The sequence below is a fragment of the Albidovulum marisflavi genome (genome assembly GCF_025751435.1).
Taxonomy (GTDB): Bacteria; Pseudomonadota; Alphaproteobacteria; order Rhodobacterales; family Rhodobacteraceae; genus Albidovulum; species Albidovulum marisflavi.
The window spans coordinates 790,001-843,002 of record NZ_JAOWKY010000001.1 but is presented as its reverse complement, the minus strand read 5'-3'; the positions used below and the strand labels follow the sequence as shown (position 1 = coordinate 843,002).

The window sequence follows — 53,002 nt, the reverse complement described above, 5'->3', positions numbered from 1 at the left end:
GTTCGTTCAGGATCAGACTGCGAACATCAGCAGAAGCGCGACGAGGAACGAGAAGATCCCGAGCGCTTCGGCGAACGCGATGCCGATGAAGAGGGTCGCGGTCTGGCCGGCAGCGGCCGACGGGTTGCGCAGAGCGCCAGCGAGGAAGTTGCCGGCAACGTTGCCCACCCCCATCGCGGAGCCGCCCATGCCGATGCAGGCAAGGCCAGCGCCGATGAATTTGCCGAGAGCGGCTGCAGCTGCGAGTTCCATGTGTATCTCCTTACGGTTGGATTGGTGCAGTTGGAGTGAAGACCGGGCGTCAGTGTGCCGGATGCAGCGCATCCCGGAGGTAGACGCAGGTCAGGATCGTGAAGACGTAGGCCTGGATGAAGGCCACGAGGATTTCGAGACCGTAGATCGCCGTGATCGCGAGGATCGAAAGCGGCGTCACCGCGATGCCCACGCCCGAGATCAGGATGAGGGGCGCGAAGGCGGCGAAAACTTTGATAACGGCGTGACCGGCCATCATGTTGCCCGCAAGACGAATGGAGTGGCTGACGGGACGGACGAAGTAGGAAATCACCTCAATCAGCGCCAGGACCGGGCGCAGCGGCAGCGGCGCCGAGGACACCCAGAAGAGCCCAAGGAAATGCACGCCGTGCTTGACGAAACCGACGATCGTCACCGTCAGAAATACCGCCACCGCAAGGAAGGCCGTCACGGCGATGTGCGAGGTCGGCGTGAACGCCTTGGGCAGAAGGCCCAGGAAGTTCGAGAAGACGATGAAGATGAACAGTGTGAAGACGTAGGGGAAGAACTTCACCGCGTCGTGCCCGGCGACATCCTCTACCATCTTGTGGACGAAACCGTAGGCCAGTTCCGCGACCGATTGGGTCCGGTTCGGGACGACGGCGCGCCCGCGCGTGCCAAGCACGAACAGCGCGATCACGCACAGCACGGCGATCGCCATCCACAGGGTGACGTTGGTCACCGTGAGGACGCCAACGTGTTCGCCGCCGAACAGCGGTTTCACGATGAACTGGTCCATCGGGTGGAATGCAAGGCCTTCGCTGTGCTCTTCCGTCGCCACGTCTATTCCCCTTCGTCCCTGGCGGAGTCTTCCGCCTGTCTTTTCTCCTGGAACTCCTGCGCCGTGCGAAGCATCGTCTTCACCCCGGCCGCGAAGCCCAGCAATGTGAACAGCACCAGAAGGATGGGAAGTGTCCCGAAAAGGACATCCAGCCCGTATCCGATGCCGAAGCCGATCCCGAGTCCCGAAACCAGCTCGATTACCATCCGCCAGCCTTGGCTCGCGGCCGAATAGTGTTCGTCGATCCGGGGCTTCGGCTTCTGCGCCTTTCGCATCCCCGCGATCCTGTCTTCAAGCGCCTTCATGCGCTCGGGATCGGGCTCGTCGGACATGGGAAGGCCCCCTTTGACGGTCGCGGGATAGCTAGAATGCTATTGACCGCGAGTCAATGCCGTGGTTGCGCTGCAAATTTTTACGCATGTCATTGAAAAAGCGCGATTTATCAAGTTTCAGGGATTTAACGGCAAGCGGACCGGGCGCTGCTCGGGCGACTTTGGGGCCGGATGGGCTTATTCAACTTTTCGGTTGATTATCTCCCCGGCGCCCCTGGGAAAGACACGGCGCCACAGCCGGCCGTCGATCAGAAGCAACCCCAGGAAGATCGCGGCCATCCCCGCGAGATGTTCAGCCTGGATCACCTCGTCCAGAACCAGGGCACCCAAGATCACCGCCGAAACCGGCGCGACAAAGGTGACCGTCGAACTGGCGGTGGGGCCGACCTGCCGCAATAGCCAGTAGAGCGCGATGAAGGCCGCCGAGGTCAGGACCAAACCGATGAAAAGCAGCGCGGCCCAAGATTCCACGCGCGTGATCCTGGGCGAACCCTCGGCCGCAAGCGCGACCGGCGCGATGATCAGCGCGGCTCCCGTCAGGGACCAGGCAGCCACGACCGTCGAGTCGATCCCGCGGTAGCTGCGCGCCATGTTCGTCGCGATGCCGTAGCAGAACGGGGCGCAGAGGGCGACGAAGATCGCCCAGACCTCGGAAGACGATCCTTGGCGCAGGTAGGGCAGCGACAGGACGGCGATCCCGCAGAACCCCACCAGCACGCCCAGCGATTTGGCCGTCGTCGCCCTTTCGCCCCCCGGCCAGACCTGCGACACGATCACCACCATGATCGGTGTCATCGCGTTGGTGATGCCGGCGACGCCGCTGGCCAGGTATTGCTGGCTGATCGGGTATAGCGCGAAGGGAATCGCGAAGAAGACCGTGCCCAGTGCGAACAGCCCGCCGATCGTGGCAAGGGGCAGGCGGACCTGCCTGCCCGTGGCGAGCGCCCATATCCAGCAGCCAAGCGCCCCAAGGGCCACGCGGCCGAGCGACACACTCATCGGACCGATTTCCCTCAGCAGGATCGCGTTCAGGATGAATGAACAGCCCCAGCCCATTCCGAGAATGACGATAAGAGCCCAATATCGGAGCGGCATGGGTGTCCTCCGATCAGAGAGCGGAAAAGCGCGCCTGTGCGGAGTATCGCGGCAAACGCCGAAAAATGCCACACGGAATGCGATGCGACCTGCTTTCGCACGCTCGGCGGTGGCGATATGGTCGTGCCATGAACCTGGATGCGATCTTCGCGGCTCTTGCCGATCCCACGCGCCGAGCGATCCTTACGATGCTGCTTGAGGATGATATGGCGGTGACGGATGTCGCGGCGCCGTTCGAGATGTCGCTGGCCGCGATCTCCAAGCATCTCAAGGTGCTGGCAGAGGCGCGGCTGATCAGCCAGGAACGCCGCGGTCGCGTGATCTGGTGCAAGCTCGAGCCCGACGCGATGCGCGCGGCGACGGTCTGGATCGCTGGTTTCGGGCTGTTCGAAGCGGTCGACCTTGATGCCTTCGAGCGGTTCCTGGAAGGCGAACTGTCCGAACAGCAGGATCAGCCTAGCGCGTAGCGCGGCCGGGGCGGCGCGGGGCCATACCCTCTTCGTTCTTCACAAGCAGCCACAGCGCCCCGAATGTTGCGGCCACCCCCAGCAGCGTGAGCACGCCCGGCACGTCGTGGCCTAGCGCAATCTCCCACAGGATGACCCAGCTTGGCACCAGGTAGGTGTAGGCCATGACCTTGGCCGAGGGCAGACGCAGCGTCGCGTATTGCACCAGCCAGAACGAAGCTGCCGTAGCAAAGACGGTCAGATAGCCGATTGTCAGCCAGACAATGCCCGGAAGGTTGATCCAATCGGCCCCCAGGATCGCCCGCCAGTCATACAGGCACAGAAGCCCCGCCCCGGCGACGAGGGTGCCGAAGGTGAACAGGACCGGCGGCTCGCCCCGGTTCAGGCGCCGGATCATCGGCGTGTAGATCGCGTGCGCGATGCAGCCGAAGAAATAGGTGACCTCGCCCGCCCCGACCTCGAACGACACCAACGCACCGATGTCGGCGCGAAAGATCACCCAGGTCGCCCCCACCGCCCCGATCGCCAGCGCCGCCGCCATGCGCCGGGTCATCACCTGCCTCAGCAGCAGATAGGCGAAGCCCGCGGTGATTGCCGGGGTCAGGGTAAAGACCGCGGCGGCCTGGACGGGCCTTGCGGTCTTCAGCCCCTCGAACATCAGGACGAAATAGACCGAAAAGAGTCCGCCCAGCACCAGATAGCGCCAGGGCGCGGAAAGGGCGCGCCGGCTAAAGCCCACGGTCAACGCGGCGGCCAGTCCCATGACGCCAGCGGCAAGGACGAACCGCGCGGCCGTCAGAACGACGGGGTCGATCCTGTTTGCGACGATCGAGCCCAACGAAAACGACCCCGCGATGCACAATGAGAAGACGAGCATCGCAAGGTGGCCGCGCAGATGATCCTGCATCGCTCAGCCGCCGACGCAGCCCCGCGCGTGTTCCTTCAGCGCGGACAGAAAGGCCTGGATCTTGGCGCTGCGGTGCAGGTCCACATGCGTGACCAGCCATAGCGCCACGTCCCAGTCATCCCGAGGCGGCAGAACCTGCAGCAAATCACCCTGCCCCTCGGCTTCCTGCATCGTCAGAAAGCCAAGCGCGTTGCCGCCGCGGATCGCATCGAGCCGCGCGGCAACTTCGTTGGTCCGGAACACGATCGCCTCGGCACCGGCCTTGGACAGAAGCCAGCGGTTGAAGGGCGCGCGGTTGTCATCGTCCACCGCGCCAACGTAGCGGTGGCCCGCGATGTCGTCGTCCGACGATGGAAAGCCGAAGCGATCGCGGTAGCTTTGGGTGCCGTAAAGCGCGATCTTCTGCGTGAACAGAGGCTGGACGACGTTGTCGGGCTCTTGCGGGCGCGCGCCCGCCCGGATCGCCACATGCGCTTCTCCGTATTCCAGCCGGAACACGCGCAGGTCGGTGACATACCGCACCTTCAGGCCCAGGTGTTCCCGCTGCAGGGCGATCAGCACCGGCGTGACCAGCGGTGCCAGCCCAGGAAGCGAGGTCACGACAAGCTCTCCGGAGAATTCGGACCCGGCCCCGGCGATCCGCGCTGCCAGTTGGGCGAACTGGTCGTCGGTGACGCGTGCGACCTTGAGCAGTTCCTGCCCGGCCTCGGTGGGCGTGTAGCCCCTTGGATGGCGCTGGAAGAGCCGTGCACCCAGACGCGCCTCAAGCGCGTCGATGTGCCGGATCACGGTCGCATGGTGAACACCCAGCACCTCGGCCGCCCCGGACACCGTTCCCAAGCGCGCAACCTGAAAGGCGGTGCGGATCTCATCCCAGTTCTCGAAGCTCATATTGTGCACCCATTAACAGAATATGCGTATTTATCGCCATTCTGTTCACCTGGGCAATATCTATTTCTGGTCCACACCAAATCTGGAAGGACCTTAGAATGACCCACATCCTCCGCATAGACAGCTCTCTCAAGGGCGAAGATTCGATTTCTCGTCGCCTGACTGGACGCATCGTCGCAAGGCTTGCCGGCGCCCATCCAGATGCCCGCGTGACCGAGCGCGACCTGTCTCGCGGCGTGCCGCAGATCGACGCCGGCTGGATCGGCGCGGTCTATACGGCTCCAGAGGCCCGCAGCGCCGATCAGGCCAGCATCGCCGACTACTCCGACCGCCTCCTGGCCGAGGTCAAGGCAGCCGACGTTCTGGTCATCGGGCTGCCCGTCTACAACTTCGGCGTGCCCGCGACGCTGAAAAGCTGGATCGACCACCTTGCCCGCAAAGGCGAGACCTTCCGCTACACGCAAGCCGGCCCCGAAGGGCTTCTGAAGGGCAAACGCGCGATCATCGCCCTGTCTTCCGACGGCACGAAGCTGGGCTCGGGCGTCGACTTCGCGTCGGGCTATGTCAAGCACATGCTTGGCTTCTTCGGCATCACGGAAGTCGAGTTCGTGGCGGCCGACCAGATGATCTTCGACGCCGAGGGCACGATCCGCGCCGCCGAGGACCGGATCGAGAGCCTGGCCGCCTGAGACGCTGGCTCCCTGACACGCCGGACCAGACCCAAGGGCCCCGCACAGTTCGGGGCCCTTTCCTTGCTGGTGCGCCGCGCCTTCGCCCCGCGACGCTTGACTCCCACGCTCCTCGCGCGTAAAGCCCGGCCGATACCCGGAAGTCTTGAAGCTTCCGGTCCCCGGTCATGACCGGGGATCGCCACCAGTCAGCGCGTTGCGCCCACTGGTGCGTTTTGCGTTTTGGCGCTCCGGACCCCATCTGGAACGCGAAGGAAGTAAAGGGCCAAGGAGGGCCGCGGATGTTCGAGAACCTGTCAGAACGCCTTGGCAGCGTCTTCGACCGGCTGACGAAGCAGGGTGCGCTGACGCCCGAGGACGTCAAGGCGGCGCTGCGCGAGGTGCGCGTGGCTCTTCTTGAGGCCGACGTATCGCTTCCTGTCGCGCGCGACTTCATCAAGGCTGTCGAGGAAAAGGCCACCGGCCAGGCGGTGACCAAGTCCGTCACCCCCGGCCAGCAGGTCGTCAAGATCGTCCACGACGCGCTGATCGACGTGCTGAAGGGCGATGGCGAGCCCGAGGCGCTGAAGATCGACAACCCGCCCGCGCCGGTCCTCATGGTCGGCCTCCAGGGGTCGGGCAAGACGACGACGACCGCGAAACTCGCCAAGCGGCTCAAGGAAAAGAACGGCAAGCGGGTGCTGATGGCCTCGCTCGACACGAACCGCCCCGCGGCGATGGAACAGCTCCAGATCCTCGGCCAGCAGATCGGCGTCGACACGCTGCCGATCGTGAAGGGCGAAAGCGCGGTCCAGATCGCGAAGCGCGCCAAGCAACAGGCAACGCTTGGCGGCTACGACGTCTACATGCTCGACACCGCCGGGCGTCTGCACATCGACGAAGTCCTGATGGACGAAGTGCAGGCGGTCCGCGACGCGGTGTCCCCGCGCGAAACGCTGCTTGTCGTCGACGGCCTGACCGGCCAGGACGCCGTCAACGTCGCGACCGAGTTCGACGGCAAGGTGGGCATCACCGGCGTGGTTCTGACCCGGATGGACGGCGACGGGCGGGGCGGGGCCGCGCTTTCGATGCGCGCCGTTACCGGCAAGCCGATCCGCTTCGTCGGCCTTGGCGAAAAGATGGAGGCGATCGAGACCTTCGAGGCCGAGCGCGTCGCGGGCCGCATCCTCGGCATGGGCGACATCGTGGCCCTGGTCGAGAAAGCCCAGGAAACGCTGGAGATGGAACAGGCCGAGCGCATGGCCAAGCGCTTCGCCAAGGGTCTGTTCAACATGAACGACCTCAAGAACCAGCTTGACCAGATGCTCAAGATGGGCGGCATGCAGGGCCTGATGGGGATGCTGCCCGGCATGGGCAAGATGCAGAAGGCTGCCGAGGCCGCGGGCTTCGACGACCGGATGCTGCGCCGCCAGATCGCGCTGATCAACTCGATGACCAAGAAGGAACGCGCCAACCCCGATCTGATGCAGGCCAGCCGCAAGCGGCGTGTGGCCGCGGGCGCAGGGCTTGATGTGGCCGAACTGAACAAGCTTCTGAAGATGCACCGGCAGATGGCCGACATGATGAAGAAGATGGGCAAGGGCGGCGCCATGAAGCAGGCCATCAAGCAGATGATGGGCGGCAAGGGTCTTGGCGGCGGCATGCCCGACCCGTCGAAGATGAGCCCGGCCGAGATGGAAGCCATGGCCAAGGGCATGCGCGAAGGCATGGGCGGCATGCCCGGGGCCATGCCCGGAATGGGCGGTCTTGGCGGGCTGAAACTTCCTGGCGGCCTTTCCGGCCTTGGGTTCGGGAAGAAGAAGTGACCCGTCAGACGCGCATCCAGCGTCTTTCCCTGAAGGGAAGGCGCAAGGCACCGGCCCCGCTCAACGCGGGGCGGCCGGATTGCGCGTCGCAGTCGACAGGCGGGGCGCACGCATGACCTGCCCGATCCTTCACACCGAACGCCTGACGTTGCGCGCGCCCAAGCTTGCGGACTTCGAACACTGGGCCGCCTTTTTCGGCTCGCCCCGCGCCGATCACGAACGCGGCCAGAAGGACCGGGCCGAGGCTTACCGGTACTGGGCCGCCGATGTGGCGCTTTGGCAGCTCAGGGGCTACGGCCCCTTCAGTCTCGACGACCGCGCCACCGGCGCCTATGTCGGCGAGGTCGGGATCTATCAGCCCGAGGGCTACCCGGAGCGGGAAATCGGCTGGTTCACCATCCCGGACGCCGAAGGCAAGGGCTACGCATTCGAAGCCGCGAGCGCGGTGATCGGATGGGCACGTGAAAGCTTTGGCTGGGATCGGCTTGTCAGCTACATCGATCCGCGCAATACCCGCTCGGTCGCGCTGGCCAAGCGTCTTGGCGCCGTGATCGACCCGTCGCTTGACGGCACCGAGCCCGGCGACATCGTCCTGCGCCACGATCTGCGCCAAGATTGCGGGGCGCGCGCATGACACCGATGCTTGCCAACACCCCCGTGCTTGAAACCGAACGGCTGACGCTTCGCGCTCCGGCCCCGGGCGACTGGGCGGCGTTCGACGCGTTCCTGTCGTCGCCCCGCGCCGGTTTCGTTCGGTCGGGCGACTACGCGCTTGGCCAGACGTGGCGCGCCTTCGGCCATCTCATCGGCCACTGGGTGCTGCGCGGCTTCGGCATGTTCGTCTTCACGCCGAAGGGCGAGAACCGGGCGCTTGGCATGGCCGGCCCGTGGTTTCCGGCCGACTGGCCCGAGCGGGAAATCGGCTGGAGCGTCTGGACCGCAGAGGCGGAAGGCAAGGGCTACGCGCATGAGGCCGCCGCCGCCGCGCGGACGCATGCGTTCGACACGCTGGGATGGGATACGGCGGTCAGCTATGTCGCCCCCGCGAACGCCCGGTCGATCGCGCTGGCCGAACGGCTTGGCGCGCTGCGCGACGACGCGGCCCGGCACCCGGCGGGCGATAAGCCCTGCCTTGTCTATCGTCATCCCAAGGGGGTACGCGCATGACCTGCCCGATCCGCACCGGAGGCTCGCATGAGTGATCCGACGACCCGCGCCGCACAGTTGCTGAAAGGGCACCGCGAAAGCATCGACAGGCTTGACGCGATCCTCGTCTTCACGCTGGCCGAGCGCTTCAAGCACACGCAGGCGGTGGGTCTTCTCAAGGCCGAGAACGACCTGCCTCCGTCCGACCCCGCGCGCGAAGCGGCGCAGATCGCGCGTCTTGAAAGGCTGGCCGCCGAGGCTGACCTTGATCCCGAGTTCGCCAAGAAGTTCCTGAACTTCATCATCTCAGAAGTCATCAGGCATCACGAGAAGTTGCAGAAATAACGGGGAGTTCCCCGTCAACAGCCATCAAAAGGAGTAACTCACATGGCTATGAAAATCCGTCTCGCCCGCGGCGGTTCCAACAAGCGCCCCTTCTACTCGATCGTTGCATCCGACTCGCGCATGCCGCGCGACGGCCGCTTCATCGAGAAGCTGGGCACCTACAACCCGCTTCTTGCCAAGGACAGCGAAGACCGCGTCAAGATGAACATGGAGCGTGTACAGTACTGGCTCTCGCAGGGCGCCCAGCCGACCGACCGCGTCGCCCGCTTCCTGGAAGCCGCCGGCGTCCGCGCCAAGGCGACCCGCGCCAACATGAAAAAGGCCGAGCCGGGCGACAAGGCGAAGAAGCGCGCCGAGGAAAAGGCTGCCAAGGCCGCTTCGGCCGAATAAGCCGCTGACGGATCATGCTGATCGGCTTCTTCCTGCGCCGGATCGTCACCTTCACGCTTTGCGCGGGGGCGTTCTGGCTTGGGGTGAAGACCGATCAGCTGATCCAACCCGCGCCCGCCGCGGCCGCTTGTGAAGAGGCATCGAATGGCCACTGACCGTATCTGCGTCGGCGCCATCGCCGGGGCCTTCGGGGTCCGAGGCGAGGTGCGGCTCAAAAGTTTCTGCGCCCAGCCCGAAGCGATAGCGGCCTACGCGCCGCTGTGGACCGAGGACGGCGGCCGCAGCTTCACCGTCAAGCTCACGCGCGGCACGGGTGGCGGGCTGACCGCGCGCCTGTCGGGCGTGAACACGCGCGAAGAGGCGGAAGCGCTGAGGGGGATCGAGCTTTTTGCCGATCGCCACAAGCTTCCCAACCTGCCCGACGACGAATTCTATCACGCGGACCTGATCGGGCTTGAGGTGCTGGACACCTCCGGCGCACCTCTTGGCAGGGTCAAGGCCGTCCACAACCACGGCGCGGGCGATTTCCTTGAAATCATCGGCGGCGCGGCCACCCTGCTGCTTCCGTTCACCAAGGCGGCCGTTCCAACCGTCGACCTGACTGTCGGCCGCATCGTCGCAGACCCGCCGGGGGATCTGGGGGATGAGTGACGACAAGCCGCGGTCACACGGAAGGTTGGCGATTTCGGCCAGCGTGAAACCGCGGGAACTGATGACCGACACGCCGCGCCTGAAGGGCGCGTGGCGGTCGCGGGTCATCACGCTTTTCCCCGAGGCGTTTCCCGGCACTCTTGGCCTTTCGCTGACAGGCAAAGCCCTGCAGGAAGGCCGCTGGGCCCTTGAAACCATCGACTTGCGTCCCTTCGGCATCGGCAAGCACCGGAACGTCGACGACACGCCCGCGGGCGGCGGCGCCGGGATGGTGCTGCGTGCGGACGTGCTGTCGCGTGCCTTTGACGAGGCCGCCGTCGGCACGCCCATCGACCGCGCCCGCTGGCCGGTTGTCTACCTATCCCCACGCGGGCGAAGGTTCGACCAGGCGACCGCGCGCGCCTGGGCAGCGGCGGACGGCATCACCCTGCTTTGTGGGCGGTTCGAGGGAGTGGACCAGCGCGTGCTGGACCACTACGCGGTCGAGGAAATCTCGCTTGGCGATTTCGTCCTGACCGGGGGGGAGATCGCGGCTCAGGCGATGATCGACGCGACCGTCAGACTGCTGCCAGGCGTGCTTGGCAACGCCGCCTCGACCGAGGAGGAAAGCCACTCGAACGGCCTTCTGGAGCATCCGCAGTACACCAGGCCGCAGGTCTGGGAAGGGCGTGAGATCCCGCCAGTACTCATGTCCGGCCACCACGGCGAGATCGAGAAGTGGCGCAGGGCCGAGGCCGAGCGGATCACCCGTGAACGCCGTCCGGACCTTTGGGCCGCCCGCAAGGGTTGAAGGTTCGCTCGGGCTGTGTCGCACGCATGGATTTGCAGGCCCGCCCGCGCCCCATCGCTTGACCAATCGCATGCTTGCGCCTATACCGCGCCCGTCCGGGGCTTTTGCGAGTCGTCCGGGCCTTTTTTCTATGGCCGATGCGCCCGTCTTCTTCGGCGGGTTCCGGGCCGGCGAAACGGCAAGTAAACGGTGACCTGACCTCCGGCGGGCGCGATGCGCGGACCCGATGAAGACACGGAGCTCTGAGGCGCGCGAAACCATCGCGGGGCTACCGCGAGCATGGAAAGGAATTGCGATGAACCTGATCGCGCAGCTCGAGGCGGAACAGATCGCCGCCCTCGGCAAGACCATCCCGGATTTCAAGGCCGGCGACACCGTTCGCGTCGGCTACAAGGTGACCGAAGGCACTCGTTCGCGCGTGCAGAACTACGAAGGCGTGTGCATCTCGCGCCGCGGCGGCAACACGCTGGCCGCGTCGTTCACCGTGCGCAAGATCTCCTTCGGCGAAGGCGTCGAACGCGTGTTCCCGCTGTACTCGACCAACATCGACTCGATCGAGGTTGTGCGGCGCGGCAAGGTCCGCCGTGCGAAGCTCTATTACCTGCGTTCGCGTCGCGGTAAGTCGGCCCGTATCGCCGAAGTCACCAACTACAAAGAAAAAGCCGTGTGAGGATTGGACCGATGAAACAAGGTATCCACCCCGACTACCACTTCATCACCGTCAAGATGACCGACGGCTCGACCTACCAGACCCGTTCGACCTGGGGCAAGGAAGGCGACACCATCGCGCTCGACATCGATCCGCTGGCGCACCCCGCCTGGACCGGTGGCTCGGCCAAGCTGATGGACACCGGCGGCCGTGTGTCGAAGTTCAAGAACAAGTACGCCGGTCTGGGCTTCTGATCCCGATCGCAGACGTTCGGAAAGCGCCGCCCTTCGGGGCGGCGTTTTTCCTTTCGCTGTTGCGCCGCCACAAGCGCCGAAAAGCAATGTCCCTTCGCGCGCCGAAGCTTCCCCCCATCGCGGGTCGCGTCTATACCTTCGCACCAAAACGCCCCTGCGGGTTTTGTGAGGGACAAGACACTTGGCGCATATCATCGTCACCGGCAACGAGAAGGGCGGGTCGGGAAAATCCACGACGTCGATGCATGTCGCCACCGCGCTCGCGCGCATGGGGCACCGCGTCGGCGCGCTGGATCTTGATTTGCGGCAGCGCAGTTTCGGGCGCTACATCGAAAACCGCATGGCCTTTGCCCGCCGCGAAGGGCTGGAACTGCCCATGCCCGATTATCGCGAGCTGCCCGAGATCGCGCCCTCCGAGCTTTCACCGAACGAAAACGCCTATGATCACCGCCTGTCGGCAGCCGTGGCCGCGCTGGATCCCGTGTCGGATTTCCTCGTCATCGACTGCCCGGGATCCCACACCCGTCTGAGCCAGGTGGCGCATTCGCTTGCCGACACGCTGATCACGCCGCTCAACGACAGCTTCATCGACTTCGACCTGCTTGCGCGGATCAATCCGGACACAGGACGTGTCACCGGCCCTTCGATCTATGCCGAAATGGTCTGGAACGCGCGTCAGCTGCGCGCACGGGCGGGGCTGAAGCCGATTGACTGGATCGTGCTGAGGAACCGTTTGGGCGCACAGCAGATGCACAACAAGAAAAAAGTCGGCGCGGCCCTTGATCAGCTGTCCAGGCGCATCGGCTTTCGCGTTGCACCCGGCTTTTCCGAACGCGTCATATTCCGGGAGTTGTTCCCGCGCGGCCTGACGCTACTGGACCTCAAGGATGTGGGCGTCGAGTCGCTGAACCTGTCGAACGTGGCTGCCCGGCAGGAACTGCGCGACCTTATCCGCGAACTGCGGTTGCCGGGCGTGTCGATCGGTTTCTAGGCAGGTTGGCCAGGCGCCGCCCTGATCAGGCGGCCCGCGCGCGGGACTTGAAAACCGAGGGCGCTGTCGCCCGCGTCGGACGCGGCGTCCGGTGCTTTGTCATCGTGGTCAGCCGCTGGCCGAAACGATCGGTCTGTTCCGTGTTCTTGTTCGCGAGCCGAAGAAGGAATGCGGTGATCTTTTTCATTTTGTTCAGACCCGTTTCGATGCCCCCGGGTCCGTTTATCTTCCCGCTCCTTGACCGAAAAATGGCAGGTGAAAGGTCATTCGAAGAATCCCCTGACACAGTTGCGCCATGGGTTTTGGGCCTTATGCCGCAGGTGCAAATTGCCGTGCGCGGGCTTACGCCTTGCGTCACGGCACCGGGGGTGCATAAGGTCGTGCCAGACAGCGGAGAATTGGCATGGACATCAAGACAGTGGGCATTGTGGGCGCGGGCCAGATGGGCAACGGGATTGCCCATGTTTTCGCGCTTGCCGGGTTCGACGTGCTGTTGAACGACATCACGCAGGGCGCGCTGGACAATGCCGTGGGATTGATCGACCGGAACCTGGAGCGGCAGGTCGCGCGCGGCAAGATCACCGAGGATGAGCGCAAGGCGGCACTTGGCCGGATCAGGACGACCCTGAAACTGGCGGATCTGGGACAGACCGATCTTGTGATCGAAGCCGCGACGGAACGGGAAACCGTCAAGCAGGCGATCTTCGAGGACCTGCTGCCGCATCTCAAGCCTACGACGATCCTGACCTCGAACACCTCGTCGATCTCGATCACGCGCCTTGCCAGCCGCACGGACAGGCCGGAAAAGTTCATGGGCTTCCATTTCATGAACCCGGTACCGGTGATGCAGCTGGTCGAACTGATCCGCGGGATCGCCACGGATGATCCGACCTATAAGGCGCTGCTGAAGGTCGTGGAAAAGCTGGGCAAGACCGCGGCCAGCGCCGAGGACTTTCCCGCCTTCATCGTCAACCGCATCCTGATGCCGATGATCAACGAAGCGGTCTACACGCTTTACGAAGGGGTCGGTTCGGTCAAGTCCATCGACGAATCCCTGAAACTTGGCGCGAACCACCCGATGGGCCCGCTTGAGCTTGCGGACTTCATCGGGCTCGACACCTGCCTTGCGATCATGAACGTGTTGCACGACGGGCTTGCCGATACCAAGTACCGCCCTTGCCCGCTTCTGACGAAATATGTCGAGGCCGGATGGCTTGGCCGCAAGACGCAACGCGGATTTTACGACTACCGCGGCGAGGTACCGGTTCCCACGCGCTGAGTGACCAGGACCAGATCACCGCTGCGGCCGCGGCCATCCACCAGTCAGGGCAACAAGGCGTCAGTTGCCCTCGCCGAACTTGTCGGCAACCAGGTCCGACAGCGCGTCAGCCAGCTTTTGGGCCTCGGTGCCGGACGTTGTCAGCGTGATGCTGGTGCCGCGCGATGCCGCCAGCATCAGTAGCCCCATGATCGAGTCCCCCGAGGCTGTCATGCCGTCCCTGGCCACTTCGGCGGTGGCGTCGTGGGCCTCGACGACCTCGACGAACTTGGCCGAGGCGCGGGCGTGAAGCCCCTTTTCGTTCACGATGGTCAGAACGCGTTCTATCACGGCCGCACCTGCCCGGCACCGCCGGCATAGACGTTGATGTACTTTCGGCCCGCGTCCAGCGCGGTCGCCACGGCGTCGGGAACCGACAAGGTTCGGGACTTCGCCAGCTTGATCAGCATCGGCAGGTTGGCGCCATAGATGATCCGCCGGTTCTGCCGTTCGCAGGCGCAAAGAGACAGGTTCGAGGGCGAGCCGCCGAACATGTCGGTCACCACCACGACGCCGTCGCCTTCGTCAACCGCATCCGCGGCCCCGCGAATCTCGGCCTGCTTTTCGGCGCGGTCATGATCTTCCTCAATCGCGATCGCCCGAATTCCGGACTGTTTGCCCACGACATGTTCAACCGCTGCGAGATACTCGCGCGCCAAACCGCCATGTGCGACGATCACGATCCCGATCACGCCCTATCACCCTGCAATGCCGCGGCCGTAGCCGTCCGGCGTTCCATTTCCCGATGTCTTATAGACACCTGCCACCCCGCCTCTGCAAGTTCTTTGGCCACTTTTTCTGCAACTGCAATGCTGCGGTGTTGCCCTCCGGTACAACCGAAGCCGATCGTCACGTGGCTCTTGCCTTCGGCGACCTGCGCCGGAAGCAGAAACAGGATCAGATCGCGCGCGCGCTCGAAGAACTCCGGGAAGCGTGGATCGCTTGTGACATAGTCGGATACCGTCTGATCGCGCCCATCCAAAGGTCTCAGCGCATCGTCCCAGTGCGGATTTCTGAGGAAGCGGCAGTCGAACATCATGTCGAGTCCGCGCGGCACGCCGCGCTTGTAGGAAAACGACTGGACGGAGACCGCCAGCCGACCGCCGGTCGTACGTTCGAACCAGCGCGCGATCTCGGCCTTCAGATCATGCGGCGAAAGGTCGGAGGTATCGATCAGGACATCGGCGCGTGCACGGATCGGGACCAGCAGGTCGATCTCGCTCGTGACGCCAGAGGCGGGTGCCTCGGCAGGCGACAGCGGATGACGCCGTCGCGTTTCCCCGAAGCGGCGCACCAGTTCGTCCGCCCGGCAATCCAGAAAAAGGACCTCGGGCGCAACGTCCGGGCGCGCGGTCAGGCGATCGATCAGTTCGATCAGTCCCGCGACCGAGAAGTCCCTGTTTCGCACGTCGATGCCAAGCGCCAGCGGCCGCTGTATCGGCGGCCCCTCAAGAAGCCGGGGGATCAGGCTGAGCGGCAGGTTGTCGATCGGCTCGTAGCCCAGGTCCTCGAGCGCGCGCAACGCGGTTGCCCTGCCGGCGCCGGATGGGCCGGTGACCAGGACCAGTTGCTGGCCCTGTGCTATCTTGTCCTGCGAATTTGTCGCCATCGAGTCGTTCATGCGCGTCGTCCTGCCTTGAGATATTGCAGGATTGCGGCCGGAAAATGGGCGCTCTCGACTCTGTGAAGCACGGGAACGACGCACTGAGCGATAGAGGTCTGCCGAAACGGGGGAAGCCGGTCGGTTTCAACCAGGGACAGATCGACGGCCAGGACCAAGGGTGCCGACGGGGCGGGCTCTGCGGCAAGCAGTCCGATGCCGCGCGCCTCAATCAGGCCGCGGATGGTCGGGGGGGCGCTGGCGATCGCCACGCCATCGCGGACCACGATCTCGACGCCGTCATCGGCGACGAGGGCGCAGCCATAGGCCATCAACTGCAGCGACAAGGCGGACTTGCCGGACCCAGATGGCCCAAGGATCAGAACGCCGCGCCCATCAAGACTTACACAGGCCGCGTGAAGGATCGTCGGCTGCGCGGCCTCGCGGGTCACAAGGGCAGACCCACCACGAACCGCGCGCCAAGCGGAGCGGTGTTCAGATCGGAGTCGGCGGCGCGGATGTTCTCTGCCCAGATCACGCCGCCATGCGCCTCGACGATCTGCTTCGAGATCGCAAGGCCCAGGCCGGAGTGGTTGCCGAACTGTCCCGGCGGACGTTCCGAATAGAAACGCTTGAATATCTTGATCAGCGCCTGGTCGGGGATGCCCGGGCCGGTATCCTCGACCACGACCAGAACGCGATTTTCCCGCTTGCGGGCCCAGACGCGCACGGCGTCCCCCTTTTCGCAGAAGGAAATCGCGTTCGAGATGAGATTGACGAAGACCTGCGCCAGCCGCGCTTCGAGCCCCGTGATCGTGACGGGATCGGCGGGCAGATCGGTGATGAAGTCGATGCCCTTGGCCTTGGCCTCGTCCCCGAAGTACTGCGAAATGCCGCGCAGCGTCTTGATCAGGTCGAAGACCTCCTCTTCCTCCTTCACCAACTCGCTGTCGAGCCGCGAGGCGTTGGAGATATCGCTGACCAGCCGGTCGAGCCTGCGCACGTCGTGGTCGATGACGTCCAGCAGCTTTTCGCGCTGGTCGTCGCGCTTGGCCAGACGCAGCGTGCCCACGGCGGAACGGAGCGAGGCCAACGGGTTCTTGATCTCGTGCGCGACGTCGGCTGCGAACTGTTCGTTCGATTCGATGCGATCGTACAGTGCCGCGACCATGCCGCGCATCGCGCCCGACAGCCGGCCGATTTCGTCGGGTCTGGCGGTCAGGTCAGGGATGCGGACGCGACCCGGATTCAGGCGTCTTGCGTTCTTGTCCCGCCCCAGTTCGGCAGCAGCGGCAAGGTCCGACAAGGGGTTGGCGATCGTCGACGCCAGCAGAAGGCTCAGGCCGATCGACACGAACAGCGCGACGAAGAACATCTGAAGGATCTGCTCGCGCTCGACGCGCACCAGCCTGTCGATTTCGCTTGCCGCAGAGGCAAGCGCCACGACTCCGACCACGGTGTCACCGCGACGGATCGGCGTCGCCACGGCAAAGACCGTCTCGCCGGCGGCATCGAGGGCAGAGGCAAAGCGGGTTTCGTCGCGCAACGCGTCGCCGACAAGCCCGTTGGCAAGCTCGTCGATCGTGATCGCATCCTCGATCGGGTCGCGGAAGGAAAAGAGCGTTGAAATGCCGCTCCAGACGCCGTTCAGAAGATCGGTGATGATCGTGGGACGGCGATCGTTCTTCAGCCCCGCGACCGCTTCCGGAACGGCGCGTTCGGCGCCAAGCGTGCTGATCACCTGCCGTCCGCTCATGTCGAAGACGAAAAGTTCGACCCCGGCAGGCAGTTCCATGCCTTCGAGCGTCGCCCGTGGATCGATTCCGTCGGAGGCCGCGATGCTGACCGGACCGGAAACAGGCAGCTGCACCTCGAATATGTCGGCGACAAGCTGCGCCTCTGACACGAGGCCGTTTTCGCGCTGGATGGCCAGGCTGTCCCGGAATGGGTTCAGGTACAAAACGCCCGCAACCAGCAGCACCATCGCCATCAGGTTGAAGATGATGATCTTGCGCGCAAGCGGCGAACGATTGAGGGAGACCAGCCCGCGCCGCTCGCGGCCCGCGCGAAGTTCCTGGTCGACGTAGACCTCGGGCGAGACCCAATCCTCGCCCAGAACCACGTCGGCGCGGCCCGCGGGCTTTGGCTTCTCGAAGAAACGGAACCTTTCGGCGAAACTCATTCTTCGTTGTATCGGTAACCGATACCGTAAAGCGTCTCGATGGCCGAGAACTCATCGTCGACCATCCGCATCTTCTTGCGCAGACGCTTGATGTGACTGTCGATCGTGCGGTCATCGACATAGACCTGATCGTCGTAGGCGACGTCCATCAGCTGATCGCGGCTCTTGACGAAGCCGGGACGTTGCGCCAGCGCCTGCAGCAACAGGAACTCGGTCACGGTCAGGGCGACGTCGCGGCCCTTCCAGCTGACCGCGTGGCGGAGCGGGTCCATGGTCAGGGCCCCACGGGTCATCATCTTGGTCTCTTCGGTCGTCGCGACCTCGCCAGAGGCGATGGCTTCCTGGCGGCGCAGCAGCGCGCGGATGCGCTCGACCAGAAGACGCTGGGAAAACGGCTTCTTGACATAGTCGTCCGCGCCCATGCGCAGCCCCAGAACCTCGTCGATCTCATCGTCCTTCGAGGTCAGGAATATGATCGGCATCGAGGTCTTCTGACGCAGGCGCTGCAACAGATCCATTCCGTCCATGCGCGGCATCTTGATGTCCAGCACCGCCATGTCGGGCATGCGCTTGTTGAACGCATCAAGCGCGGACTGGCCATCATTATAGGTTTCGACCTCAAAACCCTCGGCTTCGAGCGTCATCGACACCGAAGTCAGGATGTTCCTGTCATCATCGACCAACGCTATCCTGGACATCCGTCTTTCCTTGTACTGCTCGGGCTGGCATGAACTGCCGATATTTTGCCACATAGTCCTTTTTCCGCGCAGATGAATCAACATCTAACTGCGAATCAGGGTTTTCTTCCTGCGCGCGAAGCGGAAATTTTGCGCGATCCTTGCGGAATTGCCGCACTTTTCGAAACAGCTTCGGCGATCTCGGCCCGCCCGGGCCGGTGGTTGCGCTAAACTGCCGATGGTGGCGCTAACTGGTTGCAAGGCTTCTGGTTCCTGCTTTTAAGCTCGTGTTATAGGGACCGCGCCGGACGCACGAACAGTCCGGCGCGCGCCCGGGACACCATTGGCCGGGTGCGACTGGTAAAGTCTAGACGCCGAATGCCGGCACCAGGAGCGACAGATGATTACAGGACGGGTGAACCCCTCGCAGCGATTGGAAGATCAAGGGATCGTGGGGCTGGGCTCGGTCTATTACAACCTGCTGGAGCCTGCGCTGATCGAAGCCGCGCTGAAGCGCGACGAAGGCACACTTGGCAAGGGCGGCGCGTTCCTCGTGACCACCGGCGCCCACACCGGGCGTTCTCCCAAGGACAAGTTCGTGGTGCGAACCCCTTCGGTCGAAGAGTCGATCTGGTGGGAAAACAACAAGCCAATGACCCCCGAAGCCTTCGACACGCTCTATGACGATATGGTCGCGCACATGAAGGGGCGCGACTATTTCGTTCAGGACCTGTTCGGCGGCGCCGACCCGGAACACCGTCTTGACGTGCGCGTGGTGACCGAACTGGCCTGGCACGGGCTTTTCATCCGCCACCTGCTGCGCCGGCCCTCGCGCGAGGAGCTTGACAGCTTCATTCCCGAATTCACGATCATCAACTGCCCGTCGTTCAAGGCCGATCCGGCGCGACATGGCTGCCGCTCGGAAACCGTCATCGCGCTGAACTTCGACCGCAAGCTGATCCTGATCGCGAACACCGCCTATGCCGGCGAAAACAAGAAATCGGTCTTCACGCTTCTTAACTACATCCTTCCAGGCAAGGGCGTCATGGCGATGCACTGCTCGGCCAACCACGCGATCGGCAACCCCGACGATACCGCCGTGTTCTTCGGCCTGTCCGGCACCGGCAAGACCACGCTTTCGGCCGACCCTTCGCGCATCCTGATCGGCGATGACGAACATGGCTGGTCAGGCAAGGGCACCTTCAACTTCGAAGGCGGCTGCTACGCCAAGACAATCAACCTGTCGGCCGAGGCCGAGCCCGAGATCTTTGCCACGACCAGCAAGTTCGGCACCGTGATCGAGAACATGGTCTTCGATCCCGAAACGCTGGAGCTTGACTTCGAGGACAACTCGATCACCGACAACATGCGGTGCGCCTACCCTCTGGACTACATCTCCAACGCCTCGGACAGCGGGCTTGGCGGGCATCCCAAGAACGTCATCATGCTGACCTGCGACGCCTACGGCGCGCTGCCGCCGATCGCCCGGCTGACCCCGGCGCAGGCGATGTATCACTTCCTGTCGGGATTCACCTCGAAGACGCCGGGAACAGAAGTCGGCGTGACCGAGCCGCTCCCGACCTTTTCGACCTGCTTCGGTGCCCCCTTCATGCCGCGCCGCCCCGAGGTCTACGGCAAGCTGCTGCAGGAACAGATTGCGCGGCATGGCGCGACCTGCTGGCTGGTGAACACCGGCTGGACCGGCGGCGCCTACGGCACCGGCCGGCGCATGCCGATAAAGGCGACGCGCGCCCTGCTGACCGCAGCACTTGACGGGTCGCTGAACTCGGTCGAATTCCGCAAGGACCAGAACTTCGGCTTCGAGGTCCCGGTTTCCGTGCCGGGCGTCGACGACACCCTGCTTGATCCGCGCAAGACCTGGGCCGACCCGTCGGCCTATGACGCGCAGGCCCGCAAGCTTGTCGGCATGTTCGCGGACAACTTCGCGCAGTACGTCCCCTACATCGATGCCGAGGTCAAGGCCGCGGCGATCGGCTGAGGCAGGACCTGATCCCATCAAGGGCCGCGGACGCATGCGCCGCGGCCCTTTTTGTTGCATCTGCGCACAGGGGGGAGAGCGGCAAGCGGTTTCCCCCCCGGCAGTGTCTTTTCACACGGCGCAACGCGGGGCATATTCTTTCGTATATGCAACGGAGGGTTGAGAATGCAATTTGACGATCTCATTGGCGGCAACGCGGTCTTTCTGGCCGTCGCTGTCTTCATCATACTTTGCATCTTCCTTGGCGTCCGGATCGTTCCACAGTCCGAAAAGCACGTGGTCGAGCGTTTTGGCCGGCTTCGCGCGGTCCTGGGGCCCGGCATAAATTTCATCGTGCCCTTTCTCGATCGCGTCGCGCACAAGATCTCGATCCTCGAACGCCAGTTGCCCAACGCATTTCAGGACGCGATCACCTCGGACAACGTGCTTGTGAAGGTCGAAACCAGCGTCTTCTATCGCATCATCGAGCCGGAAAAGACGGTCTACCGCATCCGTGACGTCGACGGCGCCATCGCCACGACCGTCGCAGGCATCGTGCGGAGCGAGATCGGCAAGATGGAACTGGACCAGGTCCAGTCGAACCGCGCGAGCCTGATCGCCCAGGTCCGCGAACAGGTGGCCGCGATGGTCGACGACTGGGGGATCGAGGTGACGCGGGCCGAGGTGCTGGATGTCAACCTTGACGAGGCAACGCGCGCCGCGATGCTTCAGCAGTTGAACGCGGAACGCGCGCGGCGTGCCCAGGTGACCGAGGCCGAGGGGAAGAAACGCGCGGTCGAACTTGGCGCCGACGCCGATCTTTACGCCGCCGAGCAAGAGGCCAAGGCGCGCCGGATTTCCGCCGAAGCCGAAGCTTACGCAACCGAAATCGTCGCCAAGGCCATCAAGGAAAACGGCATCGAGGCCGCGCAGTATCAGGTTGCCCTGAAGCAGGTCGAGGCACTGACGGCCGTGGGACAGGGCACCGGGAAGCAGATGATCATCGTTCCCGCCCAGGCGCTTGATGCCTTCGGTGACGCCTTCAAGATGCTGAAAGGGCGCCTGTGATGATGCTCTGGCAACTCTGGTGGGTGTGGATCACCTTCGGCGTGGTGCTGGCGATCCTTGAGGTCGCGGTCCCGGGTTTCATTTTCCTGGGCTTTTCCGGCGGCGCGGCGCTGACCGGCGTTGGGCTCGGCCTCGGGATCATCGGCGGGTCGCTGCCGGCGTTGCTTCTGGTCTTTGCGCTGGCCTCGCTGGCCTGCTGGGCGGTGCTGCGCGCCTTCTTCGGCCGCAACTACGCCAAGCCGAAGATCTGGGAAAAGGACGTCAACGACAACTGAGCCACCGCGTGGCATCGGCGAAGGGCATGGCCCGGCTGCAACCGGAACCGGGCCCTTCCACATCGGCGGTCAGGCCGCGAACCCCGCTGCCAGCCGCCGTTCGCCCACCGCCTGGCCGGCGTGATTGCGGATCGGACCGCTGAGATAGCGCCTGACTACCGGGTGGCCAGGATCAAGCGCGCCAAGCCGGATCAGAAGGGCGACGATCGCCGCCTCCGATGCACGCTCGGCCCCGTCCAGTATCTTCAGCGCGATGCCCATCCTGCGTTCGGGCAGGATCGCGACGAAGACGGCCTCGGCGCCGGTCTTGACCGCGACCTTGCCGCCCATCGCGCGCATGAGGTTGGTGCAGGCGCGCCCCTCGCCCGCGACCAGCTCAGGAAACGCCGTCATCGCCGAAACCAACCGCGCCGCAGCCTTCGACCGGGTGTCGGAACCGTCCCCGGCGCCGGCGTAGAACGCCATGGCGCGCGCCAGGCCATGAACCGTGGTGGCGAAGTTGGGGGCCGAACACCCGTCGATCCCGTAGCCCGGAGATGCGACGCCCGTCACCTCTTCGAACGCATGCCGGACCGCGATCTGCACGGGGTGATCGGCCTCGTGGTATTCGGGGCCGGCGCCCAGATGCCGCGCAAGCGTCAGGAACCCCGAATGCTTGCCCGAACAGTTGTTGTGGATGCGGCAGGGGGACTCCCCACCGCACAGCACATGCTTCATCGCGTCGGCGTCGCGCGGCATCTGCGGCCCGCACCGCAGGTCGTCATCCCCCAGCCCAAGATCGGCCAGCCAGCGCGTGACCAGGTCGGAGTGAACCGCCGCGCCCTGATGGCTGGCGCAGGCCAGGGCAAGGCGCGACGCGCCCACGCCAAACGCGTCGGCCGCACCGCTTTCGATCAGCGGCAGCGCCTGGATCATCTTGCACGAGGACCGCGGAAAGATCACCGCGTCCGGGTCGCCCCAAGCCTCCACGATGGCGCCATCGGCATCGCAGATGACGGCATGCCCATGGTGCAAGCTCTCCAGGAGTCCCCCCCGCCAGAACTCCACCATCGGCACTGCTTTCATTGGGCTTTCTCCTCAGCGAAAAACCGCCAACGGCCCTTTGCGACTTGGACCGGATTGCGCTAAGGCTGTCTTATCGGGTTGAAATGGCAACCGCCACGGCAAAGGCGCGGGCACAGTGCGTCAGGCGGGGCGGGATGAGCCTTCAGGAGGCGAAAAGTGAACACGATAGCGAAATTTCTGGGCAGTCTGGTCGTGGCGACGACAGTTGTGGGGGCCGCCGCCGCGCAGACCGCCAATGACCGCGTTTCGGCCAACGGGGACTGGAGCTTCTATGTCTCTGAAAGCCCCAAGGAATGCTGGAGCGTGTCGGCACCGGTCGAAACGGTGAACACCAAGGATGGCAAGCCGGTGTCGGTCAGGCGCGGCGATATCCTTCTGTTCGTGACCTTCCGCCCCGGCGCCTCGGCCGGCGAGGTGTCATTTTCGGGCGGGTACCCCTTTGCCGAGGACTCCTCGCCCACGCTGGAGATCGACGGCAAGACGTTCGAGCTGTTCCTGAACGGGGCTGCCGACCCCGAGGTGGCCTGGTCGCCCAGTGCCGACGTGGACGCGCAGATCGTCGCGGCGATGAAGGCCGGTTCCAGGGCCGTGGTCAAGGCGCGGTCGGGGCGCGGCACGCAGACACAGGACACGTTCTCGCTCACCGGGTTCACGGCGACGGCGGACGAAGCCTCCAAGCGCTGCGCGAGCTGACGCGACAGACCGCAGCCACAAGGCCCGCATCCCCGGATGCGGGCTTTTTCTTTCCGGGGGTGCGGCTCAGACGGTGTGCAGGTACAGGTCGAAGTCAAGCTCTGAAACCGTGCGACTGACCCGAGCATATTCCGCGGCCTTCACGGCGGTGAACGTGCGGTGCATCTCGACGCCCAGGGCATCTTTCAGGAACGCGGATTTCTTCGCCGCTTCGATGGCGGAACGCCAATCGCGCGGCATCGCGCCGCCATCGTCGTCGGCATATCCGTTTCCGGTGGTCTCCGGGCCGGGATCGATCCGGTTCCGCAAGCCATGCCGGATTGCGGCCAGCACGGTCGTCGCGACCAGATAGGGGTTGGCATCCACTCCCGACGGCCGATGTTCGATACGCCGTGCGCGCAACTCTCCGGCCGGTATGCGCAGCGCGACCGAGCGATTGTTGACACCCCAGTTGGTCGAAACCGGCGCATAGCTCTGGTTCGCGAAGCGGCGCCATGAATTGGCGTGCGGGGCGAAGACCAGCATGGATTCCGCCATCGTGTCCCGCATACCGCCCAGTGCGTGGAGGATCGTGTCGGTCCACTTGCCTTCTTCCTTCTCGGCAAAGACGTTCTCGCCCTTTTCATTCTGGAGCGAGACGTGGAAATGCATGCCTGAGCCCGCGTATTCCTCGACTGGCTTGGCCATGAAGCAGGCGGTCACGCCATGGGCGCGCGCCTGGGCGCGGACGATCCGCTTCAGCCGCATCAGGTCGTCCGCCGCCTGCATCACGTCCTCGCGGTAGTGCAGCGTCAGTTCATACTGCCCCGGCGCATATTCCGAGATCATGGTCTCGGCCTTGATCCCGGCCTTTTCGGCAGCCGCATAGATGTCCGAGAAAAGCGGAAGCATCCCGTGCAGGTGATCGACCGAATAGACCTCGGTCTTGCGGGAATGACGTCCGTCCAGAACGTCATGGGCGGGCTGAACCTTGCCGTCCGCGCCGCGGTCCCTGGCCAGGAGGAAGAATTCCAGTTCGAACGCGGCCGCGGGCCGCAGCCCTTCGGCGGCCAAAAGATCAACCTGCCGCTGCAGCGCATGGCGCGGGTCCGAGGTCATCGGGGTGCCGTCCAGTTCATATAGCGAAAGGAAAACCTCGCCTCGCGGCGGCAGCGTATTGTGAAGCGGCTTCAGCGTTCCCGGGATCGGCCAGGCGCGCAGGTCGCCATCCCCCTGGTCCCAGATCAGGCCGGTTTCGTGGACGTCCTCGCCGCAGATATCAAGGCCGAGGATCGAAATCGGCATGTGTCGGCCAGACTTGTAGACCGACAGCAATTCGTGGCGACGGATGATCTTGCCGCGCCCGATCCCGTTTGAATCGTGCAGGACGATGTCGAAGGCCTCGATCTCGGGATGCGCATCCAGAAAGGCTTCGGCTTCGGCAAGGGTCGCGCCCGAGGGGCAGGTCTGTGTCATGGTCGTCCTCAGGCGAAAAGTTCGGTCAGGATTTCATCGAAGGCGCCGATCAGGCGGTCGATCTGGCGCTTCTTGGTCACCGGGCTGACCAGCATCATGTTGTGGAACGGCGCGATCAGGCAGCCACGGTTCAAGAGCCCGGTGTGAAGCGCCGCCTCGACCTCGTGAACATGGGCCTTGGCGGCTTCGGTACCGTTCCTCAGCGGGCCGGGTGCGCAGATGAATTCCACACGCGCGCCGACGCGGACAACGTGCCAGGGCGCCTTGTGCGTCTCGATCACCCGGGACAGTCCGGCGTGCAGCCGCTTCGCGCCTTTTTCCATGTGGGCGTAGTTTTCCGCCGTCATCACCTCTGACAGGTTCGCGACCAGGCAGGCGAACTGCATCGGGTTGGCCGAAAGGGTCGTGCCCATGCCGGAATGGCCTGCAGGACGGGCGTCGTCATAGGCCCGGAACGCTTCGGCCACCTTGGGCCTAAGGCCCCAGACAGCCGTCGGCATCCCGCCCGCGACGCATTTGCCGACGACGAAGATATCCGGGTCAAGCCCGTGTACGCCCGTATAGCCGCCCAGGCCGGATGAGATCGTGTGGGTTTCGTCGATGATCAGAAGCGCGCCGTATCGGGTTGAAAGCGCTCGCAGCCCCTCAAGGAACCCCGGGTCGGGCAGGACCATGCAGGAATTGGTCATCACGGGTTCGGTCAGGATCGCGGCGATCTGGCCGCCTTTCAGCGCGGCCTCGACCCCTTCAAGATCGTTGAACTCGCATGAAACCGCCAGCGTCGACAGATCCGTGACCTGCCCCACAAGGCCGGGACGCGTGCGGGTCTTTCCGGCGTCCAGTTCAACCATCGCGTCGTCTACGGTGCCATGGTAGCAGCCGTGGAAGACCAGTACCTTGGGCCGGCCCGTGACCGCACGGGCAACCCTGAGCGCGAAGCGATTGGCGTCCGTCGCCGTCGTCGCGATCTGCCAGCGGAAATCCCCGAAGCGCTCGGACAGAAGGCGGCCCGCCGTCAGTGCCGCTTCGGTCGGCAGCATGTAGGTCAGCCCGTTGCGGGCCTGCTTGCGGATCGCCTTGGCGACCGGCGCGGGCGAATGGCCGAACATCGAGCCGGTATCACCCAGGCAGAAATCATCCATCCCGTAGCCGTCCAGATCGGTCAGGCGCGCGCCGCTGGCCTCGGCCACCAGCATGGGGAAGGGCATGGGCCAGTCGCGCATCCAGTGCATCGGAACGCCGTCCAGATAGGCCTCTGCCCCCTTTTCCAGCGCCTTGCGGGTCAGCGGACGGGACTTTGCGAAGCGGCGCTGTTCGCGCTCGGCAAAGGCTTGCAGACGGGCGCGGTTCACACCGGCGATCATGTCGGAATTCGGGGCCATGCGACTCTCCTGAGAAGCTCAGGCGCTTTTGGCAAACTTTTGATCAAAAATAAAGAGGGCTTGGAATAAGCCTTTGCAGGCCCAGCGCTAGATTCAGGCCCTGGTTTGATGAAACTCGGTCGTCACGCCGCAAGGAAAAGCAGCGCGGCCCATCCTGCGATCTCGCCAGCCTGCTGCATGGCGCCCAGGACATCGCCCGTCTGGCCGCCGATCTGCCGCCGTGCCAGCAGGCCAAGGCCAACGGACGCCAAGGCGACAGCGCCGAAAACGACCACCGCAGCGCCAAGGCCAAGCGGCAAAAGACACAGGAACCCGACCGCAAGCGCCGGAATGGCGGGCGTCTCGTCACCAACCGCGGCATTTCCCAGACCGTCGGACCGTGCCGCGGGCAGCAGCACGAGAGCGGTGGGCAGCATCGCGCGGGTGACGGCGGCAAGGCCGATCAGGGCCCAACCCGCGCCGCCGCCGAAAAGTGCTGCGATGGCCGTGGCGCGGAACCCCAGGGACAGGACAAGCGCGACGACGCCATAACTGCCGATCCGGCTGTCGCGCATGATCTCAAGCTTGCGCTCACGGGTCGCGCCACCGCCGAAACCATCGGCCAGGTCAGCCAGGCCATCCTCATGCATCGCCCCGGTGCAAAGCGCACCCACAGCCAGGGCAAGCAGCGCCGCGGCCGGCGGCGGCAGGCCCAGGCCCTGCGCCAGGGCAAGCCCCCCCGCGGCAACTGCGCCGACGGCGACCCCGGCCAGGGGCCAGGCCCAGGCCGACGCGGACATCGAGGGCACAACACCCGCGAAGCCGCCCACGGGGAACCGTGTGAGAAGCATCAGCGCAAGCCGAACCTCGTCCAGCCGTATCCCGATGCCCCGGTCGCGCATCATGCCTCTGACACGCCGGCTTCACCGAAGGTGGCCATGCCGTTGTGACACGCCAGCGCGGCGCGCAGGATGCCAAGCGCAAGGGCCGCGCCCGAGCCTTCGCCAAGGCGCATGTCGAATTCCAGGACCGGCCGCTTGTGGATCGCCGCCAGAAGCTTGCGGTGGCCCGGCTCGGCCGAGGTGTGGCCGACAAGGCAGTGATCCAGCAACCGCTTGTCGGCGGCATAAAGAACAGCCGCCGCCGCCGTGCAGATGAATCCGTCAAGGATTACGGGGATGCGCGCCGCGCGTGCCGCCATCACCGCGCCGCAGATCGCGGCCTGTTCACGCCCGCCCAGCGCGGCAAGAATCGCCATCGGGTTGCCAAGAAGCGCTTCGTGGCGCTTCAGCCCGCGCTCGATCGCGTCGATCTTGCGCGTGATTCCCGCCTTGTCGGACCCAGTGCCGGGTCCGACCCATTCGGCCACCGGCCCGCCGAAGCAGGCCGAGGCAAGCGCGGCCGCGACGGTCGAGTTGCCGATACCCATTTCCCCCAGGACAAGCACATCCGCGCCTTCATCGACCGCCGAGGCGCCCTGCCAGAACGCATCGAGGCAATCGGTTTCCGACATCGCGGGGCCTTGCGTGAAATCGGCCGTCGGACGCCCCAGTTCCAGTGCGATCACCGTCAGATCGGCACCGTTCACCGCGCAAAGCTGGTTGATCGCCGCCCCGCCGCTTTCGAAGTTGGCGACCATCTGCGCCGTCACTTCCTGCGGATAGGGATTCACGCCCTGTGCGCAGATGCCGTGATTACCGGCAAAGACCAACGCCTGCGCGCGCCAGATCTCGGGCCGTCCGGTGCCGCGCCAGGTTGCCATGAACTCGGCCAGTTGCTCGAGCCTGCCCAGCGATCCGGGCGGCTTGGTCAAGGAGTTCTGCCGCGCACGCGCGGCTTCGGCTGCGGCGGCGTCCGCGGCGGGCAGCGCTTCGATCAGAGCGGGGATCTCGGCCAGCGAGGATATGGAGGGCAGGCTCATGTCATTTCACTTTCAGCGGCAGGCCGGAAACGGCCAGGATAACCTCATCCGAGGCGGCGGCGATCCATTGATTCAGAAGCCCGGCCGCGTCGCGGAACTCGCGGGCAAGGGCGTTGTCGGGCACTATACCGCTGCCAACCTCGTTCGTCACGAAGATGACAGGGTCCGTTTGCGCGGGCAGGGCCTCGGCCAGCGCGCGTCCAGCGGCACGCCAGTCATGCCCCCCCAGCATCAGGTTCGTCAGCCAGAGCGTCAGGCAATCCACAAGGCGCGGCCCCTGCCCGTCGGTTGCCGCCAGCGCCCCGGCCAGGTCCAGCGGTTCGGCAAGGGTCGACCATTCCTCGCCGCGGCGTTCCTGGTGCAAAGCGACGCGGCTGGCCATTTCCTGATCGCGCACTTCGGCGGTGGCGATATAGACGGCGCGGGGCGCGAGACTCAGCGCGATCGTCTCGGCGATGCCGCTTTTGCCCGATCGGGCGCCCCCGGTGATCAATATCGTCTTGCTCATGGTCCGGTCTCAAAGCAGAAACGGGCCCGTCACGAAAGAGGGAATGCGACAGTGCGGCGCGGACAGGCGACAGAGTTGATTTTGATCCGCCACGCGCCTGCGATCACCGGTGGGCGGCTGTGCGGGCGGACAGACGTGCCCGCGGACCTTGGCGACACCAAGGGCATCACCTCGCTCTGCCAGGCGATCGGCACTCCGGATCACTTCCTGGTCAGCCCGGCGCTACGCTGCCGCCAGACGCTGGCGGCGCTTTGGCCCGAGGCCGGGGCCACGCAGGATGAAGCGCTCTGGGAGCAGGACTTCGGCGGCTGGGATGGCCTGCCCTACAGCGACCTTCCCGATATCGGCGCCTTGTCGGGCGCGGCGCTTGCCGCCCACCGGCCACCCGCAGGCGAAAGTTTCGAGGATCTGTGCCAAAGGGCGGCACCCGCGCTGGAACGGGCTGCGTCTCTTGCGGGACGGGTGGCGGTCGTTGCCCATGCGGGAATCGTGCGCGCGGGCCTGGCGCACGCGCTCTCATCGCCAAGCACGGCGCTGGCCTTCGAAGTCGCGCCGCTGTCGGTGACCCGGCTCCGTCCCCTTGCGGGCGGTGGGTTCAGCATCATCTCCGTCAACTGGACCGCGGCATGAGCACGCGCAGCGTCCGCGTCGCGGGCCATTTCGGCGAATTCCTTCAGGGACGGCTTGGACCATTCGGGCCGGTCGTCCTGGTGACGATGCCCTGCCCCGCATTCGCCGTCCGGGGACGGGTGCAGCCGGCAGCCGGCCTTCATGTTCACGGGCAAGGCCAGCGGCTTGCCACCCCGGAACGCGCGCGCCGCCTTTTGTCGGCGATCGGCAGAGCGCCATCCGGTCGGTACACCCTGGCCGCGACCATGCCCTTGGGCGGGGGCGCTGGCGCCTCGACCGCAGCGCTGGTCGCGCTGGCGCGGCTGTCGGGATGGACCGGGACGCCAGAGGATCTGGCCCGCGCCTGCATCGCCTGCGAAGGGGCAAGCGACCCGCTGATGTTTCCCTCGCCCGAGCAGCTGATCTGGGCGTCGCGCATCGGCTCGGCGATGGATCGTACCGGACCGCTGCCCGCCTTCGACGTCGTGGGCGGTTTCTTCGGTCCAATGCAGCGGACCGATCCGCGCGATACGCGCTTTGCCGACATCTCGGACCTGCTGCCCCTCTGGAAAGGCGCTGTCCTTGATGGCCGCGCCGACGCACTTGCACGGATCAGCAGCGAATCCGCAAGGCGGACGCTGTCGCTGCGCGGTCCGCAGGACGACCCGACCCAGGACCTTTCCCTCGAACTTGGTGCATTGGGGCATGCGATTGCCCATACCGGAGCCGCGCGCGCCTTGCTATTTGCGCCCCGAACGGTGCCAAAGGACTGGCGGACGCGCCTGCGCGCCGCGGGTTTCCGCCGGCCGGTCCGGTTTCGCGTGGGGGGATGACATGGCGGCAATGCTGGTGGCGCTTCTGATCGATGCGGCGGTGGGATGGCCCGCGTGGCTCTTTCGCTGGATCGGCCATCCCGTGACCTGGATCGGCCGCCTTATCGACCGCCTGGACAGCTGGCTCAACATCGACGAAACCGATCCTCTTCGCCGGAAACTCGCCGGGCTGATCGCCGCGCTGGCCGTCATCGGCGTCTGCGTGGAAATTGCGGTGATCGTCACCAACCTGCTGCCGGGCGGGTGGCTGGGCGTCCTGATCGAAGGGATTCTTGCCTGGCCGTTCCTTGCCTCCCGCTCGCTGCACGATCACGTTCAGGCGGTGGCGCGTCCCCTTTGGCGGGGCGACCTTGACGGCGCGCGGCAGGCGGTCGCGATGATCGTGGGCCGCGACCCGAACCAGCTTGACGGCGCCGGCGTCGCCCGCGCCGCCATGGAAAGTCTTTCGGAAAACGCATCCGACGGCGTCGTCGCGCCGTGGTTCTGGGGCATGGTCTTCGGCCTGCCCGGCATCGTCGGCTACAAGGCGATCAACACGCTTGATTCGATGATCGGCCACCGCACCCCGCGGCATGAGGCCTTTGGCTGGGCCGCAGCGCGGATCGACGATGTCGCGAACCTCATTCCGGCCCGCCTGACGGGTCTTTTCCTGGCGGCGGTGTCCGGGCGCTGGCGCAGCGGGGTCGCCGTGATGATGCGCGACGCGCGCCGTCACCGATCTCCGAATGCGGGGTGGCCCGAAGCGGCGATGGCCGGCGCGCTTGGCATTCGCCTGTCTGGTCCGCGCGTCTACGCAGACCGGATCGCGCAGGAGCCTTGGGTCAACGCCGGCGCACCCGATCCCGACGCCACCGACCTGGCGCGCGGGCTAGGCCTGTTCAGGAAGATGGTGGCGCTTCTTGCCGGGCTGACCGCGCTTCTGGCGTTGACAGGGTGGGTGCTGTCATGAGGGATCACGGGGGCAACCTGGACCAGGCGATCGAGACCTACGGCGGAACGGCCGCGGACTGGATCGACCTGTCGACCGGCATCAATCGCGTTCCCTATCCGGTTCCGCCCCTGCCCCCCAGCGCGTGGACGGATCTGCCAACGCGCCGCGCGCAGTCCGACCTGGCAAGTGTCGCATCGGCTGCCTATGCGACACCGGCGGCGGTCTTGGCCGTCGCAGGCGCCCAGGCGGCAATCCAGATGATCCCGCGACTGGGCCCACCCGGTTGCGCGCGTGTCCTTTCCCCCACCTATAACGAACACGCGGCGGCCCTGCGCAATGCAGGTTGGCAGGTGGAGGATGTGCCGGCCCTCGACGATCTTGCCGGGGCCGACCTGGCCGTGATCGTGAACCCGAACAACCCTGACGGGCGGCAGACCTCACCGGAAGGGGTGTTGGCGCTTGCAGGGCGTGTGGGGCGGCTTGTGGTCGACGAGAGCTTTGCCGATCCCTGCCCGGAGCTTTCGGTGGCCCCACATGCGGGCCGGGCCGGGCTTTTCGTGCTGCGCTCCTTCGGCAAGTTCTATGGGCTTGCGGGCCTGCGCCTTGGCTTCATCCTGGGCGCGCCCGCCGAAATCGCGCGGCTTTCGGACATGGCCGGTCCATGGCCAGTCTGCGGCGCGGCGATCGCCATCGGCCAGGCCGCATTGTCCGATGGCGACTGGGCGGCCGACACGATCGCACGGCTCGCGGATGAGGCCGAAAGGCTCGACGCGATCGCCTCTGCCGCGGGGTGGGCAAGCGTCGGCGGCACCACGCTCTTCCGGCTCTACGACACCGACGACGCGGCAGGGGCACAGACATTCCTGGCGCGGCATCACATCTGGTCGCGCCGATTTCCATATTCGCAAGAATGGCTGCGCCTGGGACTGCCCGGCGGCGCGGATGAATGGGCACGGCTTGAAACGGCCCTGCGGGGAGCGGAACGCAGATGAACTTCACCTCCGAACAGGCCCAGATCCTGTCGCAGATCCTGAAATGGCGGCGCGATGTGCGGCACTTCAGGATCGACCCCGTGCCAGAAGACGTGCTGCAGCGCCTGCGGCACGCCATGGCCGCGGCGCCCTCGGTCGGGAACGCCCGGCCCTGGCGCGTGATCCGCGTCAAGGATGCCGGTCTTCGCGCCTCGGTCCGCTCCGTCTTCGAACGCTGCAACGCCGATGCCGCCTCATCCTACGATGACGCGACCCGTTCGGAGTACCTGCGCCTGAAGCTTGCCGGGCTGGATGCCGCTCCGGAACACCTGGCGGTCTTCACCGAAACGGAACCCGCGGCAGGACGCGGACTTGGCCGCAGGACCATGCCCGAGACGCTGCACCAGTCAACCGCGATGGCCATCCACACGCTGTGGCTGGCCGCGCGGGCCGAAAACCTGGGGCTGGGGATGGTCTCGATCCTTGAACCCTCCGCGATCGAAGCCTTGTTCGACACGCCCGAGGGGTGGGAATTCAGCGCCTACCTGTGTCTGGGCTGGCCCGAGTTCACCGACCACACCCCGCTTCTGCACCGCACGGGCTGGCAGGAAAACGAACCGACCGAATGGATGGTCCGCTAGCCGGTCACCGGGCAAGCGCCAGAAGCCCCTCGACGTCCAAATGCGCCTCCATGTGATCGGCCAGCGCATCCAGCGTGGCCTCGACGCCTGCCCCGTAGCGCGCCGACGAGGCGACGCCAAGCCGCGCAAGGTAGGCCGCGCGGAACGCGTCGCCCGAAAACATCCCATGCAGGTAGCTGCCCGCGATGCGGCCGTCGGCTGAAACCGCGCCCTCCGGCTGGCCGTCCACCAGCGCGAAGGGCCGCGCCCGGTCCGCACCTTCCGTCCGGCCGATGTGGATCTCGTAGCCATCCATCGCGGCGCCGGTCTCGGCATGGACGGCTGCGGTGCGGGTCAGCCGCTTGTCCGGCGTCATGACCGTTTCGACGTCCAGAAGGCCAAGACCCGGCGTCTTGCCCACCGGCCCCTCGATCCCGTCAGGATCGGCGATCATGCGGCCAAGCATCTGGTAGCCTCCGCAGATGCCAAGAACATGGCCACCTCGGCGCACATGCGCGGCAAGATCGATGTCCCAACCCTGCTCCCGCAAGAAGGCCAGATCACCGCGCGTCGATTTCGAGCCCGGCAGGATGACAAGCGCGGCATCACCGGGGATCGCCTGCCCCGCGCGGACCATCGTCAGGCTGACGGAAGGCTCGACCTTCAACGGGTCAAGATCGTCGAAATTCGCGATCCGCGAAAACGCGAGGCAGGCAACCTTCAAGGGTCCGCCCGCATCGCGCCCGCCCAGATCCAGCGCATCTTCCGCCGGAAGCTTCGAGGCGTCGGGGAAATAGGGCAGCACTCCGTACCCGCGCCAGCCCGTCCGCGCCTCGATCAGCCGGTAGCCATCGTCGAAAAGGCTCGGATCCCCCCGGAACTTGTTGATCAGGAAGCCCGCGACCATCCTGGCATCGTCGGGGTCCAGCACCGCCTGCGTCCCGATGATCTGCGCGATCACGCCGCCACGGTCGATGTCCCCGGCCAGGATCACCGGCACATCCGCCGCCCGCGCAAATCCCATGTTCGCAATGTCGCCCCGGCGCAGGTTGACCTCGGCCGGGCTGCCCGCGCCTTCGACGATGACCAGGTCATGCCCGGCCTTCAGACGCAAAAAGCTTTCCTGTACGCGCTCCATCAGCTGCGGCTTCAGCGCCGCGTAGTCGCGCGCCCGCACCGTCGTCAGCCGCCGCCCCTGCACCACCACCTGCGCGCCGGTGTCGGTTTCCGGTTTCAGCAGCACGGGGTTCATGTCGGTATGCGGCTCAAGCCCCGACGCCAGCGCCTGAAGCGCCTGCGCCCGCCCGATTTCGCCCCCGTCCACGGTCACCGCCGCGTTGTTCGACATGTTCTGCGGCTTGAACGGCGCGACCGAGATCCCCCGCCGCAATGCCGCGCGCGCAAGCCCCGCGACCAGAAGCGATTTGCCGACATTCGAGCCGCAGCCCTGGATCATCAGCGCCTTCACCGCGCCCATCCCTTCTTCTTTTCCCAAATATCCCGGGGGTCCGGGGGCAGCGCCCCCGGCCTGGCCCCTAGAACTCCACGCCCTTCTGGCCCTTGATCCCCGACCGGAACGGGTGCTTGACCAGCGTCATCTCGGTCACCAGGTCCGCGATCTCGATCAGCTCTTCCTTGGCATTGCGTCCTGTCAGCACCACATGCGTCATCGCGGGTTTCTCGGTCGCAAGGAACTCCACCACCTCGGTGATCGGCAGGTAATCGTAGCGCAGCGCAATGTTGATCTCATCCAGCACCACCATGCGGTTGTTTTCATCGCGGATCAGTTCCTTGGCCTTTTCCCAGCCGCGACGGGCCGCGGCGATGTCGCGGTCCTTGTCCTGGGTTTCCCAGGTGAAGCCCTCGCCCATGGCGTAGAACTGGCACAGGTCGCCGAAATGCGCCTCGATCAGGGTGCGTTCCCCGGTCGACCATGCGCCCTTGATGAATTGCACGACCGCGCAGGGCATTTGATGCGCGATGCAGCGCAGAATCATCCCGAACGCGGAAGAACTCTTGCCCTTTCCAGCCCCGGTATGGACGATGATCAGGCCCTTTTCGCCCTCTTTCGTGGCCATGATCTTGTCGCGCGCGGCCTTCTTCTTTGCCATCTTCTGGGCATGGCGAAGGGCCTCTTCTTCGGGATGGGTCGCTTTCTGCTCTGTCATGGTCCCTTCCGTTGCTTGACAAGGGGGCACCCATGCCTCAGGGGATGCGGTGCTGGTTCCTGTCATATGGCAGGCGAAGAGGGAATGCGACAGGCTTTGCGACCTTTCGGGGTCCGGCGCCGAAGCGCAGCCGCCCCCGCGACCGTGACCGGAGAGGCCCCCCAAGTCCACTGGCAGATGCCGGGAAGGGGGCGGGGCCGCCGGGGCCGTGACAGGCCCCGACATCCGCAAGCCGGGAGACCTGCCAGCATGAAGGATACGCGACGGCGGACGGGGTGTTCCGCGACCGGCCCGGACATCGCAGGATGTCCCCGCGGGTCCCCCCTTCGGCGCAAGGAAGGACGAAAAAATGACCGTGACGATTCATGTCTGCACGACCTGCCGGATGGGACAACCCATCGCGGAGGGTGAGGTGCGCCCCGGCGCGCGCCTGATGGCAGCGCTGGAACAGGCCGGCGCGCCCGCGGGCGTGCGCATCGTGCCGGTGGAATGCCTTTCGGCCTGCGACCACGGCTGCAACATCGCCCTGACCGGTCCCGGCCGATGGTCCTACGTCTACCGCGGGATGGATCCCGACGCGCATGTCGCGGACATTCTTGCCGGCGCCGCCGCCTATGCGGCCACCGAAGACGGCCTTGTGCCCTGGCGCGACCGCCCCGTGATCTTCCGCAAGCAGTCGCTTGCCCGTATTCCCCCGATGGAGAGCTGAATGTCCGACCTGTCGAAAATCCCCGTCACCGTCATCACCGGCTTTCTGGGCGCGGGCAAGACCACGCTGATCCGCCACCTGATGCAGAACCCGCAGGGCAAGCGGCTGGCGGTTCTGGTCAACGAATTCGGAACCGTGGGCGTTGATGGCGACATCCTGAAATCCTGCGCCGACGAAAACTGCCCGGCGGAGAATATCGTCGAACTTGCGAACGGCTGCATCTGCTGCACCGTCGCCGACGACTTCATCCCGACGATCGAGGCGCTGATGGCGCTGCCGCAGCGTCCCGACCACATCCTGATCGAGACCTCTGGGCTTGCGCTGCCCAAGCCGCTCTTGAAGGCCTTCGACTGGCCTGCGATCCGTTCGCGCATCACCGTGGACGGCGTCATCGCTCTGGCCGATGCCGAGGCGGTCGCCGCGGGCCGGTTCGCGCCCGACGTCGATGCGGTTCAGGCCCAGCGCGAGGCTGACGACAGCATCGATCACGAAACACCGCTGTCCGAGGTGTTCGAGGACCAGATCGCCTGCGCCGACATCGTGCTGCTGTCCAAGGCGGACCTCGCGGGGGACAGCGGCCTTGCCGCCGCGCGCGCGGTGATCGAGGCCGAGGCGCCGCGCAAGCTGCCGATCCTCGCGATGGAAGAGGGGCGGATCGATCCGGCGGTGATCCTGGGTCTTGGCGCCGCCGCCGAGGACGACCTGGACGCGCGCCCCTCGCATCACGACGGGCATGACGACCACGAACACGACGACTTCGACACGGTGGTGATCGACCTTCCCGAAGTGGCCGACGCCGAGGCGCTGAAGGGCGCGATCGTGCGCCTTGCCCGCGAACAGAACATCCTGCGCGTCAAGGGTTACGTCGCCGTGACCGGCAAGCCGATGCGCCTTCTGGTGCAGGCCGTGGGCGAACGCGTGCGCGCGCAGTTCGACAGGCCTTGGGGCGACGCGCCGCGCGTCTCGAAACTTGTCGTCATCGGCGAACACGATGACGTCGACCCAGCCGCGATCCGCGCGGTCCTGGTGCCGGAAGCCGCAGGGGTCTGATCCGCGATGCATGTCGTCTTCCGCGAAAGCCACGGGCTCGAGGAAACCGAAACGCCCACCGACCTTGGCCAGGATCCGGCCGAGTTGGTGGCGCTTTCGTTTTCCGACAGCGACCTTGGAGCCTTCGCGGCAGGCTGGCATCGCGCGGCGGGCAAGCTGCCGCCCCTTCGGCTGGCCAACCTGGTCGCCTTGCGCCATCCGCTGTCTGTTGACACCTATGCCGAGCGGACGTTGTCGGGTGCCAAGGGCATCCTTATCCGACTGATCGGTGGTGAAAGCTACTGGCCCTACGGGCTGGCGCAGGTGCAGGATCTGGCCCGGCGCAACGGCATCGCGCTGGCGATTCTGCCCGCGGACGGGCGCGAGGATCCGCGCCTGGACGAGCTTTCCACCCTGCCGAAATCCACGCTTCGGCGGCTTCAGACGCTGTGCGACGCGGGCGGCGCCGTCGCCGCGCAGGCGGCGCTGCAGCAGATGGCGCTGGCGGCGGGACTATACGCAGGCCCCGTGACGGGCGAAAAGACGGTTCCCGCTTTCGGCTGGTATCGGCCGGGGGTCGGCGTGACCCCCGCCCCGCACGGCACGGACCGGCCGCTGGCGATTGTTACCTTCTACCGCTCCTACCTGACCTCGGCCGACACGGATCCTGTCGACGCCCTGATCGCCGCGCTGGACGCGCGCGGCTTCGACACTCTGGGCGCCTTCGCGCCAAGCCTCAAGGACGCAGGCGCGGCGCACTGGCTCAGGTCAGAGCTGGCACGCCTGGCCCCTGCCGCGATCGTGAACGCGACGGCGTTTTCGGCGCGGGGATCCGATGGCGCGCCCTCGGCGCTCGACGCCGCCGGATGCCCCGTCTTTCAGGTCGCCCTGTCGACGGCACGACGCAAGGAATGGGCGGGCGCCGAACGCGGGCTGTCGCCCGCGGACCTGGCCATGCACGTCGTCCTGCCCGAGGTGGATGGCCGGATCTTCGCGGGCGTCGCCAGCTTCAAGAGCGCGGGCAAGAAGGATCCCGACCTTCAGTATTCCCGCTTTACCCACCGCGCCGATCCTGGCCGGATCGCGGCCGTGGCCGATCGCGTCGCGGGTTGGCATCGGCTGTCGCGGACGCCCGCCGAGGATCGCAGGATGGCGCTGGTGCTGTCGACATACCCCGGCAAGGCGCATCAGCTGGCGCACGCCGTGGGCCTTGATGCCCTTGCCTCGGTCGAGCGTGTCCTGGGCGCGCTGCAAGAGGGCGGCCATTCGGTCGCACCCGGCGAAAACCTTGGCAATGCGCTGACAGAGGAAACGCTCTGCTGGCCGGTTTCGGCCTATCGCGACCTGCTGAAGACGCTGCCGCCCGCGCTGTCCGACACGCTTTTCGCCGCCTGGGGGCAACCCGAAGCCGATCCCGCCGTGGCAGACGGCCACTTCCGCTTCAGCGCGCTCCGGCGCGGCAGTGCCATCGTCGCACTTCAGCCCGAACGCGGTGAAGTGCAGACCCGTGGCGACGATTACCACGACCTGAGCCGCACGCCGCGCCACGGCTACGTTGCTTTCTATATGTGGCTCAGGTCCCAGGGCCTGCATGCGCTGATCCACATCGGCGCGCACGGCACGCTTGAGTGGTTGCCTGGCAAGTCGGTGGCCCTGTCCGCCGATTGCTGGCCCGAGGCGCTGACCGGGGCCCTGCCGGTCATCTACCCGTTCATCGTCAACGATCCGGGTGAGGCCGCGCAGGCCAAGCGCCGGATCGGCGCGGTCACGATCGGGCACCTGCCGCCCCCGCTGGTCGACAGCGCGGTGCCCGAGGATCTGGGCCGGCTGGAACGGCTTCTGGACGAATATTCGACCGCGGACGGCCTTGACCCCGCGCGCCGCGACCGTCTGATCCAGGCGATCCGCGACGAGGCGCGGGGCCGCGGCGTCGAGGATGACCTGGGCATTCCCGAAGACGCCTCTCCGGCAGAGGCGATCACCCGGATCGACCGCTTCGTCTGCGACATAAAGGAAAGCCAGTACGGCGAGGGGTTGCATGTCTTCGGGGCCGGCCAGTGCGGGGCCGAGGAACGACGGGGCCTTTTGGCCGCGCTGAGCGGCGCGCGGGTGGACGCGGGACCCTCGGGGTCGCCCTTCCGCGGACGATCCGACGTGTTGCCCACGGGCCGCAACCTTTACACGACCGACCCGCGTGCCGTCCCGTCGCGCGCGGCCCACGCGCAGGGCGTGAAGCTGGCCGAGGAACTGTTGCGCCGCCACCTGCAGGATCACGGCGACTGGCCGAAATCGCTGGTCATCGACCTGTGGGGGTCCGCGACGATGCGGACGGCGGGCGAGGAATTCGCCATGGCGCTGCACCTGGCGGGTCTTGCCCCGAAATGGGACGAAGGGTCAGAGCGCGTTTCCGGCTTCGAGGTGGTCCCGCTGGCGCTGCTGCGCCGCCCCCGCATCGATGTCACGTTGCGCGTCTCGGGCCTGTTCCGGGACGTCTTCCCCGGCCTTGCGCAGTTGTTCGAGGCCGCCTCCGCGACCCTCGCGACGCGGGAGGAATCGCCCGAGGACAACCCCTACCTGACCGCCACCCCCCGCGTCTTCGGCCCCAAGCCCGGACTCTACGGCCTGTCGATGGGAGAGGCGATCGAGGACTATGGCCCCGAGGGCAGGCTTGCTGCTGGCGAGGCATGGCTTTCCGGCTCGGAATGGGCGCTGGACCAGTCGGGCGGCGCGCGGCAGGAGCGGCAGGCGCTAGAACGGCGGGTGCTGGATGCCGACGGGTTTGTCCATGTGCAGGACCTGGTCGAAACCGACCTGCTGCTGGCCTCCGACTATGCCGCGCATGAGGGCGGCTTTGCCGCCGCCGCCGCGCGGTTGGGCAAGGACGCGCCCGCGCTCTACCATCTGGATGCGACCCGCCCCGACAACCCGCGCGCCCGTACGGTCGGCGAAGAGATCGGACGCGTCGTGCGTGCGCGCGCCTCGAACCCGAACTGGGCCGACGGGATGATGAACCACGGCTTCCGCGGCGCCGCCGAGATTGCCGCGACCCTGGATCACATGGCGGCCTTCGCGCATCTGGCGCGCGTGGTTCCCGCCCACCTGTTCGATCTTTATCACGAAGCCACCCTTGGCCGGGACGACGTCGTGGCGTTCATGGAGCGGGAAAACCCCGCGGCCCTGCAGGCCATGCGCGACCGCTTTGCCGCGTTGCGCGATTCGGGGCTTTGGGTGACACGCCGGAATTCCATTGCGATGGGAGGGTCAACATGAGCGCGCCGATCATTCAGGGCTGGTGTCCGGGCGCGCTGCGTCCGATGATGTCGGGCGATGGGCTGGTTGTGCGGGTGCGCACGCGCGGCGGCCGTCTGACCTCCGCCCAGGCCAAGGGTATCGCGGAATTGTCCGCGCGCTACGGCAACGGGCTGATCGACCTTTCGGCGCGCGCCAACATCCAGCTTCGCGGGGTCGGTGAAGACAGGCATGCTCCATTGATCCAGGGACTGTCGGACCTTGGGCTCATCGACGAATCGACCGAGGCCGAAAGCCGCCGCAACATCGTCGTGACCCCGTTCTGGCAGGACGGCGATGTTGTGCAGGATGTCGTCGCGCGACTGGCCGACGCGCTGACCGCGCCGGGTGCGCCCGCGACGCCCGGAAAGTTCGGTTACGCCGTCGACTGCGGCGCCGAACCCGTCTTGTCCGGCGTTTCGGCCGACATCAGGATCGAGGCCGCGCCCGGCGGGCTGCTGGTCCGTGCGGACGCGCTCGGGACCGGCGCAAGCGCGACGATCGACACCGTCGCGGACCGTGCGGTCGAGCTTGCCCGCTGGTTCCTGCAAACCGGCGGCGCACCCGACGGGCGAGGGCGCATGGCGTCTCACATCGCGCGCGGCGTCATCCTGCCCGATGCCTTCCTCGAAACGCCCGCTATGCCCCGCACAGTCACGCCCGCGCCGGCACCCGGCTCGGTGGGCCGGGGATATATGGTCGGGTTCGAGTTCGGGCAGATGCGGTCCGAAACCCTTGCCGCGCTGGCCGACTTCGGGGCGCTGCGGGTCACGCCCTGGCGAATGCTGCTGATCGAAGGGGCAACCGCCGCGCCGGACTTTCCCGGACTGATCACGAAAGCCGACGATCCGCTGCTGCGCGTAACCGCCTGCACCGGTGCGCCCGGCTGTCCGCAGGCCCTGATCGGCACGCGCGCGCTTGCCCGTGCCCTGGCGCCAGCGCTGCCAGAAGGCGCGCTGCTGCATGTGTCGGGATGCGCAAAGGGCTGCGCCCACCCCGGACCGGCGCCGCGCACGCTGGTGGGGCGCGCGGACGGCACCGTCGACCTTATCCTCGGCGGCACCGCCGCCGGAACGCCCTCGGCGACCGGGCTGTCGACCCAGACCCTAGCCGCAAATCCAGATTCCTTGTTCGAGACCGAAAATGCCTCATAGCTACCAGACCGACGGCGCCGCGATTTACCTTGAGAGCTTCGCCACAATCCGCGCCGAGGCCGACCTGGCCCGTTTCACCCCTGAGGAAGAGGTCGTCGTCGTTCGCATGATCCACGCTGCGGGAATGGTGGGGCTGGAGGAGCATGTGCGCTTTTCCCCCGGCATGGCCATCGCGGCGCGCGCTGCGCTGGAAGCGGGCGCGCCGATCCTGTGCGACGCGCGCATGGTCAGCGAAGGGATCACGAGGCCGCGTCTGCCCGCCGGAAACGAGGTCATCTGCACTCTGCACGACCCGCGGGTGGCAGAGATGGCGCGCGAGATGGGCAACACCCGTTCAGCGGCCGCGCTGGAACTTTGGCGGCCGTATCTGGATGGCGCTGTGGTTGCCATCGGCAACGCGCCGACAGCGCTGTTCCACCTTCTGAACATGCTGGAAGACCCCGCCTGCCCGCGCCCCGCGGCGATCATCGGCTGCCCGGTCGGCTTCGTGGGCGCGGCAGAATCCAAGGACGCGCTGATGGAGGACCTGCCTGCGCCCTCGGTCATCGTAAAGGGACGGCTGGGTGGTTCGGCCATCACCGTGGCCGCCGTCAACGCTTTGGCCAGCCGGAAGGAGTGATCATGGGCAAGGTCATCTGCGTGGGCCTCGGCCCCGGCGATCCCGACTTGATGAGCGTAAAGGCCGACCGCTTGATCCGCTCCGCGCGCCACGTCGCCTATTTCCGCAAGGCGGGGCTGACCGGGCAGGCCCGCCAGATCGTCAACGGCATGATCGCCGAGGGCGTCGCCGAATACCCGATGGAATACCCGGTCACGACCGAGATCCACTTCTCCGACCCGGAATACAACCGTCTTCTGTCCGAGTTCTACGAGGACTGGGCAAAGCGGCTTGGCGATCTGGCCAGGGACGAAACCGTGGTGGTGCTGTGCGAGGGCGATCCGTTCTTCTATGGATCGTTCATGCATCTTCATTCGCGCCTGCAAGGCCGCGCCGAGGTCGAAGTGGTTCCGGGTATCACCGGCATGTCGGGCTGCTGGACCGCGACCGGGATGCCGATCACCTGGGGCGACGATGTTCTGACCGTCGCGATGGCCACCTTGCCGGAAGACGAACTGGCCAAGCGGGCGCGCGACACCGACGCGCTGGTCATCATGAAGATCGGGCGCAACCTGCCCAAGTTGCGCCGCGCTCTGGCCGAGGCCGGGCGGCTGGATGCCGCATGGATCGTCGAACGCGGCACGATGCAGGGGCAGCGGGTTCAGCGGCTGACCGAGGCCGAAGAAGCGCCGTATTTCTCGATCGTCGTCGTTCACGGCCAGGGGCGCCGGCCATGAGCGGCTGGATCGCTGTCGCGGGCCTTGGGCCGGGGGACGAACGCCTTGTGACCGAAGAGGTGCGCGCTGTCCTGGCAGAGGCGACCGACGTCGTGGGTTATATCCCCTACGTCGCGCGTGTCGCCGCGCGTGAGGGGCTGACGCTGCACCCGTCGGACAACCGGGTCGAACTCGACCGGGCCAACCATGCGCTGGACATGGCCGCCGACGGCCGCCGCGTCGTGATCGTGTCATCCGGCGATCCCGGTGTCTTCGCCATGGCCTCGGCGCTCTTCGAGGCGCTGGAGTCGCGGACCGATCCCGATGCCTTCGACATCCGGATCCTGCCGGGCATCACGGCGATGCTGGCAGCGGCGTCGCGTCTTGGCGCGCCGCTCGGTCACGATTTCTGCGCGATCAACCTGTCGGACAACCTCAAGCCCTGGGACCTGGTCGAGCACCGGCTGCGGCTGGCGGCGCAAGCCGGCTTCGCGATGGCGTTCTACAATCCGCGCTCGAAAAGCCGTCCGCACCAGTTCGCCCGCGCGCTGGACATCCTGCGCGAGGAATGCGGGTCCGACCGCCTGATTTCCTTCGCTCGCGCGGTCACGACGCCGGAAGAGCGGCTTTTGACCGTCCGGTTGGGCGAGGCGACACCGGAAATGGCAGACATGCGGACGGTCGTCATCGTCGGCAATGCCGACACACGTCATGTGGGCCGCTTCGTCTACACCCCAAGGTCGGTGCGGTGATCCAGGAACGCCATCACCCCATCGATGCTGTCTGTGATCCGGCGGGGCGGCAATTCGGGCCGGTCAATCAGGATCACCGGGATCCGCAGCGCGCGCGCGGCGTCAAGCTTGGCCCGCGCTCCGGTGCCACCGGCGTTCTTGGCCACGATCCAGTCGATGCGATGATCGGCCAGAAGCGCGCGGTCACCCGCCTCGTCGAAGGGCCCGCGGGCGATGATGGCGGCAGCGTCCGGCAGCGGCAGCGGCGCTTCGGGTTGATCGACAAGGCGCAACAGATAGTGGTGCTGGGGCCTTGCGGCGAAGTCCCGCAGGTTCTGCTTGCCAATGGCAAGAAAGACGCGGGCGGCATCATCGGGCAGCGCCGCCACGGCACCCGCGATATCGCCGACATTGATCCAGCTGTCGCCCGGACCCGCCACCCAGGGCGCCCGCTCGAACGCGCAAAGCGGCACGCGAGCTTGTTCGCACGCGGCAATCGCGTTCCGGCTCATCTGCGCGGCGAAGGGGTGGGTCGCGTCGACCACATGGGTTATGCTTTCGTCCTTCAGATAACGGACAAGCCCGCCGACGCCGCCAAACCCGCCGATCCGCGTCGGCAGCGGCTGGGCCACGGGCGCGTCGGTCCGGCCCGCGTAGGAAAAGACGGCGTCGACGCCAAGCGCCGCAAGGTGGCGGGCAAGCTGGCTGGCTTCGGTCGTACCGCCCAGAAGGAGGACGCGCGTCATGTCTGATCCCTGGCTGACGATCATCGGACTTGGCGAGGACGGCTTGGCTGGCCTTTCCGAGGCAAGCCGCGCGGCGCTGGCAACGGCGGATAGCATCTTCGGCGGCCCGCGTCACCTGGCGCTTGCAGGCGCCGGAAAGCGTGGTCGGGAATGGCCCGTTCCATTCAGCGTAGCGCCTGTCCTGGCAGAGCGCGGGCGCAGGGTCGTGGTCCTGGCCTCGGGCGATCCCTTCTGGCACGGCGCGGGCGGGTCGCTGTCCAGCCATCTGACGGATGGCGAGTGGGTGTGTCACCCCGCGCCATCGACATTCTCACTGGCGGCATCGCGCCTGGGATGGCGGCTTGAAGAAACCCTGTGCCTGGGCCTGCACGCCGCCCCGTTCGAGCGACTCGTCCCGATCCTCGGGCGCGGGGTCCGCGCGATCTGCCTGCTGCGCGACGGGGACGCGGTTCCGGCGCTGGCGGATTGGCTGACCGCGCGCGGTTTCGGCGCCTCGGCGCTGATGGTGCTGGAATCGCTCGGCGGGCCGGCGGAGAAAATCCGGCGGACCGCAGCGCAGCATTGCACCGTGCGCGACGCGGCCTATCCGGTCGCTGTGGCGATCGAGGCGGACGGGGCGGCGGGACTGCCGCACGCCTCGGGCTTGCCCGATGACCTGTTCATCTCGGACGGCGTGATGACGAAGCGACCGATCCGGGCGCTGACCCTGTCCGCGCTGGCACCACGACCGGGCGAGGTCCTGTGGGATCTGGGCGCCGGTTCGGGCTCCATCGCTGTCGAATGGTGCCTTGCCGCACCCGGAGCGCGCGCCTCTGCCGTCGAGTCGCGGACCGACCGGGCCGCGAACGTGCGCGCCAATGCGGCCGCTTTCGGCCTATCCCATCGCGTGACGGTGACCGAGGCGGCCTGGCCGGACGCGCTGAACGAACTGCCGTGCCCCGATGCCGTCTTCATCGGCGGCGGCGCGACGGCGGCGGCGATCGACGCGGTCTGGGCCGCTGTGCCTGCGGGAACGCGGCTGGTCGTGAATGCCGTCACCATCGAGACCGAGGCGCTGCTGGCAGCTTGTCACGCCGAAAAGGGCGGGTCGCTGCTGCGGATCGAGCTTGCCGCGTCCGAACCCCTTGGGCGGATGCGGGGCTGGATGCCCGCGCGGCCCGTCGTTCAGTGGAGCGTCACGACATGAGGGTTGCGGGCGTTGGATTTCGGCAAGCGGCGACAGAGTTGTCACTGATCGACGCGGTGCAGCGTGCGGGTGGCGGCGCTGACCTGCTGGCCACCGCCGAGGAAAAGGCCGGGGCGCCAGCCCTCTGCGCGGCAGCCGCGCGGCTCGGGCTGGCCGTGCAGGCGGTGGGGCGCGCGCAACTTGGCGCGCAGGAGGTGCTGGGCGCATCGGCGCGGGTCGCCGAACGTTTCGGGACGGGATCGCTGGCAGAGGCTGCGGCGCTGGCTGCGGCCGGTCCGGGGGCGCGGCTTCTGGGGCCAAGGGTAGTATCGGGCGACGGGCTGGCCACGGCCGCCATCGCAATCGGGAGAGACGAATGACAGTGCATTTCATCGGCGCCGGACCGGGCGCGCCAGACCTTCTGACCCTACGCGGGCGCGACCTGATCGCGTCCTGTCCGGTCTGTCTATACGCGGGTTCGCTGGTCCCCGAGGCGGTTCTGGGCCATTGCCCCCCGGGTGCGCGGATCGTGAACACCGCGCCCCTGTCGCTGGACGAGATCGTCGCTGAGATCGCGGACGCGCATGCCAAGGGGCAGGACGTGGCGCGCCTGCATTCGGGCGACCTTTCGGTCTGGTCCGCGATGGGAGAGCAGCTTCGCCGTCTGCGGGAGCTTGGCATTCCCTACGACGTGACGCCGGGCGTGCCCTCCTTCGCGGCGGCGGCCGCAGCCCTGGGGGCCGAATTGACGTTGCCGGGCGTGGTGCAATCGGTCGTTCTGACACGGACATCGGGGCGCGCGACCTCCATGCCCGCAGGCGAGACGCTTGAGAACTTTGCACGGACCGGCGCCGTTCTGGCGATCCACCTGTCCGTGCACGTGCTTGACCGCGTGGTGGCAGAGCTTTCGCCGCATTACGGCGCGGATTGCCCCGTCGCCGTGATCTGGCGCGCAAGCTGGCCGGATCAGCGCATCGTCAGGGCGACACTGGAGACGCTGGAGACCGCCGTCGGCGCCGAGATGGAGCGCACGGCGCTGATCTTTGTCGGTCGCTCGATCGGTGCCGAGGACTTCGACGAAAGCCGACTGTACGCCGGAGACTACGACCGCCGCTATCGGCCCGTGGGCACCCATCCGCGATTCCCGGAGACCGGATCTTGATCAGCAGGGGCCATATCTTTTTTCTCCGTGCACAGTTGCGCGGCGACACGGAAAGGACGCGCGGTGATCTCTGACGGGCTGATCATATCGGCACCGGCCTCGGGCACTGGCAAGACGACCGTCATGCTGGGTCTGCTGGGCGCTTTCCGTCAGCAGGGCCTGACCGTCCAGCCGTTCAAGTCGGGGCCGGACTACATTGATCCGGCTTTCCACCGGGCGGCCTCCGGACGGCATTCTGTCAACCTTGACACCTGGGCGATGGCCGAAGACCGCATCGCGGGCCTGATCGCCGCGGCCGAGGGTGCGGACATTGTTCTGGCCGAGGGCTCGATGGGGCTTTTCGACGGGGTGGCCGTGAAAGGCGAATCCGGCACCGGGGCTTCGGCCGATCTGTCCGCCCTGACCGGGTGGCCGGTCATCCTGGTGCTTGACGTATCCGGCCAGGCGCAATCGGCAGCAGCGGTGGCGCTTGGCTTTGCCACGATGCGCCCGGACGTATCGGTCGCCGGGGTAGTCTTGAACCGGGTCGCCTCCCCCCGGCACGAGGCGTTGGTCAGGGCGGGTCTCGATGCCGCGGGCATCCGCGTGTTCGGCGCCCTTCCCCGCCGCGCGACGATAGAACTGCCCGAGCGGCACCTGGGCCTGGTTCAGGCCGAAGAGACGCCGGAACTGAACCGCATCTTGGTCGAGGCGGCAGAGTTCGTCGCGCAGCATCTGGACCTTGACGCCCTGCGCCGTGCCGCGGGCAAGACCCGATTGGCGCCGCAGCCTCCGGCTGCGACGGTGCCGCCCGGTCAAAGGATCGCGCTCGCGCGGGACGAGGCGTTTTCCTTCGTCTACCCGCATCTTCTGGACGGATGGCGCAGGGCGGGTGCCGAGATACTGCCGTTTTCTCCGCTCGCGGACGAGGGGCCCGACGACAGTGCCGACTGCTGCTGGCTGCCGGGTGGCTACCCAGAGCTGCATGGCGCGCGCCTTGCCACGGCAACGCGGTTCCGGGCCGCAACGCGGCGCTTCGCGGAAAATCGTCCCGTCCACGGCGAGTGCGGCGGCTACATGGCGATGGGGACCGCGATCATCGACAGATCGGGCACACGGCACGAAATGCTGGGGCTTCTGGGCCTGGTCACTTCGTTCGAGAAGCGCAAGATGCACCTGGGCTACCGCTCTGCGCGGCTTGTCGCGCCAATACCGGGACATCCCGTCGGCGCACAGTTGCGCGGCCATGAATTTCACTACTCGACGATCGTTGAACAGCCGGATATGGCGCTGGCCCAGGTTGTGGACGCGAACGACGCCGCAGTGCCCGAAACCGGGTCGCGCCGCGGACTGGCCACGGGCACGTTCTTCCACCTGATCGCGGAGGCCACATGAAGGGTTTCGTCAGTTTCGTCTCTTCCGGGCCGGGCGATCCGGAGCTTTTGACGCTGAAGGCCGTCAACAGGCTGCAAAACGCCGACGCTGTCCTGTTCGACGATCTGTCCTCTGGCCCGATCCTGTCCCATGCACGCGATGGCGCGGATCTGGTTGGGGTCGGCAAGCGCGCCGGACGCGCGTCCCCCAAGCAGGACCACGTCAGCCGCCTGCTGGTCGATTACGCGACCTCGGGCGCGAAGGTGGTGCGGCTCAAGTCCGGTGACAGCGGGATGTTCGGCCGACTCGAGGAAGAGATCACCGCCTGTCGCGAAGCCGGGGTCGGATACGAGATCATTCCGGGCGTCACCTCTGCCATGGCGGCGGCGGCGGCGGCGGGGATACCGCTGACGCGTCGGCTGACGGCGCGCCGGGTTCAGTTCGTAACGGGCCACGACGTCACCGGCGCCCTGCCCGAAGACATGAACATCGCGGCCCTTGCCGACCCGACGGCGACGACCGTGATCTTCATGGGCAAACGCACATTCGCGGAACTGGCGCGTCGGCTGACGGATGCGGGGTTGTCCTGGGACACCCCGGCGCTTCTGGCCGAAAGCGTATCGACCCCGGCACAGAAGATCGTCCGAGGGACCGTCGCGACGATGGAGCAACTGATCGCGCAAGAGGCGTCGGACGGCCCGGCACTGATCCTGATCGGTCCGCTGGCGGAAGCCGGATGACGGGGACGACCGTCACCGTCTGCATGTCCTGCGGTCCTGCCCAGGGCGAGCTTGTCGCAACGCTTGCGACTGCGTTCCGGGCCGCGCACCTGCCGATCACGGTGCGCGGAACGGAATGCATGTCAGGCTGCAGCCGATCCCCGACGCTGGCGGTGCGCGCGCCGGGAAAGACCGCTTACCTCTTCGGAGACGTGTCAGGAGCCGATCTGCCCGACCTGCTGATTTTCGCGCGGATGTACCTTTCATCGCCCGATGGTAACTTTGCCGACGCCCGCCCCTTGGGGGCGCTGCGAACCAAGGCAATCGCAAGGATCCCCGGTTAGGCGCACCCTTGCGCCATGCCTGGGCGGCAATCTTCGCGTGAATGGGCCGGGGTCGCGTTTTGGCAGCAACTTGCCGCGATTCCACCTTGACCGCGGCCGGGGTATAAGGGCAGATGGAAGCTGTATGGTGTCCATGCGGCGCGAAGCGTCCGGACTGAAACGGGAATGGGGAAGGGTGGACCAAAGGCGGCACCCAAAGCCCCAACCGCCCCCGCGACTGTAAGCGGCGAGCGGCTTTCCGAGTGCCACTGGGCGGGGAAACCCGATCGGGAAGGCGGAAAGCAGGCTGTGACCCGCGAGTCAGGAGACCGGCCATGCAGGATGGTAACGCGAATGCCGTCGGGTGTGACGGCCAAGGAGATTGAAATGAACGCGATGACCCAAACCGCCGCCAAAACCGGCACCGCCCTTGCCTCGATCGTCTTTGCCGCGCTGGTTGGCGCAACGGTGATTTTCTTCGCCGGTCATGCACAGTCCGCGACGCTGCACGATGCGGCGCATGACATGCGTCACTCGACGGGCTTCCCCTGCCACTAAGGCGGGCCGGATAGACCTGATCACATGATTCAACGTCTGTTTGTCGGCGGGTTAGTCGCCGGCTTTGCAGCGGGGCTGTTTTCGGCTCTGCTGCATTTCGCTTTCATCCAGGAGCTGATCCTTCTGGGTGAGAAATATGAAACTGGCGCGCTCGTCCACTTTGAGACGGCCGGCAATGCCCCTGCAGCGGAAGGCCATTCGGACGATAACGGCGATGACGGTCATTCCCAAGACCACGTAGATGGCGCTGCCGGCGAACAGGGCGGTGATTCCGCGCTGACCCGGAATGCGCTGACCGTTCTGTTCACCGGGCTGATCTATGCGGGTTACGGGCTGATGCTTGTTGCCGGGTTCGCGCTTGCCGAACAGCTGGGCCGCAAGATCGACACGCGCGAGGGCGTTCTTTGGGGTGTGGCGGGCTTCGTCGCCCTGCAGCTTGCACCGGCAATGGGCCTGGCACCCGAGCTTCCCGGCTCCGTAGGCGCGGACATCACACAGCGGCAAATCTGGTGGCTGGGTACGGTTGTGGCGACCGGCGGCGGACTCGCGCTTCTTGCCTATGGGCGCAGCGTGGCAGCAGCTGTCGCAGCGGGTGTTCTTCTGGCGGCGCCGCACGTTATCGGCGCGCCGCATCTGGATGAGTACTTCGGTTCGGCCCCAGCTGAGCTGGGGGCAGAGTTCGCTAGCCGCGCACTTGGCGTCGGTCTCGCAAGCTGGGCTGCCCTGGGCTGGCTTTGCGCTCGCGCCTGGAACAGCGGCCGCGTCTGAGCGCATTGGTTGCACTGTCGACCTGACCTCGCGCATTTACTTGCGCGAGGTCAATTGCAAGAAAAGCCCTGAGGCGGACATGATCGAACTTCTTCTCATCGGCATCGGCACCGGCAATCCCGATCACCTGACGCTTCAGGCGATCAAATCGATGAATGCCGCCGACCTGATCATGATTCCGCGCAAGGGCGACAACAAGGCGGACCTGGCAGAACTGCGCCACACCATCTGCTCTCAGGTTCTGACCAACCCGCGCACGACGATCGCCGAATTCGACCTACCGGTCCGCGATGCCGCGAACCCGAGCTACCGTGGCGGCGTCGACGACTGGCATGACGCCATCGCCGGGGTCTGGGAACAAACCATCCGCACGCATTGCGGGACAGAGGGGCGGGTCGCCCTTCTGGTCTGGGGTGACCCGTCGCTTTACGACAGCACGTTACGGATCGCCGAACGGGTCGGGCGCATCCTGCCTGTCACGGTGACGGTCATACCGGGCATCACCTCGCTTCAGGCGCTTACGGCGGCACATGCGATTCCGATCAACGAGATCGGAGCGCCGTTCCTGGTAACGACCGGTCGCCAGTTGCGCGACCACGGATGGCGGGCCGACGCGGATACACTCGCCATCATGCTGGACGGCGAATGTTCGTTTCAGACCCTGGATCCACAGGGCATCAGCATATGGTGGGGCGCCTACGTTGGCATGGCCGAGCAGATAATCCTGTCGGGCACGCTTGAAGACACTGGCCCTCTGATCGTTCAGACGCGGGCAGAGGCGCGCGCCCGGCACGGTTGGATCATGGATATCTACATCCTGCGCCGTTAGGCGCCGCGCAGCTAGCGGTTACGGATGGTGTGGCCCAGCTCAAGCACTGGCGTGAGCTCGATCCTTTCGCCGCCGATCAACCCGCTTTCGCTATGCCCGGCAATGATCGCCGCGGCGCGCCGGCCGATTTCCCGGCGGCAGGCGTCCATGGTGGCCAGCTTGCGCGGCAGGCCGTCAAGCAGTTCAACCCCGTTGAAGCCAGCCAATCCGACATGCTCGGGCACATCGATTCCACTGTCGAGGCAGTAAAGCAGCCCCCCTGCGCCAATCATGTCGTTGGAATAGTAAAGGAAATCCACGTCCGGGTTCCGGGCCAGAACGGCGGCAGTCATCTCCCGCCCCTTCAGAAGCGCCGATCCGCCGGAATAGAACTCCCGCTCGACCAATTCGATGCCAGCCTCCGCCAACCCTGCCTCGAAGCCTTCCAGCCGCTTGCGGGCGCGGTGGTCGTCCGGCATCTTGGTGCCCAGGAACGCGATCTTGCGATAGCCCGCCTTGACGATCGCCCTTGCCATCTCCAATCCGGCGCGCTTGTGGGAAATGCCCACGACCGAGTCCACGACGGGACCATCGACGTCCATGATCTCGACAATCGGGATCCCGGCGTTTTCCAGCATCGCCCGCGCGGCCGCCGTATGCTCCAGTCCGGCGATGATCACGCCGGAGGGGCGCCAGGAGAGCATTTCGTAAAGCACGAGTTCTTCGCGTTCGGCAGAGTAGTTTGTCACGCCGAAGACCGGTTGAAGTCCGGTCTCCTCAAGCTCTTGAGAAATGCCGCTCAGGACTTCCGGGAAGACCAGGTTGGACAGAGACGGAATGATCACGGCAATCAGGTTGACCCGCTGCGACGCCAGCGCACCGGCGATCTTGTTGGGAACGTAACCAAGCCGCTTGGCGGCTTCCAAAACGCGTTCCCGCGTGGCTTCCGACACGTCGCCTCGATTGCGTAGGACACGGCTGACCGTCATTTCGGAAACACCGGAGGCCTCGGAAACGTCGCGCAGCGTCAGGGTGCGACGATGCTCACCAGGATTGTTGCCGCTCACGTTCGCCCCTCGCTCTAATCCTCTTGTCATCTGATTAGCGTCTTTGAGGTTGCGTGTTCAAGCGCCGCGTTGGATCAAACCGAGTGCACAAGGCCCCAGCGTCCATCGCGGTCAATGTAACAGCGGGCGGCGCAGGCGATGTTGGCAGTGAAACCTGCAAGGTAAGCCCGGATGCGGCCGATCAGATGGAGGCGAGGCCGATGCGGCGATATCCGCGGTAACAGGCTCTGCTCTGCCCCCCGGAAGCTGGGTCGCTTGAACCTGGAGTTTTCCGCTCCGCTTTCCCGGCTGGGAGAAGAGCGGAAAAGCATGGAGGCGAGCAGGCTTTCGGACGCCCAGACGGCGTTCATCCTAACGCAGGGCGAGGAAGGGACGCCGGTCGCGGAGCCCTCATATTGTTCAAGCGTACGGCGCGCTTCTGCTGGCGCTTGTTGCCCAGTGGGGAATGCAGCCTGACGTTGCTGTGGTCGTATCGCCAGAGGGCCCGCGTGCGGCGTGCGTCAGACAGTTGGGGTTCGGATCACCTTGCAGGGAGCCTTGCTTCAGCGATATCAGCGTTTGTTCGCAACAAAAAAGCCCCAGGGCACAAGTCCCGAGGGCTATTTGGTTTTTTATCGCTTTATCGTCATGAGAGTTTTTTGTGTTTCTTTCTAGGTTTGGCGGTGACCTACTCTCCCACGTCTTGAGACGCAGTACCATTGGCGCGGCGGCACTTAACTTCCGAGTTCGGGAAGGGATCGGGTGTTTTGCTCGCGCTATGACCACCAAACCGAGGAAGAAACACTACAATCAGGGATTGTCCAAGTCATGTATCTGCTTTTGATCTGAGCCTAGCTTTTACTGGATCAAATCAAGCCAATCGGGCAATTAGTACCGGTCAACTGAACGCATTGCTGCGCTTACATCTCCGGCCTATCGACGTGGTGGTCTACCACGGCCCTCAAGGGAGACCTAGTTTTGAAGGGGGCTTCCCGCTTAGATGCCTTCAGCGGTTATCCTGTCCGCTCATAGCTACCCAGCACTGCCGTTGGCACGACAACTGGTCCACCAGTGGAGCGTTCACCCCGGTCCTCTCGTACTAGGGGCAAGTCTTCTCAAGTCTCCTACACCCACGGCAGATAGGGACCGAACTGTCTCACGACGTTCTAAACCCAGCTCACGTACCTCTTTAAATGGCGAACAGCCATACCCTTGGGACCTGCTCCAGCCCCAGGATGAGATGAGCCGACATCGAGGTGCCAAACGATGCCGTCGATATGGACTCTTGGGCATCATCAGCCTGTTATCCCCAGCGTACCTTTTATCCGTTGAGCGATGGCCCTCCCACTTGGGACCACCGGATCACTATGGCCGTCTTTCGACTCTGCTCGACCTGTCAGTCTCGCAGTCAGGCTGGCTTCT

At 65.9% G+C, this 53,002-nt stretch carries 62 protein-coding genes, 2 rRNA genes, 1 pseudogene and 2 riboswitches (1 of these 67 only partly in view); of the genes and pseudogenes, 39 read left to right on the top strand and 26 right to left on the bottom strand.

Annotated elements, in window-relative coordinates; translation table 11 throughout:
- Window positions 1-12: 12 nt before the first annotated feature.
- The 4 genes from OEW28_RS04080 to OEW28_RS04065 form a co-directional block, all read right to left on the bottom strand.
- The gene (locus OEW28_RS04080) at window positions 13-252 is read right to left on the bottom strand and encodes a F0F1 ATP synthase subunit C (protein WP_263720507.1); all 240 of its coding nucleotides are present in this window, start codon (window positions 250-252) and stop codon (window positions 13-15) included.
- Window positions 253-301: 49 nt separating this feature from the next.
- The gene (locus OEW28_RS04075) at window positions 302-1,072 is read right to left on the bottom strand and encodes a F0F1 ATP synthase subunit A (RefSeq protein ID WP_263733431.1); all 771 of its coding nucleotides are present in this window, start codon (window positions 1,070-1,072) and stop codon (window positions 302-304) included.
- Window positions 1,073-1,074: 2 nt separating this feature from the next.
- On the bottom strand, window positions 1,075-1,404 hold the full coding sequence (locus OEW28_RS04070; RefSeq protein ID WP_263733430.1) for an AtpZ/AtpI family protein: 330 nt from the start codon (window positions 1,402-1,404) through the stop codon (window positions 1,075-1,077).
- A gap of 177 nt (window positions 1,405-1,581) precedes the next feature.
- Window positions 1,582-2,499: a DMT family transporter gene (locus OEW28_RS04065; RefSeq protein WP_263733429.1), complete on the bottom strand. Its 918-nt coding sequence runs from the start codon at window positions 2,497-2,499 to the stop codon at window positions 1,582-1,584.
- A gap of 128 nt (window positions 2,500-2,627) precedes the next feature.
- Between OEW28_RS04065 and OEW28_RS04060 the strand changes: the two genes are divergently transcribed.
- Window positions 2,628-2,966, top strand: coding sequence for an ArsR/SmtB family transcription factor (locus OEW28_RS04060; protein ID WP_263733428.1), 339 nt, complete (start codon window positions 2,628-2,630; stop codon window positions 2,964-2,966).
- On the opposite strand, the gene OEW28_RS04055 is transcribed toward OEW28_RS04060, so the two are convergent.
- Together OEW28_RS04055 and OEW28_RS04050 are read right to left on the bottom strand one after the other, a co-directional pair.
- Window positions 2,956-3,873: a DMT family transporter gene (locus OEW28_RS04055; protein WP_263733427.1), complete on the bottom strand. Its 918-nt coding sequence runs from the start codon at window positions 3,871-3,873 to the stop codon at window positions 2,956-2,958. The genes OEW28_RS04060 and OEW28_RS04055 overlap by 11 nt on opposite strands.
- A gap of 3 nt (window positions 3,874-3,876) precedes the next feature.
- Complete coding sequence (locus tag OEW28_RS04050) at window positions 3,877-4,764, bottom strand: LysR family transcriptional regulator (RefSeq protein ID WP_263733426.1); 888 nt, start codon at window positions 4,762-4,764, stop codon at window positions 3,877-3,879.
- 98 nt (window positions 4,765-4,862) lie between these two features.
- On the opposite strand from OEW28_RS04050, the gene OEW28_RS04045 reads away from it, so the two are divergent.
- The 12 genes from OEW28_RS04045 (at window position 4,863) to OEW28_RS03990 (ending at window position 12,474) form a co-directional block, all read left to right on the top strand.
- Window positions 4,863-5,453: an FMN-dependent NADH-azoreductase gene (locus OEW28_RS04045; RefSeq protein ID WP_263733425.1), complete on the top strand. Its 591-nt coding sequence runs from the start codon at window positions 4,863-4,865 to the stop codon at window positions 5,451-5,453.
- Window positions 5,454-5,734: 281 nt separating this feature from the next.
- On the top strand, window positions 5,735-7,258 hold the full coding sequence (gene ffh, locus OEW28_RS04040; protein WP_263733424.1) for a signal recognition particle protein: 1,524 nt from the start codon (window positions 5,735-5,737) through the stop codon (window positions 7,256-7,258).
- A gap of 112 nt (window positions 7,259-7,370) precedes the next feature.
- Complete coding sequence (locus tag OEW28_RS04035; protein ID WP_263733423.1) at window positions 7,371-7,892, top strand: GNAT family N-acetyltransferase; 522 nt, start codon at window positions 7,371-7,373, stop codon at window positions 7,890-7,892.
- On the top strand, window positions 7,889-8,425 hold the full coding sequence (locus OEW28_RS04030; RefSeq protein WP_412174773.1) for a GNAT family N-acetyltransferase: 537 nt from the start codon (window positions 7,889-7,891) through the stop codon (window positions 8,423-8,425). The genes OEW28_RS04035 and OEW28_RS04030 overlap by 4 nt, the downstream gene beginning before the upstream one ends.
- A 27-nt stretch (window positions 8,426-8,452) precedes the next feature.
- A complete protein-coding gene (locus OEW28_RS04025; protein WP_263733422.1) occupies window positions 8,453-8,749 on the top strand; it encodes a chorismate mutase in 297 nt (98 codons plus the stop codon).
- A gap of 42 nt (window positions 8,750-8,791) precedes the next feature.
- On the top strand, window positions 8,792-9,139 hold the full coding sequence (gene rpsP / locus OEW28_RS04020; protein WP_263733421.1) for a 30S ribosomal protein S16: 348 nt from the start codon (window positions 8,792-8,794) through the stop codon (window positions 9,137-9,139).
- Between the two features lie 14 nt (window positions 9,140-9,153).
- A complete protein-coding gene (locus tag OEW28_RS04015) occupies window positions 9,154-9,294 on the top strand; it encodes a hypothetical protein (protein WP_263733420.1) in 141 nt (46 codons plus the stop codon).
- Entirely contained in the window at window positions 9,284-9,790 is a 507-nt protein-coding gene (gene rimM / locus OEW28_RS04010; protein ID WP_263733419.1) for a ribosome maturation factor RimM, read from the top strand. The genes OEW28_RS04015 and rimM overlap by 11 nt, the downstream gene beginning before the upstream one ends.
- Window positions 9,783-10,580, top strand: a complete 798-nt coding sequence (trmD, locus tag OEW28_RS04005) for a tRNA (guanosine(37)-N1)-methyltransferase TrmD (RefSeq protein WP_263733418.1) — start codon at window positions 9,783-9,785, stop codon at window positions 10,578-10,580. The genes rimM and trmD overlap by 8 nt, the downstream gene beginning before the upstream one ends.
- Window positions 10,581-10,875: 295 nt before the next feature.
- Window positions 10,876-11,250, top strand: coding sequence for a 50S ribosomal protein L19 (gene rplS / locus OEW28_RS04000; RefSeq protein ID WP_263733417.1), 375 nt, complete (start codon window positions 10,876-10,878; stop codon window positions 11,248-11,250).
- Window positions 11,251-11,261: 11 nt separating this feature from the next.
- Entirely contained in the window at window positions 11,262-11,483 is a 222-nt protein-coding gene (gene rpmE, locus OEW28_RS03995) for a 50S ribosomal protein L31 (RefSeq protein ID WP_263733416.1), read from the top strand.
- 181 nt (window positions 11,484-11,664) lie between these two features.
- Entirely contained in the window at window positions 11,665-12,474 is an 810-nt protein-coding gene (locus OEW28_RS03990; protein WP_263733415.1) for a division plane positioning ATPase MipZ, read from the top strand.
- Between the two features lie 25 nt (window positions 12,475-12,499).
- Here the strand turns inward: OEW28_RS03990 and OEW28_RS03985 are convergent, their stop codons facing one another.
- Window positions 12,500-12,661 (bottom strand): hypothetical protein, encoded by a 162-nt coding sequence (locus OEW28_RS03985; protein WP_263733414.1) that lies wholly within the window; start codon window positions 12,659-12,661, stop codon window positions 12,500-12,502.
- 216 nt (window positions 12,662-12,877) lie between these two features.
- On the opposite strand from OEW28_RS03985, the gene OEW28_RS03980 reads away from it, so the two are divergent.
- Window positions 12,878-13,753, top strand: a complete 876-nt coding sequence (locus tag OEW28_RS03980; RefSeq protein ID WP_263733413.1) for a 3-hydroxybutyryl-CoA dehydrogenase — start codon at window positions 12,878-12,880, stop codon at window positions 13,751-13,753.
- A 60-nt stretch (window positions 13,754-13,813) separates the two neighbouring features.
- Here OEW28_RS03980 and OEW28_RS03975 read toward each other — a convergent pair whose 3' ends face one another.
- Genes OEW28_RS03975 through OEW28_RS03950 form a run of 6 tightly spaced genes read right to left on the bottom strand, consistent with a single transcriptional unit; the run spans window position 13,814 to window position 18,272 of the window.
- Window positions 13,814-14,083 carry an HPr family phosphocarrier protein gene (locus OEW28_RS03975; RefSeq protein ID WP_263733412.1) on the bottom strand — a complete coding sequence of 90 codons (270 nt, stop codon included), beginning with the start codon at window positions 14,081-14,083 and terminating at the stop codon, window positions 13,814-13,816.
- Window positions 14,080-14,484, bottom strand: a complete 405-nt coding sequence (locus OEW28_RS03970) for a PTS sugar transporter subunit IIA (protein WP_263733411.1) — start codon at window positions 14,482-14,484, stop codon at window positions 14,080-14,082. The genes OEW28_RS03975 and OEW28_RS03970 overlap by 4 nt, the downstream gene beginning before the upstream one ends.
- On the bottom strand, window positions 14,481-15,413 hold the full coding sequence (rapZ, locus tag OEW28_RS03965) for an RNase adapter RapZ (RefSeq protein WP_263733410.1): 933 nt from the start codon (window positions 15,411-15,413) through the stop codon (window positions 14,481-14,483). Before rapZ ends, OEW28_RS03970 begins: the two co-directional genes overlap by 4 nt.
- A complete protein-coding gene (locus tag OEW28_RS03960) occupies window positions 15,410-15,844 on the bottom strand; it encodes an HPr kinase/phosphorylase (RefSeq protein WP_263733409.1) in 435 nt (144 codons plus the stop codon). The genes rapZ and OEW28_RS03960 overlap by 4 nt, the downstream gene beginning before the upstream one ends.
- The gene (locus OEW28_RS03955) at window positions 15,841-17,574 is read right to left on the bottom strand and encodes a sensor histidine kinase (protein WP_263733408.1); all 1,734 of its coding nucleotides are present in this window, start codon (window positions 17,572-17,574) and stop codon (window positions 15,841-15,843) included. Before OEW28_RS03955 ends, OEW28_RS03960 begins: the two co-directional genes overlap by 4 nt.
- Window positions 17,571-18,272 carry a response regulator transcription factor gene (locus OEW28_RS03950; RefSeq protein WP_263733407.1) on the bottom strand — a complete coding sequence of 234 codons (702 nt, stop codon included), beginning with the start codon at window positions 18,270-18,272 and terminating at the stop codon, window positions 17,571-17,573. The genes OEW28_RS03955 and OEW28_RS03950 overlap by 4 nt, the downstream gene beginning before the upstream one ends.
- Window positions 18,273-18,651: 379 nt before the next feature.
- On the opposite strand from OEW28_RS03950, the gene OEW28_RS03945 reads away from it, so the two are divergent.
- The 3 genes from OEW28_RS03945 to OEW28_RS03935 all read left to right on the top strand — a co-directional run bounded on the left by OEW28_RS03945 (window position 18,652) and on the right by OEW28_RS03935 (window position 21,572).
- Window positions 18,652-20,250: a phosphoenolpyruvate carboxykinase gene (locus OEW28_RS03945; protein ID WP_263733406.1), complete on the top strand. Its 1,599-nt coding sequence runs from the start codon at window positions 18,652-18,654 to the stop codon at window positions 20,248-20,250.
- A gap of 165 nt (window positions 20,251-20,415) precedes the next feature.
- On the top strand, window positions 20,416-21,297 hold the full coding sequence (locus OEW28_RS03940) for an SPFH domain-containing protein (RefSeq protein WP_263733405.1): 882 nt from the start codon (window positions 20,416-20,418) through the stop codon (window positions 21,295-21,297).
- A complete protein-coding gene (locus tag OEW28_RS03935) occupies window positions 21,297-21,572 on the top strand; it encodes an NfeD family protein (RefSeq protein WP_263733404.1) in 276 nt (91 codons plus the stop codon). Before OEW28_RS03940 ends, OEW28_RS03935 begins: the two co-directional genes overlap by 1 nt.
- A 69-nt stretch (window positions 21,573-21,641) precedes the next feature.
- Here the strand turns inward: OEW28_RS03935 and OEW28_RS03930 are convergent, their stop codons facing one another.
- Window positions 21,642-22,637 carry an asparaginase gene (locus OEW28_RS03930; RefSeq protein ID WP_263733403.1) on the bottom strand — a complete coding sequence of 332 codons (996 nt, stop codon included), beginning with the start codon at window positions 22,635-22,637 and terminating at the stop codon, window positions 21,642-21,644.
- Window positions 22,638-22,793: 156 nt separating this feature from the next.
- Here OEW28_RS03930 and OEW28_RS03925 point away from each other — a divergent pair, with 156 nt between their 5' ends.
- On the top strand, window positions 22,794-23,330 hold the full coding sequence (locus tag OEW28_RS03925) for an invasion associated locus B family protein (RefSeq protein ID WP_263733402.1): 537 nt from the start codon (window positions 22,794-22,796) through the stop codon (window positions 23,328-23,330).
- Window positions 23,331-23,396: 66 nt separating this feature from the next.
- Here OEW28_RS03925 and OEW28_RS03920 read toward each other — a convergent pair whose 3' ends face one another.
- The 5 genes from OEW28_RS03920 to cobU form a co-directional block, all read right to left on the bottom strand.
- Window positions 23,397-24,785, bottom strand: coding sequence for a glutamine synthetase family protein (locus OEW28_RS03920; RefSeq protein WP_263733401.1), 1,389 nt, complete (start codon window positions 24,783-24,785; stop codon window positions 23,397-23,399).
- An 8-nt stretch (window positions 24,786-24,793) separates the two neighbouring features.
- Window positions 24,794-26,167: an aspartate aminotransferase family protein gene (locus tag OEW28_RS03915; RefSeq protein ID WP_263733400.1), complete on the bottom strand. Its 1,374-nt coding sequence runs from the start codon at window positions 26,165-26,167 to the stop codon at window positions 24,794-24,796.
- A 122-nt stretch (window positions 26,168-26,289) separates the two neighbouring features.
- Complete coding sequence (locus OEW28_RS03910) at window positions 26,290-27,048, bottom strand: adenosylcobinamide-GDP ribazoletransferase (RefSeq protein ID WP_263734368.1); 759 nt, start codon at window positions 27,046-27,048, stop codon at window positions 26,290-26,292.
- A complete protein-coding gene (cobT, locus tag OEW28_RS03905; protein WP_263733399.1) occupies window positions 27,048-28,067 on the bottom strand; it encodes a nicotinate-nucleotide--dimethylbenzimidazole phosphoribosyltransferase in 1,020 nt (339 codons plus the stop codon). Before cobT ends, OEW28_RS03910 begins: the two co-directional genes overlap by 1 nt.
- A 1-nt stretch (window position 28,068) precedes the next feature.
- A complete protein-coding gene (cobU, locus tag OEW28_RS03900) occupies window positions 28,069-28,575 on the bottom strand; it encodes a bifunctional adenosylcobinamide kinase/adenosylcobinamide-phosphate guanylyltransferase (protein WP_263733398.1) in 507 nt (168 codons plus the stop codon).
- Window positions 28,576-28,626: 51 nt separating this feature from the next.
- Here cobU and OEW28_RS03895 point away from each other — a divergent pair, with 51 nt between their 5' ends.
- Genes OEW28_RS03895 through bluB form a run of 5 tightly spaced genes read left to right on the top strand, consistent with a single transcriptional unit; the run spans window position 28,627 to window position 32,560 of the window.
- On the top strand, window positions 28,627-29,205 hold the full coding sequence (locus OEW28_RS03895; protein WP_263733397.1) for a histidine phosphatase family protein: 579 nt from the start codon (window positions 28,627-28,629) through the stop codon (window positions 29,203-29,205).
- A complete protein-coding gene (locus OEW28_RS03890; RefSeq protein WP_263733396.1) occupies window positions 29,202-30,017 on the top strand; it encodes a propanediol utilization protein in 816 nt (271 codons plus the stop codon). Before OEW28_RS03895 ends, OEW28_RS03890 begins: the two co-directional genes overlap by 4 nt.
- A 1-nt stretch (window position 30,018) precedes the next feature.
- A complete protein-coding gene (cbiB, locus tag OEW28_RS03885) occupies window positions 30,019-30,966 on the top strand; it encodes an adenosylcobinamide-phosphate synthase CbiB (RefSeq protein ID WP_263733395.1) in 948 nt (315 codons plus the stop codon).
- A complete protein-coding gene (cobD, locus tag OEW28_RS03880) occupies window positions 30,963-31,940 on the top strand; it encodes a threonine-phosphate decarboxylase CobD (protein WP_263733394.1) in 978 nt (325 codons plus the stop codon). The genes cbiB and cobD overlap by 4 nt, the downstream gene beginning before the upstream one ends.
- Window positions 31,937-32,560: a 5,6-dimethylbenzimidazole synthase gene (gene bluB, locus OEW28_RS03875; RefSeq protein WP_263733393.1), complete on the top strand. Its 624-nt coding sequence runs from the start codon at window positions 31,937-31,939 to the stop codon at window positions 32,558-32,560. The genes cobD and bluB overlap by 4 nt, the downstream gene beginning before the upstream one ends.
- Before the next feature lie 4 nt (window positions 32,561-32,564).
- Here the strand turns inward: bluB and OEW28_RS03870 are convergent, their stop codons facing one another.
- Window positions 32,565-34,007, bottom strand: a complete 1,443-nt coding sequence (locus tag OEW28_RS03870) for a cobyric acid synthase (RefSeq protein ID WP_263734367.1) — start codon at window positions 34,005-34,007, stop codon at window positions 32,565-32,567.
- Window positions 34,008-34,074: 67 nt separating this feature from the next.
- Window positions 34,075-34,707 (bottom strand): cob(I)yrinic acid a,c-diamide adenosyltransferase, encoded by a 633-nt coding sequence (gene cobO, locus OEW28_RS03865; RefSeq protein ID WP_263733392.1) that lies wholly within the window; start codon window positions 34,705-34,707, stop codon window positions 34,075-34,077.
- A gap of 36 nt (window positions 34,708-34,743) precedes the next feature.
- Window positions 34,744-34,970, top strand: a riboswitch (cobalamin riboswitch).
- Between the two features lie 86 nt (window positions 34,971-35,056).
- Between cobO and OEW28_RS03860 the strand changes: the two genes are divergently transcribed.
- Genes OEW28_RS03860 through cobJ form a run of 7 tightly spaced genes read left to right on the top strand, consistent with a single transcriptional unit; the run spans window position 35,057 to window position 42,953 of the window.
- Entirely contained in the window at window positions 35,057-35,416 is a 360-nt protein-coding gene (locus tag OEW28_RS03860; protein ID WP_263733391.1) for a DUF1636 domain-containing protein, read from the top strand.
- Window positions 35,417-36,466 carry a cobalamin biosynthesis protein CobW gene (gene cobW / locus OEW28_RS03855; protein WP_263733390.1) on the top strand — a complete coding sequence of 350 codons (1,050 nt, stop codon included), beginning with the start codon at window positions 35,417-35,419 and terminating at the stop codon, window positions 36,464-36,466.
- A gap of 6 nt (window positions 36,467-36,472) precedes the next feature.
- The gene (gene cobN / locus OEW28_RS03850) at window positions 36,473-39,715 is read left to right on the top strand and encodes a cobaltochelatase subunit CobN (RefSeq protein ID WP_263733389.1); all 3,243 of its coding nucleotides are present in this window, start codon (window positions 36,473-36,475) and stop codon (window positions 39,713-39,715) included.
- Complete coding sequence (cobG, locus tag OEW28_RS03845; RefSeq protein ID WP_263733388.1) at window positions 39,712-40,887, top strand: precorrin-3B synthase; 1,176 nt, start codon at window positions 39,712-39,714, stop codon at window positions 40,885-40,887. Before cobN ends, cobG begins: the two co-directional genes overlap by 4 nt.
- The gene (locus OEW28_RS03840; RefSeq protein ID WP_263733387.1) at window positions 40,877-41,506 is read left to right on the top strand and encodes a precorrin-8X methylmutase; all 630 of its coding nucleotides are present in this window, start codon (window positions 40,877-40,879) and stop codon (window positions 41,504-41,506) included. Before cobG ends, OEW28_RS03840 begins: the two co-directional genes overlap by 11 nt.
- Window positions 41,507-41,508: 2 nt before the next feature.
- Window positions 41,509-42,222, top strand: a complete 714-nt coding sequence (locus OEW28_RS03835; RefSeq protein ID WP_263733386.1) for a precorrin-2 C(20)-methyltransferase — start codon at window positions 41,509-41,511, stop codon at window positions 42,220-42,222.
- On the top strand, window positions 42,219-42,953 hold the full coding sequence (gene cobJ, locus OEW28_RS03830) for a precorrin-3B C(17)-methyltransferase (RefSeq protein WP_263733385.1): 735 nt from the start codon (window positions 42,219-42,221) through the stop codon (window positions 42,951-42,953). The genes OEW28_RS03835 and cobJ overlap by 4 nt, the downstream gene beginning before the upstream one ends.
- Here cobJ and OEW28_RS03825 read toward each other — a convergent pair.
- Entirely contained in the window at window positions 42,929-43,678 is a 750-nt protein-coding gene (locus OEW28_RS03825; protein WP_263733384.1) for a cobalt-precorrin-6A reductase, read from the bottom strand. The genes cobJ and OEW28_RS03825 overlap by 25 nt on opposite strands.
- On the opposite strand from OEW28_RS03825, the gene cbiE reads away from it, so the two are divergent.
- The 9 genes from cbiE to cobF all read left to right on the top strand — a co-directional run bounded on the left by cbiE (window position 43,677) and on the right by cobF (window position 50,555).
- Entirely contained in the window at window positions 43,677-44,864 is a 1,188-nt protein-coding gene (gene cbiE / locus OEW28_RS03820; RefSeq protein WP_263733383.1) for a precorrin-6y C5,15-methyltransferase (decarboxylating) subunit CbiE, read from the top strand. The genes OEW28_RS03825 and cbiE overlap by 2 nt on opposite strands.
- Window positions 44,861-45,223 carry a cobalamin biosynthesis protein gene (locus OEW28_RS03815; protein WP_263733382.1) on the top strand — a complete coding sequence of 121 codons (363 nt, stop codon included), beginning with the start codon at window positions 44,861-44,863 and terminating at the stop codon, window positions 45,221-45,223. The genes cbiE and OEW28_RS03815 overlap by 4 nt, the downstream gene beginning before the upstream one ends.
- Window positions 45,220-46,005, top strand: coding sequence for a precorrin-4 C(11)-methyltransferase (gene cobM / locus OEW28_RS03810; protein ID WP_263733381.1), 786 nt, complete (start codon window positions 45,220-45,222; stop codon window positions 46,003-46,005). Before OEW28_RS03815 ends, cobM begins: the two co-directional genes overlap by 4 nt.
- 63 nt (window positions 46,006-46,068) lie before the next feature.
- The gene (locus tag OEW28_RS03805) at window positions 46,069-47,379 is read left to right on the top strand and encodes a cobyrinate a,c-diamide synthase (protein ID WP_263733380.1); all 1,311 of its coding nucleotides are present in this window, start codon (window positions 46,069-46,071) and stop codon (window positions 47,377-47,379) included.
- Window positions 47,376-48,098, top strand: coding sequence for a uroporphyrinogen-III C-methyltransferase (gene cobA / locus OEW28_RS03800; RefSeq protein ID WP_263733379.1), 723 nt, complete (start codon window positions 47,376-47,378; stop codon window positions 48,096-48,098). The genes OEW28_RS03805 and cobA overlap by 4 nt, the downstream gene beginning before the upstream one ends.
- Window positions 48,095-48,421, top strand: a complete 327-nt coding sequence (locus OEW28_RS03795) for a DUF1636 domain-containing protein (RefSeq protein WP_263733378.1) — start codon at window positions 48,095-48,097, stop codon at window positions 48,419-48,421. The genes cobA and OEW28_RS03795 overlap by 4 nt, the downstream gene beginning before the upstream one ends.
- A gap of 108 nt (window positions 48,422-48,529) precedes the next feature.
- Window positions 48,530-48,752, top strand: a riboswitch (cobalamin riboswitch).
- Between the two features lie 35 nt (window positions 48,753-48,787).
- A complete protein-coding gene (locus OEW28_RS03790; protein WP_263733377.1) occupies window positions 48,788-48,958 on the top strand; it encodes a CbtB domain-containing protein in 171 nt (56 codons plus the stop codon).
- Window positions 48,959-48,982: 24 nt separating this feature from the next.
- Window positions 48,983-49,726: a CbtA family protein gene (locus OEW28_RS03785; RefSeq protein ID WP_263733376.1), complete on the top strand. Its 744-nt coding sequence runs from the start codon at window positions 48,983-48,985 to the stop codon at window positions 49,724-49,726.
- 79 nt (window positions 49,727-49,805) lie between these two features.
- A complete protein-coding gene (gene cobF, locus OEW28_RS03780) occupies window positions 49,806-50,555 on the top strand; it encodes a precorrin-6A synthase (deacetylating) (protein WP_263733375.1) in 750 nt (249 codons plus the stop codon).
- 11 nt (window positions 50,556-50,566) lie between these two features.
- On the opposite strand, the gene OEW28_RS03775 is transcribed toward cobF, so the two are convergent.
- The 4 genes and pseudogenes from OEW28_RS03775 to OEW28_RS03760 form a co-directional block, all read right to left on the bottom strand.
- Entirely contained in the window at window positions 50,567-51,631 is a 1,065-nt protein-coding gene (locus OEW28_RS03775; protein ID WP_263733374.1) for a LacI family DNA-binding transcriptional regulator, read from the bottom strand.
- Window positions 51,632-51,960: 329 nt separating this feature from the next.
- Window positions 51,961-52,109, bottom strand: a pseudogene (locus OEW28_RS03770) (IS3 family transposase); the annotation flags it as partial.
- 146 nt (window positions 52,110-52,255) lie between these two features.
- Window positions 52,256-52,370, bottom strand: a 5S ribosomal RNA gene (gene rrf / locus OEW28_RS03765).
- Window positions 52,371-52,447: 77 nt separating this feature from the next.
- Window positions 52,448-53,002: ribosomal RNA gene (locus tag OEW28_RS03760) — 23S ribosomal RNA — on the bottom strand; it runs 2,284 nt beyond the window's last position.

Excerpts from the sequence above, each read along its gene's own strand:
- rpmE (WP_263733416.1), top strand. The coding sequence starts at position 11,262 with ATGAAACAAGGTATCCACCCCGACTACCACTTCATCACCGTCAAGATG.
- ffh (WP_263733424.1), top strand. The coding sequence starts at position 5,735 with ATGTTCGAGAACCTGTCAGAACGCCTTGGCAGCGTCTTCGACCGGCTG.
- OEW28_RS04035 (WP_263733423.1), top strand. The coding sequence starts at position 7,371 with ATGACCTGCCCGATCCTTCACACCGAACGCCTGACGTTGCGCGCGCCC.
- OEW28_RS04070 (WP_263733430.1), bottom strand. The coding sequence starts at position 1,404 with ATGTCCGACGAGCCCGATCCCGAGCGCATGAAGGCGCTTGAAGACAGG.
- rimM (WP_263733419.1), top strand. The coding sequence starts at position 9,284 with ATGGCCACTGACCGTATCTGCGTCGGCGCCATCGCCGGGGCCTTCGGG.
- OEW28_RS04050 (WP_263733426.1), bottom strand. The coding sequence starts at position 4,764 with ATGAGCTTCGAGAACTGGGATGAGATCCGCACCGCCTTTCAGGTTGCG.
- OEW28_RS04065 (WP_263733429.1), bottom strand. The coding sequence starts at position 2,499 with ATGCCGCTCCGATATTGGGCTCTTATCGTCATTCTCGGAATGGGCTGG.
- cobO (WP_263733392.1), bottom strand. The coding sequence starts at position 34,707 with ATGACAGAGCAGAAAGCGACCCATCCCGAAGAAGAGGCCCTTCGCCAT.
- OEW28_RS03935 (WP_263733404.1), top strand. The coding sequence starts at position 21,297 with ATGATGCTCTGGCAACTCTGGTGGGTGTGGATCACCTTCGGCGTGGTG.
- OEW28_RS03915 (WP_263733400.1), bottom strand. The coding sequence starts at position 26,167 with ATGGCCCCGAATTCCGACATGATCGCCGGTGTGAACCGCGCCCGTCTG.
- cobU (WP_263733398.1), bottom strand. The coding sequence starts at position 28,575 with ATGAGCAAGACGATATTGATCACCGGGGGCGCCCGATCGGGCAAAAGC.
- OEW28_RS04055 (WP_263733427.1), bottom strand. The coding sequence starts at position 3,873 with ATGCAGGATCATCTGCGCGGCCACCTTGCGATGCTCGTCTTCTCATTG.
- OEW28_RS03815 (WP_263733382.1), top strand. The coding sequence starts at position 44,861 with ATGAGGGTTGCGGGCGTTGGATTTCGGCAAGCGGCGACAGAGTTGTCA.
- OEW28_RS03930 (WP_263733403.1), bottom strand. The coding sequence starts at position 22,637 with ATGAAAGCAGTGCCGATGGTGGAGTTCTGGCGGGGGGGACTCCTGGAG.
- cobG (WP_263733388.1), top strand. The coding sequence starts at position 39,712 with ATGAGCGCGCCGATCATTCAGGGCTGGTGTCCGGGCGCGCTGCGTCCG.
- cbiB (WP_263733395.1), top strand. The coding sequence starts at position 30,019 with ATGGCGGCAATGCTGGTGGCGCTTCTGATCGATGCGGCGGTGGGATGG.
- OEW28_RS03920 (WP_263733401.1), bottom strand. The coding sequence starts at position 24,785 with ATGACACAGACCTGCCCCTCGGGCGCGACCCTTGCCGAAGCCGAAGCC.
- cbiE (WP_263733383.1), top strand. The coding sequence starts at position 43,677 with ATGTCTGATCCCTGGCTGACGATCATCGGACTTGGCGAGGACGGCTTG.
- OEW28_RS03950 (WP_263733407.1), bottom strand. The coding sequence starts at position 18,272 with ATGTCCAGGATAGCGTTGGTCGATGATGACAGGAACATCCTGACTTCG.
- cobT (WP_263733399.1), bottom strand. The coding sequence starts at position 28,067 with ATGAGCCTGCCCTCCATATCCTCGCTGGCCGAGATCCCCGCTCTGATC.
- OEW28_RS03985 (WP_263733414.1), bottom strand. The coding sequence starts at position 12,661 with ATGAAAAAGATCACCGCATTCCTTCTTCGGCTCGCGAACAAGAACACG.
- OEW28_RS03840 (WP_263733387.1), top strand. The coding sequence starts at position 40,877 with ATGCCTCATAGCTACCAGACCGACGGCGCCGCGATTTACCTTGAGAGC.
- OEW28_RS04080 (WP_263720507.1), bottom strand. The coding sequence starts at position 252 with ATGGAACTCGCAGCTGCAGCCGCTCTCGGCAAATTCATCGGCGCTGGC.
- OEW28_RS03955 (WP_263733408.1), bottom strand. The coding sequence starts at position 17,574 with ATGAGTTTCGCCGAAAGGTTCCGTTTCTTCGAGAAGCCAAAGCCCGCG.
- cobJ (WP_263733385.1), top strand. The coding sequence starts at position 42,219 with ATGAGCGGCTGGATCGCTGTCGCGGGCCTTGGGCCGGGGGACGAACGC.
- OEW28_RS04025 (WP_263733422.1), top strand. The coding sequence starts at position 8,453 with ATGAGTGATCCGACGACCCGCGCCGCACAGTTGCTGAAAGGGCACCGC.
- OEW28_RS03910 (WP_263734368.1), bottom strand. The coding sequence starts at position 27,048 with ATGCGCGACCGGGGCATCGGGATACGGCTGGACGAGGTTCGGCTTGCG.
- bluB (WP_263733393.1), top strand. The coding sequence starts at position 31,937 with ATGAACTTCACCTCCGAACAGGCCCAGATCCTGTCGCAGATCCTGAAA.
- OEW28_RS04045 (WP_263733425.1), top strand. The coding sequence starts at position 4,863 with ATGACCCACATCCTCCGCATAGACAGCTCTCTCAAGGGCGAAGATTCG.
- OEW28_RS03860 (WP_263733391.1), top strand. The coding sequence starts at position 35,057 with ATGACCGTGACGATTCATGTCTGCACGACCTGCCGGATGGGACAACCC.
- cobD (WP_263733394.1), top strand. The coding sequence starts at position 30,963 with ATGAGGGATCACGGGGGCAACCTGGACCAGGCGATCGAGACCTACGGC.
- OEW28_RS03775 (WP_263733374.1), bottom strand. The coding sequence starts at position 51,631 with ATGACAAGAGGATTAGAGCGAGGGGCGAACGTGAGCGGCAACAATCCT.
- rapZ (WP_263733410.1), bottom strand. The coding sequence starts at position 15,413 with ATGAACGACTCGATGGCGACAAATTCGCAGGACAAGATAGCACAGGGC.
- OEW28_RS03790 (WP_263733377.1), top strand. The coding sequence starts at position 48,788 with ATGAACGCGATGACCCAAACCGCCGCCAAAACCGGCACCGCCCTTGCC.
- OEW28_RS03980 (WP_263733413.1), top strand. The coding sequence starts at position 12,878 with ATGGACATCAAGACAGTGGGCATTGTGGGCGCGGGCCAGATGGGCAAC.
- cobF (WP_263733375.1), top strand. The coding sequence starts at position 49,806 with ATGATCGAACTTCTTCTCATCGGCATCGGCACCGGCAATCCCGATCAC.
- OEW28_RS03825 (WP_263733384.1), bottom strand. The coding sequence starts at position 43,678 with ATGACGCGCGTCCTCCTTCTGGGCGGTACGACCGAAGCCAGCCAGCTT.
- cobM (WP_263733381.1), top strand. The coding sequence starts at position 45,220 with ATGACAGTGCATTTCATCGGCGCCGGACCGGGCGCGCCAGACCTTCTG.
- OEW28_RS04015 (WP_263733420.1), top strand. The coding sequence starts at position 9,154 with ATGCTGATCGGCTTCTTCCTGCGCCGGATCGTCACCTTCACGCTTTGC.
- OEW28_RS03785 (WP_263733376.1), top strand. The coding sequence starts at position 48,983 with ATGATTCAACGTCTGTTTGTCGGCGGGTTAGTCGCCGGCTTTGCAGCG.
- OEW28_RS04030 (WP_412174773.1), top strand. The coding sequence starts at position 7,889 with ATGACACCGATGCTTGCCAACACCCCCGTGCTTGAAACCGAACGGCTG.
- OEW28_RS04060 (WP_263733428.1), top strand. The coding sequence starts at position 2,628 with ATGAACCTGGATGCGATCTTCGCGGCTCTTGCCGATCCCACGCGCCGA.
- cobA (WP_263733379.1), top strand. The coding sequence starts at position 47,376 with ATGAAGGGTTTCGTCAGTTTCGTCTCTTCCGGGCCGGGCGATCCGGAG.
- cobN (WP_263733389.1), top strand. The coding sequence starts at position 36,473 with ATGCATGTCGTCTTCCGCGAAAGCCACGGGCTCGAGGAAACCGAAACG.
- rplS (WP_263733417.1), top strand. The coding sequence starts at position 10,876 with ATGAACCTGATCGCGCAGCTCGAGGCGGAACAGATCGCCGCCCTCGGC.
- OEW28_RS03890 (WP_263733396.1), top strand. The coding sequence starts at position 29,202 with ATGAGCACGCGCAGCGTCCGCGTCGCGGGCCATTTCGGCGAATTCCTT.
- OEW28_RS03795 (WP_263733378.1), top strand. The coding sequence starts at position 48,095 with ATGACGGGGACGACCGTCACCGTCTGCATGTCCTGCGGTCCTGCCCAG.
- trmD (WP_263733418.1), top strand. The coding sequence starts at position 9,783 with ATGAGTGACGACAAGCCGCGGTCACACGGAAGGTTGGCGATTTCGGCC.
- rpsP (WP_263733421.1), top strand. The coding sequence starts at position 8,792 with ATGGCTATGAAAATCCGTCTCGCCCGCGGCGGTTCCAACAAGCGCCCC.
- cobW (WP_263733390.1), top strand. The coding sequence starts at position 35,417 with ATGTCCGACCTGTCGAAAATCCCCGTCACCGTCATCACCGGCTTTCTG.
- OEW28_RS03945 (WP_263733406.1), top strand. The coding sequence starts at position 18,652 with ATGATTACAGGACGGGTGAACCCCTCGCAGCGATTGGAAGATCAAGGG.
- OEW28_RS03835 (WP_263733386.1), top strand. The coding sequence starts at position 41,509 with ATGGGCAAGGTCATCTGCGTGGGCCTCGGCCCCGGCGATCCCGACTTG.
- OEW28_RS03940 (WP_263733405.1), top strand. The coding sequence starts at position 20,416 with ATGCAATTTGACGATCTCATTGGCGGCAACGCGGTCTTTCTGGCCGTC.